Raw genomic sequence first — 53,179 nt, forward strand, 5'->3', positions numbered from 1 at the left:
AGAACTCGACCTAGAGGTGGTGGTGCCGGTCGAAGACATGGCCTTCCCTCGAGACAGCGGCCCAGAGGGTGCCACTCCGTCCCGATCGATCTGGCCGGCCATGCACCCCGCGCTCTTGGATCTGGTCAACCAACATCGCTCCACCCTCATCTTCGTAAACGCAAGGCGTACCGCGGAGCGTCTCGCCACCCGGTTGAACGAACTTGCGGCCAGCGACGGCGCGGATGGTGGAGAGGCCCCCCGCTTCACCTCCTCGGAGGCGGTCGGCGCTCCCCCCGAGAGCGTGGAGCTGGTCAAGGCCCACCACGGTTCGCTGTCTCGGGAACGCCGCCTCGTAATAGAAGATGAACTGAAGTCGGGCACCCTCAAAGGTCTGGTCGCCACCTCGTCGCTCGAGCTGGGAATAGACATGGGCGCCGTCGACCTGGTGATCCAGGTGGCATCTCCAGGGTCGGTGTCTCGTGGCCTGCAACGAATCGGCAGGGCCGGACACCAGGTGGGCGAACCGAGCCGAGGACGGGTGTTCCCCCGTCACCGGGCCGACCTACTGGAGGCGGCGGTGGTGGCCCGGCGCATGCACGACGGCCTAATCGAGACCACCCGCTACCCGAGGAACCCGCTCGACGTCCTGGCCCAACAGGTGGTGGCGGCCTGCGCTTTGGACCAGTGGAACGTCGATGACCTGTACGACCTGGTTCGGCGTGCCGCGCCCTATTCCGAGCTCACATCAGATGTGTGGGAGGCGGTTCTGGACATGTTGGCCGGGCGCTACCCCTCCGAGGAGTTCGCCGAGCTGAGGCCTCGCATCATCTGGGACCGAGCTGGTCGAACCGTCACCGGCAGGCCCGGAGCTCAGCGGTTGGCCGTGACCAGCGGGGGAACCATCCCCGACCGCGGCCTATACGGCGTTTTCCTGCCCGACGGCACCCGAGTCGGCGAGCTTGACGAGGAGATGGTGTACGAGTCACGGGTGGGGGAGACGTTCCTGCTCGGGGCTTCGACCTGGCGGATAGAAGACATCACCCCCGAACGGGTGGTCGTCACCCCTGCCCCTGGTCTGCCCGGGAGGATGCCGTTCTGGCACGGCGATGGCCCGGGGCGTCCGGTCGAGCTGGGTCGAGCGGTCGGAGCCTTCGTGCGAGAGGTGCGGTCCCAGCCCCCCGCCGAGGCTATGGCCACCTTGCGCTCTGGTCACGACCTAGACGAGCGGGCCGCCTCCAACCTGCTGGGATTCCTGGCCGATCAGGCAGCAAGCACCGGGGTGGTGCCAGACGACCGGACCATCGTCGTCGAACGATTCCGCGACGAGATCGGAGACTGGCGGGTTTGCATCCTCAGCCCTTTCGGCGCTCAGGTGCACGCCCCGTGGGCCATGGCGCTGCGCGCCCGGTTGGCCGACGAGTGGGGGGTTGAGGTCGAGCTGTTGTGGAGCGACGACGGCATCGTGGTCCGACTACCAGAGGCTGTGGACCAACTTCCGGTCGATCTCCTCCAGGTCGACCCGGCAGAGATAGACGACCTGATCGTCACGCACCTGCCAACCACCGCCATGTTCGCGGCACGGTTCCGGGAAGCGGCGGCACGATCGTTGTTGTTGCCCCGACGTCGCCCCGATCGCCGCACGCCGCTGTGGCAACAACGCCAGAAGGCGGCAGATCTTCTGGCCGTGGCCGCCAACCACCCGACGTTCCCGGTGTTGTTGGAGACCACGAGAGAGTGTTGCAACGACGTCTTCGACCTGCCTGCTCTCCGGTCACTGCTGGGGGACCTGCGCAGCCGAAAGATCCGCGTCGTCGCCGTCGACACGGCTCAGGCATCGCCCATGGCCCAGTCCCTCCTGTTCGGCTGGATAGCGGTGTACATGTACGAAGGAGACGCGCCCCTGGCCGAGCGTCGCGCCGCGGCACTTGCCCTCGATCGGGACCTGCTGCGCGAGCTGCTGGGAGGCGAGGAGCTGCGCGAGCTGCTCGATCCGGCCGCTCTCACCGACCTCGAGCTCGAACTCCAACGCCTCGTCCCATCCCGAGTGGCACGGGACCGCCACGAGGTGGCGGACCTGTTGCGGGTCCTTGGCCCGTTGTCGCTGGATGAGGTGAAGGCCAGGACGGCCGCAGACTCCGCCTCCGAGGTGCCGAATTGGCTGGCCACCTTGGGCCAGGAGAAGCGGGCAATATCGGTGATGGTGGCCGGTGAGGCCCGTTTCGCTGCTGCCGAGGACGCGGCCAGGCTCCGTGACGGCTTGGGCTGCAACGTCATTCCGGGACTACCCGCCGCGTTTCACCGACCCGGTGGATGCGCCACTCCACGATCTGGTGATCCGCTACGCCCGCACCCACGGCCCCTTCGAGCGGGGCGAGGTGGCCCGTCGCCTCGGCATACCGATGGATCGAGTGAGCCGAACCCTCGATGATCTGGTGGCAGACGGACGGCTGCTGGTAGGTGAGTTCAGACCCGGCGGTTCGGGCCGAGAGTGGTGCGACCCCGATGTCTTGCGCCAGATCCGGCGTCGCTCGCTGGCTGCTCTCCGCAGCGAGATCGAGCCGGTCGACGCCGCCGCCCTAGGGCGGTTCCTTCCCGCATGGCAGGGCTTGGGGCGGCCAGGGGAGAGCCAGGTCAGGCAAGGGCAAGACGAGCTGGTCGAGACCCTCGGAGTACTCGCCGGTGCTGCCGTGCCGGCGTCGATCCTTGAGGTAGATGTCCTGGGGCTCCGTCTGGGCGAATACAGGTCGGCCGATCTTGATGCCCTGTGCACCTCGGGTGAGGTGGTGTGGGTTGGGGCCGGGGCCCTTGGTTCGGGAGATGGCCGCGTTCGGCTGGTGTTCCGGGACCAGGTGGAGACCTTGATCCCTGTTCCCGACCCCGAGGCCCTGGCCGACCTTCTGACTCAGCCCACCCATCGGGCCATCCACGCTCACATGGAGCAACGCGGCGCCTCGTTCTGGGACGATCTGGTTCGGGCAGTCGCCGCGGTTGAGGCCGACTACGAGGAACCCGTGGTCCTGGCCGCCCTGTGGGATCTGGTTTGGGCTGGTGCCGTGACCAACGACTCGCTCGCCCCGGTCCGGGCCTACGTGTCGGGCGCAGCGGGTTCGCGGTCGGTGGCCGCCAGGCGTGCAGCCCCGCGCGCCCGTCCCCGCCCGGGGCGATTGTCCAGGTTGGGCCCGCCGTCGGCCACCGGCCGGTGGTCTCTGGTGGAACCATTGCGCCTCCCCGCTCCGGGCCGGGCCGCGGTCAATGGAACCGAGGTGGCCCACGCCCAGGCCATGCAGCTGCTGGAGCGTTATGGGGTGCTCACCAGGGAAACGGCGCTGGCCGAGGGCATAGAGGGTGGCTTCGCCGGGGTGTACCCGGTGCTGAAGGCCATGGAGGACCAGGGCAAGATCAGGCGCGGCTACTTCGTGGCCGGCCTGGGTGCGGCCCAGTTCGCGGTACCAGGCGCGGTGGACCGGTTGCGAGATGTTCGAGACTCGCCCCCATCGTCGGTTCCGCTGGTCTTGGCCGCCACCGACCCGGCCCAGCCCTACGGCGCCGCGTTGGATTGGCCCTCCACCGAAGGCAGGCCGGCTCGTAGCGCAGGCAGCCTGGTGGTGTTGGTCGCGGGCGAAGCGGTCGCCTACGTGGAGCGCGGGGGGAGGAGCCTGCTCACCTTCCCCGACTCGGGGCTCGGCTCCGACGGCGCGATCACCTGGGCTCAGGCGCTGGCCGAGGTGGTGCGGTCCGGACGGCGGCGTCGCCTGGAGATCATTCGCATCGACGGGGCACCAGCCCGTGAGTCTCCTGTGGCCGACGTGTTGCGAAGGGCCGGATTCACCGACGGCTACAAGGGTCTGGTCCTTCGCAACCGATGACCGGCATCGGTATCGTCGGTGCCATGACGCCGTCGGGGTGGTACTGGTGCTTCACCCATCAGCGGGTCGAAGCCGACGGCGAACGCGACGATCCCGACAACGCCCTCGGTCCCTACCCGACGCCACAACAGGCCCGAGACTGGCGAACGCTACGTGATGCCCGCGACGAGGCCTGGCAGGAAGCCGATGACGCCTGGTCCGATGACCCTGAGGGTCCTTGCGAATAGTCCCGTCGTCGCCCTAGAGGCCTCGTCGGCCTCCGGCGGCCTTGAGCGACCGCTTGCGGAAGGTACTGATCAACATGTCGAGCAGGGCCAACACGACGCCCTTGACCGACTCCTTGTAGCGGGCGTCGCACACCACGATGGGGTGGGAGTCGTCTAGGTCGAGAGCCTCTCGCACCTCGGCGAGGTCTGGTGAGGTTTCACCGTCGAACCGGTTGATGGCCACGATGAACGGCACGTCGCGTGACTCGAAGAAGTCGATGGCGGGGAAGCAGTCGTCGATCCTGCGCAGGTCGACCAGGACGATCGCCCCGAGCGCGCCGATGACGAGGTCGTCCCACATGAACCCGAACCGATCCTGACCTGGGGTTCCGAACATGAAGAGTACGAGCTCTTCGTCGATGGTCAGGCGACCGAAATCCATGGCCACGGTGGTCGAAGTTTTGGTCGACACCTGGGATTTGTCGTCGACCCCCGTGGCGGCGGTGGTCATGGCCGCCTCGGTGGTCAGGGGTGGGATCTCAGAGAGCGCACCGACCATGGTGGTCTTGCCGACGCCAAATCCGCCGGCGATGACGATCTTGGCCGAGCGGGGGCCTCGGCGTCGGGTGGGGGTGCTCTGGTCGGCGGGGGAGGCGACAGAGGACATCAAAGGCTCCGGATCTTGTTACTGATGCGGGTGAGCAGGTCGATCTCGTCGTCGAAATCGGGGAACTCAACCGGCTCGACCGTATCCACGAACACCTCGACGTGGCCGGATTCGACCAGGTCCTCGACCAAGACCTTGACGACACCCACCACCAGCTTGAGCTCGGCGCCCAGCTCGGCGATCGAGGTGGGGGCCTCGCACAGGTTCAGGACCGACACCTTCTCGGACGGCATGCGCCCATCGACGGCCGCCGATGGAACCTTGCGAACAAGGGTTTCGAGCCGTAGGTCCAAGCTGCGGCTGGCGGTACGGCCACCGGTCATGATGAACGGCCGCACGAAGTCGTGGCCCCCGGGGCCCGATGGGGTCACCGCGACATCACCAGGTTCTTGAGCTCATCTATCAGCTCAGGTGTCAGCATGCGCCCGGCCCGCTCCACTAGGAGCGTCATCTGATAGCCGACATTGCCGATGTCGCAGCGGGGTTCGGCTACCACGCCGAGACAGCCAGCGGTTCCCATGGCCGAGACGAACATGTAGCCGCCCTTCATGGCCACGATGATCTGGTTGAGCTCCTCGAACCCGAAGCATCGGGTGGTCCCGTCGCCCAGGCTGACGAAGCCCGAGATGATGGCGGCAAGCTGATCGGCACCGGCTTCGTCCAGCGTGTTGGAGCGGGCCATGAGTAGACCGTCCGAGGAGACCGCCACCGCATCGGACACACCGCTGGTGGAGCTCACGAAGTTGTTCAGCAGCCAGTTGAACTCCTGGGCATCGTCGTTCACGCTCATCAGGTCTCCTCGGGTGCTTCGTTGTTTCTGGCCTCGGAGCGGGTTCGTTCGCTACCAGCTTGCAGCCCCGAGAGCATCGAGCGCATTTCCTCGGCGGTGGATCCGGAATCAGATGCCGCGCTGCTGGCTGGGGTTGCTGAGTCTCCACGGGCGGAAACCACTTCGGTTCTGGGGGCGTTTTGGCCTCGGACTCGCTTCTTGTAGCCGCTGGCCGTGGTTCCACCGTAGGCCGATTCGGTGGGTTCGGGGGCCTGGAACTCGGTGGTGGCCGCGTTCTGGCGGTCCCCGCTCCCATGCCCGTTGGAGCTGGCCGGCGCCGGAGCCGGTTCGGGCTCGTCGTGGCTTGGCGCCGGGGCTGGGGCTGGGGCGGGGGCGGCCGAGGGCTCGTTGGGAGCACTCTCATCGGTGGAGAGGACTCCGGAGAGGTCGATCATCGCGGTTATGCCGCCACCGGGTGTCTCCTGGAGGTTGACCTTGACCCCAAGGCGGGCAGCCTGGATGCCGACCACGTAGTGGCCCAGGTAGCGGGACGGAGCCACCGTGAAGGACTCACCGCCGGCGAGGCGGACGTTGGCCTGGGCCAGCTCGTCGGCCTCCATGCCGATCCCGTTGTCGACGATGGCCAGCATGTAGCCGTGGTCGCGGGCTGCGCCCGACAGCGTCACGCTGCGACCGGGAGGTGAGAAGTTCAGGGCGTTCTCGAGCAGCTCGGCGACCAGGTGGGTGAGGTCAGCCGCGGTGGACCCCTTCACCGTCACCTCGTCCAGGCGGGTGATCTCAACTCGGTGGTAATCCTCCACCTCGCCCATGGCACCGCGGATGACGTCGATCAGGGCGACGGGAGCGGCCCACTGGCGGTGCGGCTCGAGGCCGGCCAGCAGCAGGAGCGACTCGGCGTTTCGCCGCATGCGGGTCGCCAGGTGGTCCAGGGTGAACAACTTCTCGAGCACCTCGGGATCGGTCTCGTTCCGTTCCATGTCGGTGATGCCGTCGAGCTGGCGGCTGAGCAGGTTCTGGTTCCGTCGACCGAGGTTGACGAAGGAGTCCGAGATGTTGCGGCGCAAGATGGCCTGTTCGGCGGCCAGATCGGCGGCACTGGACTGAACGGTGTTGAGGGCACCGGCCAGCTCGGCGATCTCGTAGCCGCCGGAGGCCTCGACCGTGTGTAGATCCGGTAGCACCACGTCCTCGCCGAGCGGGGCGTCGAGGATGGCCTGAACGGTGCCGGGCAGGCTCTCGTTGGCCATGGTCTCGGCTTCTTCGACCAGCCGGCCCAGCGGCTTGGCGATGGAGCGGCTGGCGATGAGGGTGATCGCCACTGCCAGGGTCATGACCACACCGGTGAAGATGGTCACGTTCCGGGCCCGGCTGGCGGCGTCGTCGCTGGTGGCGCGGGCGGTGGCGATAAGGGAAGTGGCGTCCTTCTCGAGCTGTTCCCCAGCCTTGTTGCGGGTGGCCTCGTGGTAGAGGACCGAGGCCACCGTCTCGTCGCCCAGAATGGCAGCCAGGTCCACCTCGTCGCCCTCGATGGCTCCGTCGAAGAGTTCACGGGCGAAGGTGGTCTCGTCGGCCTTGAAGTTGGCCTTGGCCAAGTCCCGGTAGAAGTCGGTTCCGGTGGTCTCCAGCTCGTGACGGGTGTTGCGGTTGAGCTCGACCAGGGCGGTGGCCAGGCGGTGCGAGATGCGGTCGGCGTACAGGCCCTGGGAGTTGGGCAGGATCAGCGGAAACACGATCGTCTTGATGATGATGGCTTCACGGTCCGAGTAGCGGCTGATCTGGTCGATGAATCGGGCGCCGGACCGAAGCTCGGCGTCATCGAGGCCCAACGCGATCTGCGCGTTCACGTCGAAGAACGAGTTGATCACGCGGGAGTAGTCGTCGAACGTCTTGACCGACATCTCGATCCCGCCCACGTTGTTGCGCTCGTCGAGGGGCATGGCACGCTCTTGCTCGCGGATCTCTTCGAGATCGTCCAGAGCCTTGAGAGCGGGGGCGAAGGCCTGTTGCACGGCCTCGCTGCGCCGACCGATGGCCTGGCGGAAATCGGCCACCGCTTCGTCGGTGGCGTCGTAGGAACCCTGAAGCGAGCCCTGAGCCTTCGGGTCGCCGGTCATCACCGCACTCATACCGATCAGGTCCACGGCAACGTTGTTGCGCTCGTCCTGGATGGCGCTGATGAGCCCGGCCGGTCCGATCAACGAGCTGGCCATCTCCACCTGGACCTCGATGTCGTCGGCCCGCTCAGCGGTGTCGTCGGCTTCCTGGTTGGCAGCACCGATGGCGATCACCGACAGCACGGCCAAGGCCAGCAAGGGAACGAGGAGGGCGACCACCAGTTTTGTGCGGATCCGCATGCGGTTGAACACGTGAAGCTCCCGGGTTCGAGGCCACGGCCGGCGGCCGCGGGTCACGATCGGTATTCGGCAAACGCGGATATCGACGTGAGCGCGATGCTTGCCCCAGCAGACACAAACCGCCGAAAAGGTCCGATCGACCTATTCCCAGGCCACTCGCCGTGCTCAAAGGCACGTGGATCTCGCTCTGGGTGGAGTTCAGACCCGACCGATAACCCTCTCGACGGATATCTCCAAGACGACGCGATCAGCGCGTTCCTTGGGCTGGCGGTATCGATGGGCGTAGGCCGCCACGGCCTCGGCGACCCTGACCGGGTCGGACGACACCGAGCACGAACCCTCCAAAGTCAGCCAACGACCACCGTCCACTTGGCAAATAGCACCGAAACCACTCGGGTTGATGGCGATGTTGGCCACCTTTCGGCTCGACGCGAACGAGATGACACGAGCCACCGACCGATCGGGGTCGTAGGTGAATCCGACGGGTACGACGTGGGGACTGCCGTCGACGCGGATCGTGGTCAGGGTGGCCAGGTGTCTTTCGGTCAGGAAGGCGAGGTGTTCGTGGGTGAGCTGAGCCGGATCCATTGCCATGCGCACATGTTGGCCCCGTAGGAGAACCTTCCCACAAGAAGCCGAGCCGAGCACTGGATGCGGCGTGGGGGAGGCCTTGGTAAGGATGGGCTCCGTCCGACCCGACGACGACAGATATGACCGATCCACTAGACCCCCGCCGTCCGTAGGCTGAGGGCCATGACCTGTCCAGCTTGCGGCGCTGCCACCGCACCTGAAGCCCGGTTTTGCGCGGCGTGCGGTAGGTCGCTTCAGTTGGTCGACGAGCGCAGGGTGGTCACCGTCGTCTTCGCCGACCTCGTCGGGTTCACGACGTTGTCGGAGCGCTTGGACCCCGAGCTGGTCAAGAACCTGGTGGACCGGTGCTTCGAGCGGTTGGCCGAGGACGTCATCGCCCATGGCGGCCAGGTCGACAAGGTGATCGGAGACGCTCTGGTCGCTCTCTTCGGCGCCCCGATCGCTCACGAGGACGATGCCGAGCGAGCGGTCAGGGCGGCGTTGCGGATGCAACAGACGCTGGACGCGGAGGCGGCGTTGCTCGGTCTGGACCTTCGCATGCGGATCGGCGTCAACACCGGCGAGGTGCTGGTGGGTGCGATGAGAGCGGCAGGTTCGGTCACCGCCATGGGCGACGTCGTCAACACCGCCAGCCGTCTTCAGGCCGCGGCCAAGCCCGGGGAGGTGCTGGTGGGGGCGGCCACCCATTCGGCCACGGCTCGAAACGTGGCCTACGAACCGCGGGGGCTCATGGAAGCCAAGGGTCGGGAAGACGCGGTGGAGGTCTGGGCCGCGGTATCGCCGGTCGCCCCACCTGGCTATCGGCCCCGCCGAGAGGAGGTGCCTCTGGTCGGGCGAGACATCGAGGTGGAGATGTTGCGGCGGTCGGTCGACCTGTCGGTAGGCAACCGGCGGGGTGGCCTGATCCTGCTGCTCGGTGACGTGGGTCTGGGCAAGAGTCGCTGGCCGACGAGGTGGCCCAGTGGTCGGTGGACCAGCATCGGGCCGTGGTCCGCCACGGCCGCTGCGTTCCCTGCGGAGAAGCCAACGTGTGGTGGCCAATCACCGAGGCCATCCATTCAGCGCTCGGCCTCAGCGACAGAGATGACCGCGTCAACGTGAGGAAGGCGCTCATCGCCGAGGTGGCTCGCGTGGACCCGTCCATCTCGGGCTCCGAGGCTGAACAAGTGGCCGAAGGCCTGTTGCCGCTCATGGGCTTCGACACCAGCGGGGGTGCATCCCCGGCCTCGGTTCAGGGTCGCGCCGCCCGGGCGTTGGCCGCCTACCTCACCGCATCCTCGCTCCGCCGTCCGGTGGTCCTGAAGCTCTCAGACCTCCACTTCGGCGACGACGTGGTTCTCTCACTCCTCGATGACGTGTTGGAGGAGGTACACCACAGTCCGGTGTTGGTGGTGGCCACGGCCCGTTCATCCCTGCTCGAGCGTTGGGCTCCGAGGCCAGGTCGTCACAACCACCTGAGCCTCCATCTCGATCCGCTGAGCCGTTCAGCTACCGGCGAATTGCTCGAGGCTTTGAGCGGTCGCGTCGTTCGGCCCGAGGTTGTGGCTGCCTTCCACACCCGCAGCGGCGGGAATCCGTTCTATGTGGAGGAGTTGGTGGCGCTCCTCGATGGGCAGGGACCCCCGCCGGGTAGTCACGACCACGACGTTCTCGACGGTCCTGGTGGCCTGGGTTCAGCCGGCGGCGAGGATGATGATGGGCCCGGCATGGCCATCACCCGTGCCGCGGCATTTCCCGAAACCCTCCCAGACAACCTGCTAGGACTCGTCGCCGCCCGGCTCGACGACCTCGACGTAGGTCCTCGCTCGGTATTGCAGGACGCTGCCGTGCTCGGTGGTCGAGGCATGGTCGAAGCACTGGAACGCCTCGCACAGTTCCTCAACCGTGGGATGGGTGTGGCCGAAGCACTGGCGGTCCTGGTGGCGCACGACTTGATCGAGGTCGACGGTCAACGGTGGTCGTTCCGAAGCGATCTGGTTCGGGAGGTCGCCTACCAGACGATCACCAAATCGGACCGTGCCACTCGTCACGAGGCAATCGCCACCTACCTCGAACACCACGTGGCAGTTCGGGATCCGAGGCCAGCGTGGGTGGTGGATCAGCTAGCCCACCACTATGCCGAGGCTGCTCTGCTCATGGCTGAGATGGGGGCGGTGAACGGAAGCCACGCATTGGGCGCCGACATCGATGCCAGTGCTCGCCGCTGGGTAGTCGAGGCGGCCGAGCAGGCCCGCGCTGACATGGCTCTTCCGACGGCCCGCCGCCACTATCAGAAGGCGCTGGACCTGATCGGCCCCGACCGGGTGGCCCGGCCGTCTGAGTCGGTGCTGATACTGGTGGAACTGGCATCGCTGTCGTTGTCGCTGTGGGATCAGGAGTGCGCCAACCGCCACATTGCCGAGGCCGCCGAGCTCGTTGTCCTGGCCGACGAGCCCACGCTTCGAGCCGAGGTCGAGGTCGTCTGTGGGCTGGTGCAGCAGCGCGAGGGCCGGCCCGACGACGCGATTGCCTCCCTGACCGCGGCCGCCGTCGCCTTCGGCGAGCAGGGCGACCACGAAGGTCAAGCCCGGGCCCTGCGAGAGCGGGCTCAGGTCGAGATACTCGACGGTCGCCTGGACCAGGCGGAGCGGTCTGCGTTGGAAGCACTCACCGAGTTCGAGCACGTGGGGGATCGGTCCGGTCAAGGGTGGGCTCATCAGAACCTGGCTTGGATCGCCTTCGTGTCCGGTCGCACCGGTCGAGCTGCCGAGCACGCGTCGTCGGCGGTCGATCTGTTCGCGGAGCTAGACGACAGCCAAGGGATTGCGTGGGCGTGGGGTGTTCTCGCTTGGATCCGTTTCCAGCAGGGCCAGGTCGGGGAGGCTCGAGAGCTGGCCGTGAAGGCCCGGGACCGGGCCCTCACGTTGAGCGACCCATGGGCCATAGCGGTGACCGAGTTGTTGCTGGCAGCGGCGATGCTGTGGGAGGGCGACACGGCCGGGGCTGTGGATCTGGCCACCGCGGTGATGGCCACCTTCGACCGCTTGGGCGACACCTGGGGCAGAGGGCAGGCCGGCGCCGTGCTCGGCCGCGCCCTGACCATGATCGGTCGGGTCGACGAAGGGCTCGCGCTCTTGGACCAGGTCGGAGCGTCAGGGGGGATCACTGCCGTTCCCACCGGGCAGATGGCTCGGGTAACCCGGGGCGCGGTCGCGGTTCAGATCGGTCAGCCCGAGCTCGCCGAAGACGTGGAGGGGGATCTGCGCGTCCTGGCCGATCACGGAAGCCAAGAGGCAGCCACGGCACTTGGCATCCTTGCCCTTCAGAGAGGAGATCCCGACCTGGCCGCCGGCTACCTCCGGCGAGACGAGGTGGGCGAGGTGTCGGCCAACCTCTATGCAGGACGGGCCCTGTTGGCGGCCGTCACCGGTCGCGGCGACCTCGAAGAGTCCGCTGAGGCCGTGGGCTCACGCCCCGGTGCTACCTACTTGGATCGCGGGTTCGTCTCCATCGCTCGAGCCCTGGATCTGGCGAGAGCTATCCAGGCTCGATCCGAGGTCCCACCCGAGGAGGTGGAAGGCGCCTCGACGATGGCCCTTGCGGAGGTGGACGGCGCCATAGCAGTCACTGCCTCCACCGGAGACGTGCTGTCGTCGGTCGTGTTCAGCCTGGCCGGTGCCCGGATAGCCAGCGCACTGGGCCACGAGTCGGCGCGCAGCCGCACCGAAGCGGTCGAAGAACGCCTCGTAGATCTCAACATCGACTCGGCGGGCTGGCGCACGTTGTTCGACCTGGCCGTGGCGGCCCGAGCCGACCGATGACCACGTGACGCCGCATCTGCCCGGGCGCGTGGTGGAATGGGCCGCGCAAGCCAACTGAGACGTGGCAGATTCGCCAGCATGCCCGAGGCATAGGGAGAGACCATTGAGGTTCGACAAGCGGGTGATGGTTGCCGTCGCTGCTTTGCTGGTGGCGGCGGGCTGTGGCGTGGGGATCGATCACCAAAAGGACGCTTCGGGACCTTCCACGACCGATGGCGGTTCGGACTTCTCGCCTGAAGCCGGTGCGAGCACCGATGCCAGCGCGCCCACCACCCTCCCCCCACCGACCGACCTGGTCATCAACGGTGATACAGGGGCCCCGGTCAACCGCGTCGCGGCGAATGCCATCGCCGACCTCAACGCCTTCTGGGGGGCCGCATACCCCGCCACCTTCGACGGTGCGGCATACGTTGCTCCCGCAGGCGGCTACTTCGCGGTCGACCGGAACTCGCGGCCGTCGACGCTCCCGTGTCAGCCCTACGACGTCAACCAGGTCCTCCACAACGCCTACTTCTGCCCGTCCGACGACGCCATCGCGTGGGACGAGGAGTTCCTCATGCCCGAGTTGGCAGAGACCTTCGGGGACTTCACCGTGGCGGTCGTGCTCGCCCACGAGTTCGGTCACGCCATCCAGCACCGAGCCGCTTTCGAACAGCCGACCGTGGTCATGGAGCTCCAGGCCGACTGCTACGCCGGCGCTTGGGCCAAGCACGTGGCCGACTCGGGCACGTCTCGGTTCGAGATTGGTACCCGTGAGCTGGACCAAGCCCTGGCCGGAATCCTCTCGTTCCGTGACGCGGCTGGGGCCAGCTCCGAGGACCCGAACGCCCATGGCTCGGGCTTCGACCGTGTCAGCGCCTTCCAGGTGGGCTACGAGGAGGGATCCGGTCGGTGTCGTGGCTTCACCGTCGGGGATCCCCGGCCGTTCCAGTTCCAGTTCGAGGGCGACGACCGCTACACGCTGGGTGACCGGCCCCAGGACGAGATGGTCGACCAGGCCTTCCGCTCCCTCGATGCCTACTGGGCCGATGTGTTCCCGGCCCTCAGTGGTGGCCGTGCATGGGAACCCATGGCCGCTCCTCGCCCTTTCACCCTGGACGATCCGCCCACGTGCAACGGCGCTCCGGCGACCGGTTTCCGGTTGTTCCTGTGCGTACCCGAGCGCTACATCGGTTATGAGTCCGAAGAGACGATTCCCCAGGCGTATGACAAGGGCGACTTCGCGGTGGGAGCGCTGTTCGGCACCCAGTACGGGATGGAGGTGCAAGATCAGCTCCAAAAGCCGCCGGGAGATGAGGTCACTGCCACCCTCCGAGCCGACTGCTTCACCGGCGCCTGGGCCGCAGCCATGTTGCCCGAACGTCAGACCGACCCGGCACTTCGAGAGCGATACGTGCTCACCCTCTCCCCCGGTGACCTCGACGAAGGCGTCAAGGTGCTCCTCACCTTCCGCACCGCAGCCGACCGGGAACGTCAGGGTCCCGGGTTCAATCGGGTCAAGGCCTATCGCACCGGTGTGTTGAGCGGACCTGGTGCCTGCGTGGACCTCAAGGCCTAAGAGGCCTAACGCACCGTCCGTTAGCTTCGGGTTGTGATCGGAAACAGCATGCACGGGAATGATTACGACGTCCGCCCGACCGACAATCGACCGGTGAATGCCGAAAAGGTCGAACGCCTGCTCACCCGGGTCCGGCGAGAGGTCGACGAAGGGCTGGCACCCGCGGTGCAGATCGCGGTGGCGCGCCACGGCGAGATCGTGGTGGACGCCACCATCGGAGCACCGGAGTCCAGTCGTTTCGTGGCCTACAGCGCCACCAAGGCCCTGGTGGCGGCAGCGCTGTGGCGGTTGATCGATCAGGGGCGGGTTGACGTGGACGAGGCCTGCGCCGCCTACGTTCCCGAGTTCGGCACCAACGGCAAAGAAGCCGTGACCGTGGCCCAGGTTCTCACCCATACCGGCGGCTTCCCGTTCGCTCCACTCGGCCCGCCGCGGTGGGACACCAGGCCGAGCCGGCTGGAGGCCTTCTCCAAGTGGAAGCTCACGATGGAGCCGGGGGAGGCCTACCAGTACCACACCACCTCGGGGCACTGGATCCTGGCTGAGATCATCGCGGCGGTCACCGGCCTCGACCACTGCGATGCCATCGAGGATCTGGTCACCGCACCCTTGGGTCTCAACCGTCTTCTCGGCATTCCAGCTTCGGATCAGGTCGGGATAATCGACTCGGTTGTTGTGGGCGAGCTCCCCACGCCAGCCGAGATGGAAGCATCGTTCGGGGTGGCGGTGGACCTCGAGGCCCTCATCCCGCCCGACGTGCGGGTGGGTGCCCTGCTCACCCTCACCGATCAGGTGGCTCGAACAGTTGGGGTGCCGGGCGGAGGCGGTGTCATGCGGGCTGCCGACCTGGCCATGCTCTACCAGGCCTTCATCCACAACCCAGGAGGTTTGTGGTCACCGGAGATGCTCAGGGCAGGTACGGCCGAGGCCATGGTGACCTTGGCTGACTGGTCCGGGACTCCCGCCAACAGGACCCTTGGCCTGATCCTGGCCTCAGACGATGGCTTCGCTGACCGAAGGGGATTCGGTCGTACCGCCTCGGGTCGATCGTTCGGCCACCCTGGGGCTGGGGGCCAGATCGCCTTCGCCGATCCTGTCAGCGGCCTGAGCATCGCCTACCTCACCGCCGGCCTGGACCAGCACCTGATCCGTGAGGCTCGCAGGACCATCGCCATCGCCAGCTTGGCCGCCGACCTGCTCGAGGACTAACCCTGGATCCGCCGAAAGGCGGAGCCTTCCGGCGGAGTTCGGTCGCCGGCCTGACGGCCGACGTCTTCGCTGCTACGACCGGCAAAGCCGATCTCTGCAGGTCAGGGGCTCCGCCACGAAGGGCTCTGCCCCCGAACCCCCGCCCAGTCCTGTGACTTCAACTCGTCAGACAGCCGAGCACTAACGGTGGCCGCACAGAGAACCCGTTCGCCTGGGTGACCATGGAGAATCGAGAACAACCCAAGATCGATCGGTGGATCAAGGCTGACGCGGAGGAGGCCGGCCCTGGTGGGCCGGCCTCCTCGGTTGTTCTGGGTGGCTGGTTGGTTCAGCCGGTGTAGGCGGCCTGGGCGGCCACGGGGCGGGCGCCGGTGGCGCCGCCGACCACGGGGGCCGTGGTGGTGGTGGTGCTAGGAGCCATGGTGGTGGAGGGGCGAGCCACGGTGGTGGTGGGGCGCTCGGCCTCGGTGGTGGTGGTCGGGGCCTCGGTGGTCGTGGTGGTGGGCCGGGTGGTGGTGGGGATGTGGATCGGCGGCCGGGTGGTCGGCACGTAGCAGGGATCGATGATCTTCTCGTTGTCCTTGGGGTCGCAACGACCGGCTTCGGCGGCACCGCCGAACAGGCCGGTGCCTACGACGGCGAGGCCGAGCGTGCCGGCGGCGATGGCGGCGCGAACGCCGCGGTTGGTCTTCTTCATGTGTCCCGCTCCTCGGGTATTGGTGCGCCACCCCAAGTGAGCGACGCGGTACGGGCAACATTAGCGCCACGATCAGCGGGGCAAGCCAAGAAGCTTTCCGGTAGGACGCAGAGGAGGCCGGCCCTGGTGGGCCGGCCTCCTCGGTTGTTCTGGGTGGCTGGTTGGTTCAGCCGGTGTAGGCAGCCTGGGCGGCCACGGGGCGGGCGCCGGTGGCGCCGCCGACCACGGGGGCCGTGGTGGTGGTGGTGCTAGGAGCCATGGTGGTGGAGGGGCGAGCCACGGTGGTGGTGGGGCGCTCGGCCTCGGTGGTGGTGGTCGGGGCCTCGGTGGTGGTGGTGGTGGGCCGGGTGGTGGTGGGGATGTGGATCGGGGGCCGGGTGGTCGGCACGTAGCACGGATCGACCTGTCGGGCGTTGCCCTCCGCGAGGACCGACTCCTTGGGGTCGCAGTTTCCGGCCTGGGCCGTGTTGGCCATCAGGGAGGAGGTCAGCAAGGCGGTGCCGACGGCACCTGCGGCCACGGCGGCCCTGACGGTACGAGTGAGGTTCACGTTGTGCTCCTGACAGTGACGAATGAGGTCACCCGTGACCAGGTGACCTCACGTACCGTAGTGGCCTCCGGTGGTGTGGGGCAACGGATTGTGCCCCGGTCCAGGGCCTCGACTGCCGGCATGGCAGAATCGACTCTCCCATGGTCTTGTCCGATGATCCGATGAGCAGCACCCGGTGACCCGGAGCATCCGGCTTCGGCCGTGGCAGAAGGCGGCCCTCGAGAAGTTCGTGGCCGCAGGCCACGACGACTTCCTCACCGTGGCCACCCCGGGGGCCGGCAAAACGACCTTCGCCCTCACCGCGGCCCGCCAGGTGCTTGCCGACCACCCCCGCCGTCGGTTGGTGATCGTGGCACCCACCGCTCACCTCAAGCTCCAGTGGGCTCGGGCCGCGGCCCGGTTCGCTCTTCACCTCGACCCCAACTGGTCAGCGACCGACGGCCGCCTACCCGCCGACATGCACGGCATCGTCACGACCTACCAACAGGTTGCGTCCAGCGCTGCGGTGTTGCGCTCGCTGGCCGACCGGGCCTTCGTGATCTTCGACGAGATCCACCACGCCGGCGACGAGCGGGCCTGGGGTGCAGCCGTGCTCGAAGCGTTCTCGCCAGCTCCCCGTCGCCTGGCCCTGTCGGGGACTCCCTTTCGCAGCGACACCCGGGCCATACCCTTCGTCCGCTACGTGCTCGACGAAGCCAGCCCCGACTTCGAGTACGGCTACGGCGAGGCACTGGCCGATCGACGGGTGGTCAGGCCGGTCTACTTCCCGCGCACCAACGGTCACATGGAGTGGACCGCTCCCGACGGCTCCATGCAGTCGGCATCCTTCGACGACGCCCTCGATCAGGCCCGGTCCAGCCAGCGGCTCCGCACCGCGCTGTCGTTGGAAGGAGAGTGGCTGCCAGCGGTGATGCGATCAGCCGTGGCCCAGTTGGACGCCGTGAGGGCCCGCCAGCCCGATGCCGGCGGCCTGGTGATCGCCATCGACCAGGACCACGCCCGGGGGATCGCCGCGCTCCTCCGGAACCGCTTCGGGCAGGAGGCCACGGTGGTCACCTCCGACGATCCGGCCGCATCTGACCTCATCGCTCGGTTTGCCGGGGGCTCGGATCCCTGGCTGGTGTCGGTGCGGATGGTGTCGGAGGGCGTCGACATCCCTCGGCTGCGGGTCGGTGTCTACGCCACCACGACCACCACCGAGCTGTTCTTCCGCCAGGCCGTAGGCCGGTTCGTCCGCTGGACACCGGGAGTGAGGGACCAGAAGGCGTTCGTCTTCATCCCCGATGACCCCCGCCTGCGGAGCCGTGCCTTCCAGATCGCCGACCAGCGCCGTCACAGCCTGCGGCGCCGGGAGCAGGAGCGGTTCGAGCGGGACCCGGCCGCGCTCGACACCGGGGCCGAGGAGCAGCTCTCGCTCTTCGCGGCCCTGTCGGCGGTGGCCACCGACCACCAGACCCATGCGCCCTTCTCAGCGCGGACCATGTCGACGACGACCTGGCGCGAGCCTCGACGATGATCCCTCTCTGATCTTGGACCTGGCCCCGCCGCCCCCGCTGGCCGGGGATCGGCGCAGCCTCGACGAACTCGGCATCAGCTTCGGTGGAGACGCTGCCCGCACCCGAAGAGAGGAGAAGCGGCGGCTGCGCGAGCAGAACTCCGAGATGGTGGCGACCATCGCCCGTCGCACCGGCCAGACCCACGCCCAGGTCAACTCGGAACTGAACCGGCTGTCAGGGGTGGGGCGGGTCACAGAGGCGACGGTGAGCCAACTGCGGGCACGGCTCGAAGTGGCCGAGAGGTTGGCTCGAGGCTGAGCGCTAAGGAGTCTCGTCCCAACAGGCGGACGGACCGCCTTGTGGTCAGGCCTATGCGGTGCGCCGTTCCTCGACGTACCACGCGGTGCGGAGGTCCTGTTGGGCGTTGGCGGCAGCCTGGCTGAGGATCCCGCTGATGACCAGGAAGGCGTAACCCAGGTACCACCACCAGTCGTCGTGGATGCGCTCGGTCACATAGGACCGGGTCAGGTCGGCGGTTTCCAGGGCGCCGGTGAGCAGCATGCCCCCGGCAACCATTGCCGTCGCCCCGGCGGTGGCGCTCACCACCACCAGAACGATGCGAGGGAAGTTGGTGGTGATGGCGAAGACCGCGAACACCAGGCTCACCGCCACCGCTACCAACACGATCAGCCAGTTCCAGCTCACGCCCAAGGCGGTCATGAGGGCCGATCCGGCCATGAACCCGACCGACCCCATGGTCAACACCACTGCCACTTCGTAGTACAGGTAGGCGAGCACCGAGAATCCGAGGGCCAAGATGAGGCCAAGCACCCAACCGATGGGCTTGGCCAACAGGGCATCGCCGGTGAGGGCCGAGATGAGGCCGGCGCCGGCGGCGAACCCGGTGAACGCACCCCAGATCGGGATGATCACCCGAAAGGCGCGGTAGCCGCTGTAGCAGAACACAGAACCGGCAATCAGGGCGACCAGACCGATGACGATGTCTTCCATCCCAGAACCATAAAGCCCCGGGAGGGTGGGTCCCGCGGTGCCGTCTGGACCGGCCCACTCGAATGGGTGGGTCCGGGGCGCGGACCGAGGGGGTTCAGCGAAGGATCCAGGCCACGGCCAAGGTAACGCTGTTGGTGGCGAAATGGGCGACAGCGGGGGCGATGACGCTGTCGGAGCGGACGCGCAACCAGATGAACCCTGTCCCAGCGATGGTGGTTGCCACGAGGGTTCCCACCGTCATCGCTGCGTCCCGATCAGCCATCCACGTCGGGTAGACGTGCCAGAGGCCGAACAGCGTCGCCCCCGCCACCCATGCCCAGCGCTCCGAGCCAGTTTGGCGGAGCAGCCCGTGGAGCGTCCCGCGAAAGGCCAGTTCCTCCACCACCACCGTTCCCAATGGGATGACCACCAGTGCCCGGCTCAGCATGGTCAGCGCCGACATGTCGGTTCGATCGTCGGTCAAGGCACCGGCCAATCCCAGGCCGACCACTCCTGTCGTTATGGCGGCGGCGGCCCCGAGCCCGAACTTCAGACCGGCTGGAGCCGATCGCCGGCTCAAGCCCATCTCGGTCCGGGTCAGACCGGTGATCCATGCCACTCCGCCGGCGAACGCGCCGATCCCGAGGTTGAACGTGAAATGCCAAGGCCCAGGGACCAACGCGGTCCTTCCCAGGTTGGCCACGGTCAGCCCGCCGACCAGAACGGCCAAGGCGGTGCGGGGTTTCATCGAGCTGATTGTTCGCGTCCTCAGCGGTCGGGGAAGAGGAAGTGCTCCAGCCGGACGGTGTCCTCCGCGCTCCAGCCCTCGGGCGGGGCGATGCGGGTCCAGCCGTCGACGTAGTCCAGGCGGTAGTCGTGGCCGAACCCAGGAGGAGCGGCAAAGCCGGCCATGAGGTCGAAGATGCCCTGCACCCAGGTGACCACCGGGAACCAACGACCGTCGGCGGGCACGTCGTAGCCCCGTGGATCATCCATCCACCCCGGCCTGGACCACAGCCAGTCCATACCCCAATGGGTGACGGGGTCCGACGGATGTTGGATGTACAACACCCGAGGCTGGGGCCAAGGGCCCTCGGGGTCGCCGTGGTCGGGGTCGCGGGTCACGAAACGGACGATCCGACCCTGGTCGAATACGGGCGCCCATTCCGGCGAACCGGGGTCGCGGGCCCCGGTCACCTGGCGGAGGATGGGGTTGGCATGCGCGGCCCCCACGAAGAGGGCGCCGTCGGAACGGGTCACGATGTTGGTGAGCGACGTGTCGGCGTCGGGGCCGACGAAGGCCGACTCGGCACCGAAGGAACCGAGGCTCAACCCGAACACCAACAGGGTGGGTCGATCGCCCTCGGGGAGCTGGGACCAGCGCTGGTAGACCTCGCCGTAGAGTTCGGTGCCGGCCTCGGCGGCCAAGTCGAGGTCGGTGATGAAGGAGATCCAGCTCGGCAGGTACGAATACTGCATGGACACGATGGCGGTGTCACCCCGATAGATCTGCTCGATGGCCTCGGCGGCGTCGGGATCGATCCAACCGGTACCGGTGGCGGTCGCCACCACCAGCACCTCTCGGTCGAATCCGCCGGCGCGTTCCAGATCATCGACGGCCAGCCGGGCCCGACCTCGCGGATCACCGTTTGAACGGAGTCCGGCGTAGGCCCTGATCGGAGCTGAGATCTCGGTGTCGTCTCCCCAGAACGCCTGCAACTCGTCCACCGTGGTGGCACCGCCGGCGAACGATCGCCCTTGCAACCCCAGGTCGTCCCATTCGACAAGCGAACCGATACCACCGGACACGGTCTCGGTCTCGGGTCTGATCACCCCATCGGCTGTGCCGGTGTCCACTGCCCCGAAGCTGGTGGATGCCCAGTTGGTGAAGCGGGCAAAGGCCACATCTCGTATCACCAACACCGTCAGGAGCAAGACCAGCACCACGGTCAACGGCTGGGCCGCGACTCGGGGAAGATGACGCTGGTTCCATCGATCCAGGCCCCGCACGGCGGCGCCGACGATCCTTCCCGCCACGAAGAGGATTCCGGCCAGGATCACGGTGAGGCCAAGCATCGGAGGGATGACGGTGCCCGAGATCGAATCCATGGCCACCAACTCCCGTTGGCTGTTCTGCCACCCCAGCCAGCGGATCGAACCGAGAGCCAGCGCCAGAACGGCGAGGACGCCTACACCGAAGCGGGCTGGGCGCCAGAGCCGCCCCGGAATGTGGACCCGCCGACGCCGGAGGACCGCCCTCGTCAGACGCCCAGCCAGAGTGCCGAGGGCGTAGCCCAACGTGACGCATATGGCGCTGACCGCCGCCTGGATCACCCAGGCTCGAGGCATGAGCGTGGGTGACAGCGACTGCCACCAGAACAACAGACCCACCGCCATGCCTCCGAACGCGGGTCGGCGGGTGATGGAGACCATCACCCGCCGGACCCGGGACTTCTTGGAGGTGTTCACTCGGTGATGGTGGATTCCTCGTCGGAGACGTCGGTCTGCACGGAACCGCTGGCCAGGGCCTCGTTGAGGCGGGCCGAGGCCTCATCGGACAGGTTGCAGGTGATGACCTGGGCCAGACCGCTGTAGCGCTTCATCTCGTCGAGGGCCTTGTCGGCGTTGGCGTGGCTGAACAGTACGGCCAAGTACACCTTGCCGGGCTCGATCGAGTCGCGTAGCTCCTTGACGAACTTGTCGCTGATGCCGGTGTCGATCATGCGGGCCATGAGGGCGGCGCTGCCGGCCCCGATGGCCATGCCCAACACCGGGACGGCCAAGAGCACACCGAACAGCAGGCCCCACCAGGCCCCGCCCACCGCAGCCTGACCCGAGGACGGGTCGGTGGTCTGCACGACGCGGACCTTACCGTTGTCGGCCTTGGTCACGAACACCGCGTCCTGGAGCAACAAGGTGCCCTCGGTGGACAGGCGGGTCAGGGTGGTGAGCATCTCCTGGGCGGCGAGCTGGTTGTCAAAGCCGAGCACGACGAGGGAACGAGGATCAGACATCTGTAACTCCGGTTGGTTGTTTGTGTTGGATCTAGTTGGCGCTGCGAACCTCGCCCAGGACCTTCTTGAAGATCACCAGGGGAAGGAGGAGGTTGGCGGCCAGGGCTGCGGCCCACACCACCACGGTGGCCATGACCCACGTGGAGAGGCCATGGATCTGAAGTCCGTCTGCGATGATCGATGTGAGAACAAGGCTGGCCAGGGTGGCTACCAGGGCGCTGCTGCCGAGGATCGCCGGCGCGCTCTTGAGGGCCATTTGGCGGATGAGCGGCTCCACGAAGACGGCCACGACGGTGAAGATGACGGTGGCGGTGACGTAGCCGGTCACGCTGAGGCTCATGTCGTCGAGAACCTGAGCCGCCACGATCAGGCCGACGGCGTTGGCCAGCAAGCTGATCATTGTACGGGCGGCGAGGCGAACCATGGCTGGTGAACCTAATCCAGACGGAGGGGATGCCGAGTTCAGAAGGACCAGATCAGCGGGACGAGGCCGACCGATACCGCCAAGTACAGGCAGAGCAAGGGAAGGCCGAGTTTCCAGTAGTCGCCGAAGCGGTACCCACCCGGCCCCATCACCATGAGGTTGGCGGGGGTGGCCACCGGGGTGAGCAGGGCCGCAGCCGCGGCCACCGTGATCGACATCAGCACCGGCCGGGGTGAAACGCCCAGTTCGACAGCGGCGGACACGCCGATCGGGATCACGATCAGGGCGGTGGCCATGTTGGAGATGAGCTGCCCCATCACCGCGGTCAGGACGAACAGTCCGAACAACAAGGCGTAAGGCCCTCTGTCGCCGATCAGGTCGACCAGGCCGGTGGCGATCCGGTCGGCGGCCCCGGTCTTGGTCATGGCCGTGGACAAAGGCATCATCGCTCCGACCAGTACGATCGTGGTCCAACTGATGCCGCGGTAGGCCTGGTCGACATCGATGACCCGAAACAGGATCATCGCCCCGGCGGCGGTCAACCCGGCCACGACGGCGGGGACCGCTCCGGTGGCCAGGGCCGCGACCATGGCCGCCACGATGGCCACCGCCGCCTTCGAGCCGGGTCCGAGGGGGACGGCCTGGCGTCGGACCCGCTGCGGCTCGTCGACCACCAGCACCGCCGGGTCGGAGGGGACGTGGCGATCCAGGTCGATCCACTGCCCCTGGACTAGGAGGGTGTCTCCGACGGCCAGCTTCACCGGTTCGGGTCCGATGTCTTCGCCCTTGCGTTGAACGGCGAGGATCACCAGGTCTCCGCTGTCGGTGACCATGCCGGGAAACACCTTCTCACCCACGGCCGGTGAACGCGGCGGGATCACCACCTCGCTCACACCAATCTCCCGGTCCAGCACCGCGCCGTTGGGGTCGACCTGGAACGGTTCGGCCTCAAGGGCGAGCCCGACCCGAGCGGCGAAGCGGGTGACGTGGTCGTCGTCGCCACGAACGATGAGGACGTCTCCCTCGTTGATGGTGGAGGGGTGGATAGCGAGCCCCGTCCCGTTCGCCTGGACGCCGACCACCTCGATGTCCAGGTCCTCGGTCTCAGGTAGGTCGCGCTCCTGGCCGCCGATGCAAGCGGCGCCGCCCTCAACTCGGAGGCGGTAGACCCGGTGATCACTGAGATACTGGCGGGTCATGGTGCGGGCATGGTCACTGAGGTCGGCCGGCAACGATTCCGGTGTGCGTTCGGGCAGCAGGCGCTGACCGAAGAGCACGACGATGGCGATGGTTCCGGCCACGAGAGGCACACCGACCAGAGTGAACTCGAAGAAGCCGAACGGGCCGGTCCCCGCTCCTCTGGCTGCGTCGGAGACCAAGACGTTCACCGGGGTACCGGTCAAGGCGAGCATCGAGCCAGCATGCGCGCCGAATGCCAACGGCATCAGAAGTTGCGAGGTCGGTCGACCGGTTCGAAGGGCCAGAACCACCACCATGGGGGTCAATGCCGCCACCGAGCCGTTGACACTGATCAGTGCAGTCAGGAACGCAACCAGCAGCAGGACCAAGACGATCAGCCGGGTCCGGCTCTCGCCGACCCTGGCGATCAACTGCTGGCCTGCCCATGCGGTTACCCCGGTGGCATCGAGGCCCTCGCTCACCACGAACAGGGCGGCGATGAGCACCACCGCTGGATCGCCGAAGCTGGTGAGCGCCTCCTCCACCTCTAGTACCCCGGTGAAGTAGAGGGACAGCGCGGCCCCAACGGCTACCAGTTCTACCGGTATGCGGTTCCACACGAACAGCACCACCACGGCGCCGAGGATCAGGAAGGTGATTGTCATCGGGTCGATGGCAGCGGAGCCTACCGATGGGAGACCGATACATTGCCTTCGCGATGCCGCCGCCCGAGACCGCCCACGAGAGCCGGACCTTGTGGGGTTCGGTGGCGGCCACGGCCGGTCTCGGTGTGCTCGGAGTGCTGTGGGGGATCGCGGCCGGGTCGCAGATGATCTTGCTCGACGGCGCCTACGGCTTGGTGGGCGTGGTGGTATCGGTGCTTCTGATCAGGGCATCGGCGGTGTCGGCGGCACCTCCAACGTCGCGGTTCAACTACGGCAGGGGAGCAGCCACACCGCTGGCGATTGTGGTACAGGGGCTGGTCCTGCTCGGCACGCTGGGATACGCGGCGCTGGAGGCGGTGTGGGTGATCCGTGGCGGTGGCAGCGAGGTGGGCGCAGGCTCGGCCTTGACCTACGGCGTGGTGGCCACGGCCGGGGCTGTAGGGGTGTGGCGTTGGATCTCCGTTCGTGCCGCCGACTCTGACCTACTGGTCGCCGAAGCCACCGCGTGGCGCGTTGCCGCGCTGCGAGGCTTGGGCATGGTGGCTGGCTTCGGAATGCTGCTGGCCATTGATGGTCGGTACGTCCGTGCTGAGCCCTATGTGGATCCGGCCATGGTGCTGGTCACATGTGTCGTCTTCCTGCCGGAACCGCTGCGGATGATCCGCCGGGCGTTGGTCGAGTTGCAGGAAGGAGCTCCCGAGGCCCACGTACAGGAGCTGATCGACGCCGCTGTGGCCGAGGTCCAGGCCCGGTTCGATCTAGCTGCGCCCGTGGTCAGAAGTACCAAGGTGGGGCGGCGGTTGTACGTCGAGGTGGAGGGTGTGGTGCCTTCTCAGGTGACCGTCGCTCAGGAGCACGAGGTCCGAACGGCGGTGAGGCAAGGATTGGCGCCGTTGCCCTACGACGTCTGGCTCAACGTCGAGTTGTTGCCCCGGCTCGACGAGAGCGCCTCATCGTGATCGGGGGTGTTCAGCAGCCTGCCGCTGGGTCGATCGTCGAAGAAGCCTCCCTGGTTGAGTGCAGATGTCGCCGCCACGGTGGCGGCAGCCACGGGGATCGCCACGAACACTCCTAGGAGTCCGGCCACCGCACCGCCAGCTACCGAAGCCAATGCCACCACCAGTGGATGGAGCGACGTTGCCTTGCCCATGATCACCGGCTGCAAGAGGTTGGTCTCGAGCTGTTGGACCACCAGGACCACGGCGATCATGGCCAGGCCCCGGCCCATGCCGCCCGAGGCCACGGCCAGGACCGAGGCGAAGGCCCCCGCAGCGAAGGCTCCGACGTAGGGGATGAAGCCCATGATGAAGGTGAGGACGAAGATGGCGCCGGCGAACGGCACCCCCAGCAACCACGCCCCCATAGCGATGAAGAACGCATCCACGCCCGACACGATGGCCGCTCCTCGCACGTAGCCGGCCAGGGCGTCGAAGCTTCGACGCCCGGTGGTATCGAGCAGGGGGGAACCCCGTCCGAGGCGGTCTACCACCCACCGCCACATCATCCCGCCGTCCTTGAGGAGGAAGAACGTGATGAAGAGGCTCAAGAGCATGGTCGTCACCAGGTCAACCGTGACTGAAACGATGACGGTGGCCCCGGTCAACAGGTGGCGCCCGAACGATCCGGCGGCGCGACTCGCCAGCTGCTCGCCGCCGGGGTCGTAGTCCTCGGGTACGAGGTCGTAGTCGACGGCCGCTTCGCTCACCCGAGTCACCCCTCGATCGAGGGCCCGTCCGATGGTGTCGGTCTCGCTCAACACGGCCGACAGCGTGATCCACACGACGGCCGCCAGGATCGCGATCAACGTGAGCAGGCAGACGGCAGCCGTGAGGCCAGGGCGGCCGACCACGCGACGCAGGCGCCGGTCGAGTGGAAGGAACGCGCTGGCGAACAAGAGGGCGAGGAACATCGGCAGGAGGATGACATCGAGGGTCACCAATCCCGAGATGATCACCATGGCCGCCCCCGCCACCACCAAGAAGCGCCAGGACACTCCGGCGAGTCGGTCGAGCCAGGCGGGCACAGCCGGTTCGTTCAAGGGCACAAGATCGAGCTTAGGAGGCGAGCCCGAAGACGAGCCGACCCATGAGCACGGAATGGTTGAACCGAGGCAACGCCTCGGTCAATCGGTGGTTGTGGGGTTTGTACTGATCCTCGTTGGGTCTGGTCAAATCGGGTGATGGGCCATCCCAGAGGTTTGAGCGAACGCACCCGCGGTGCGGTGACGGGAGCTCGCGGATGGGCCCAGGCCCAACGGGAGAACCACGTCCTCGTCGATCTTCTCGTCGACCTGTTCAAGCGGTTCAAAGCCGCCGACGGCACGGTCCTGGCCGGATACCTGGCCTACCGCCTCTTCCTCATGTTGATCCCCTTGGCGGCGATCGTCGTCGCCGTGGCCGGCTTCGCCCGAGCCGAGTCCGTCGATGCCGCCAACCACATGAACCTGGGCGGGGCCATGGTCGACGGGTTGAGCCAGGCCAGCGCAGATGTGGAGAAGAGCCGACTCCCGCTGCTCCTGTCCGGGCTAGCGGGTTTCCTGGTCGCGTCTTGGGGCTTGCTGGGTGGGCTTCAGGTGACGGGGGCACGGGTCTGGCAGATCCCTACCGTTCGTTTTCCGTCCAAGGGTCGAGCCTTCGTGAGGCTGTGCGGGAGCCTGCTGCTGTTCGCGCTGGTCTTCTACGTCTCGGCGCTGGTGCGGCGGTTGGGTGTGATCGCGGGGTTGGCCGGATCGATGGCGACGTTGGCGAGCTTCGGGGTGGCCTTCTTCGGGCTGAGCTGGATCCTTCCTCGCCGCTGTCGGGAGTGGTATTGGCTTCTCCCGGGCACGACCATCGGAGCTTTGAGCGGCGTGGGCCTCCAAGCCCTGGCAACCTTCTACCTGCCATCCAAGCTGGCCGACTCCTCGGCCACCTACGGCGCCTTCGGGATCACGCTCACGGTCCTGAGCTACCTGTTCATTCTCGGCACGCTGTTCGTGGTCGCTACTGCGGCCAATGCGGTGCTGTTCGAGCGGTACCGCCACGATCCCCCCGGGCTGCTCCGGCGGGCGGCCGAGCTGGTTCCCCGGCTGGACCTGAGCGTCGGTTCTGGGTACGTGCCCGAGGGCGACGCCGCCGAGGTGATCGGTCGGGGAGGCCCGCCGCCGAGGTGACCGGACCCGGCTCTGGGGGCCCAGGTAGCGTCAACAACCATGATCAACCGACCCGGACTTCTCATCGGCATCTTGGGCTTGGCCGCAATTCTCGGGATGACCGCCTGTGGCAGCGACTCCGGCGACGACGTCTCATCCGGTGACGGGTCGGCCACGACTGCGGCCGCGAACAGATCCGCAACGACAACGACGGCGGGCGCCGCGTCAGGTTCGAGTTCCCTCGCCGCTGACCTGCGGGACAGAACATTCCTGTCCACGTCGGTCGAGGGCCACGATCTGGCAACGGATTCGGTGATCAGGATCACCTTCGAAGGCGAGGTCATGGCCGTCAACGGCGGCTGCAACACGATCACAGGGGCTTACAAGGTTGAGGCGGACACGCTGGCCTGGGTCGACACGCCGGCCGCCACGATGATGGCGTGTGAGGAACCCCTCATGGCTCAAGACACATGGCTGACCGAGGTGTTGACCGCCGGGCTCGAGGCTTCCCTGGACGGCGCGAACCTGGTCCTCTCGGGGGATGAAGTCACCATCACGCTGGAAGAGGAAGCTGATGCCCCCCTCACCGGCACGAAGTGGACCCTCGAGTCGATCGTCGCCAACGACGCCGTCTCCAGCCTGCCCACCGGTGTCACGCCTCCGACGCTCGACATTGCTGATGATGGCACCGTCACTTTCTCAACCGGCTGCAACAGCGGTGGCGGGTCCGTTGTCATCGGCGACTTCGACGGAGAAGGAGTCCTTGATTTCGGAGTGATGCGAGTAACCCTGATGGCATGTGAAGGGGACGGCGCTCCGGTCGAGGCTTCGGTCCTCGCCGTGCTCGACGGTGAGGTCGAGGTGTCGATAGACGGCCAGGTCCTCACGTTGACCAACGGAGGCCAGGGGCTCCAGTACCGAGCCTCCTAGCTGTCTGTCGCCGGCTCACCGCAGAAGCATCGTGGCCGCCCCGGCCATCAGGCACAGGGCGGTGGTGGCCATGGTGATCAACCCGACGTAGCGGGCGGCCGTGGGGTGAACCACCTCGTCGCCGTGGTGGACCAGATCGAGTCGGTCCTCATAGTGGCTGCCAGCCCAAACCAGCAGGCCCGATCCCATAACCACGATCACCACGGCGGATCCGGCCAGGACCCAGAACTGGTTCACGGCCGCGAAACGGGCCAACACCAGGCCCGCCCCCATCACCGAGAACGCGGTTCGCTCGCAGGCCAGGGCGTTGCGTTCCTGCTGAAGCCCACCCGATCGACGGCGGTAGCGGTGGTGAAGGTGAGGAAGGTGGGCGCGGGGGAGGCTCACGGGGTATTGGCCACCAAGATCACGGCGCCGATGATGGCGAAGAGAGCGGTTCCGACCGCGATCGCCATCGGTAGCCGCGACGCGTAGAGCGGGGTGCCGAGGCGCATCGACTTCTCGTTGTGGGCCCATCGTCGGTAGGAGCTGGCGGCCATAACGAAGCTCATGGCCAACAGTCCCAACCCCAAGGGTTCCGAACCAGCCACGTCGGGCAACAGCGCCATGGCTCCCAACCCTCCGGCAGCCAAGGCCAGGGCGGTGCGGATCCAGGCTAGGAACGTGCGTTCGTTGGCCAGCGTGAAGCGATAGTCGGGCTCGGTTCCGCTGTGGCGCGGGTCCTCGGGGACCCAGGTGCGGATCCAGGCTCCCCGTCGTTGTTCTCCGTCGACGTTCACACGCTTCCCCTGTGACGAATCGATAGCCGCGAGGTGTCGGTGGTGGGTGGGTGCCCCCGACAGGAATCGAACCTGTGGCCTTCCGCTTAGGAGGCGGACGCTCTATCCGACTGAGCTACGAGGGCGGGTGCGGCGGGCCATCCTAGGTGGAGCCGGCATCGAGCGGCACCCGCCAGATGAGACGAGATCCCTCCGGGTCCGGTTGGAACGATGCCGAACCGCCCCTCGCCTCGGCGCGTCGTGTGATGTTTGGTAGGCCGTGACCTCCGTCGGTGGAGACCGTGCTGTGGTCGCCCTCTTCGCGAAGCCCAGGATCTCGAACCACCATCACGAGCCACCCGTCGGCCACCGACACCTCTACCTCGGTACTCCCAGGGCGGGCGTGGCGAGCGACGTTGGTCAACGCCTCGCGGGCCACCGCCAACACATCGGCGGCCAGAGCCGGGCCCGGACGATCCTCGTCGTAGGAGGCGACGAGGCTGTCGACGGGACCGTGGAACCGGCACCGAGGTTCGGCCCCGAGGGTTTCGGCCAACTCCGAAGCCAGCTGGAGCAGGTCGCGGCGCAAGCTGGCGCCAGCAATGCGCCGGTCGGCGTGCAACCCGAAGATCACTCCCCGGATCTCGCGCACCGTGGCATCCAGGTCGTCGACGGCAACCTGGATGCGGTCGTGGAGGGTGGGATCCGATGCCAGGCGGGCCGATGCCTGGAGCGAGAGACCGGTGGCGAACAATCTCTGGATGACCGTGTCGTGCAGGTCGCGTGCGATGCGTTCACGGTCCTCGAGCAGATCCATGTCCCTCACCCGCTGGTGGAGGCGGGCGTTGTCTATGGCCACTCCGGCCGCGGTGGCGAGGCCGATGGCGAGCTCCTCGTCGATGGGGGTGAACTCAGCGGCGGACTGCTTGTCGGTCAGGTACAGGTTTCCGAAGACCTGGCCTTGGACGGTGATGGGTACCCCCAGGAACGAGGTCATCGGTGGATGGCCGGGTGGGAACCCGAAGCTGTCGGGGTGGCGCCCGAGATCGGGTAGCCGGATCGGTTCGGGTTCGGTGATCAACAGCCCGAGGATCCCATGTCCGCTCGGTGGGTCTCCGATCCGTCTGACCTCATCTGGCGAGAGGCCGACGGTGATGAACTGGATCAGCGAAGTCCGGGTCGGGTCGAGCACCCCGAGGGCGCCATAGCGGGCATCCACCAGGTCGGTGGCGGTGCCGACGATTCGGCGCAGCACGGTGGGCAGATCAAGATGGCTTCCCACATCGACCATGGCCTGCACCAGCTGCTGGAGGCGGTCGGTCCCCAGTCGGTCAGGCACGCTGGGGTTGTCCGCAGGGTCACCCATCCTTGGACGCTAGGCCATGCAGATCAGGGTGGTGAAGACCGCGGTCTCACGGCGAGAGCCGTCGACCCGAGATCATCTCGATCTCCAGCCCCACGACGTGGGGAAAGGGCATCGGACGCCATGACGGGAGTGGCGCCCTTCGGGTCACCTCGTCGGCTTCGTCGTCGGAGAGCTCGTTCAGGTGGCCTGTGGCCAACACGCTCCAGCCTGTGTGGGACACCGCGTCGTGATCATCGACCTCTAGGCAGGCGATATCGGAAGCTATGGCGGCAGCGAGGATGGATGCGGAATCGGTGGTGAACACCACCCGCGAGTCATCGACGACGAAGTTGACCGGCAGGATCACCGGTAGCGAACGTGACGTGAACCCCAGCCGGCCCAGGTGTACCCCGCCGAGCAGGCGCAGGCATTCCCCCTGATCGATGACCAGGAGCGTGCTCACGGCTGCTCCCGGCCGCCACAATGGAGCCCATGACGATCAGAGTGTTCCTGGCCGACGACCACGAGGTGGTCAGGCGTGGCGTACGCGACCTCATCGACCACGAAGACGACATGTCGGTGGTTGGCGAGGCATCCAACGCGTCCGAGGCCATGACCAGGATCCCGCTGTGCACGCCCCACGTGGCGGTGCTCGACGTTCGTCTCGGGGAAGACTCGGGCATCGAGGTGGCTCGTGAGGTGCGATCGGCACATCCCGACGTTCGTTGCCTCATGTTGACATCGTTCTCCGACGACGAGGCCTTGGTGGACAGCATCGTGGCCGGTGCCGCCGGCTACGTGCTCAAGCAGGTGCGTGGCAACGAACTGCTCGATGGGATTCGCCGGGTGGCGGCGGGGGAGTCCCTGTTGGATCCGTCGGTGACCACCAGGGTGCTCGATCGCCTCCGTCATGCCGATGAGGACGACCTGACCGGTGGTCTCACCGGCCAGGAATCCAAGATCCTCGAGCTTCTGGCCGAGGGGCTCACCAACCGCCAAATCGCCGAGCGGATGCACCTGGCCGAGAAGACGGTGAAGAACTACGTGTCGAACCTGCTGGCAAAGCTCGGGATGAGCCGCCGGACCGAGGCCGCGGTGTACGCCGCTCGAATGGCCGATCGCCGGGAGCGGTGATTCGACCTCGGTCCGGGGGTTCACTCGCTACTCCACGATCAGAACGGTGACCATTCCGAACAGGCCTTCGTCGCTCTCGGCATGGCTCACGATGTGGCAGTGGAAGGCCCACTTGCCGGGGTCCTCGGCCTTGACCAGCGCCGTGTAGCGCTCACCTGGCGACACCCACAGGGTGTCCATCCGGTATGGGGCATCGAGGGGGAAACCATCCTTGGCCACCACGATCTGGGGCTGGCGGTGCAGGTGCATCGGGTGACCCTGGAGGCCTTCGTTGAAGAAGTGGATCAGGAACCACTCGTCCTTCTTGGCCGCGATGGGCTGGGTGGCGGGGAAGGACTTGCCGTTGAGGCTGAGGCCGATGACGCCAGCGTCGTTCAGGACCATCGGGATCTCCTGAAGGGTGGTCACGTCGAGATCGGCGGGGATCTCCACGTTGCCCACGGTGCGTCCCAAGGGCAGAGGCACGTCGCCAACCTGGAAGATGGCGAACAGGCCGTTGACGATGGCGGTCTGGCCGTGCATGTGGGCGTGGTACATGCCCATACCCGGATGGTTCTGGACCGTGAACTCGTAGCTGTATTCCTCGAGCGGCCGGATGAAGTCCTGCGTGATGGGAGCGACGCCGTCCTGTTCGAAGGGGACGTCGATGCCATGCCAGTGGATGTCTGTGGAGATGGGGAGCTTGTTGGTGAGGTTGATCTTCACCTTGTCGCCGGGCTCGACCCGGATCCACGGTCCGGGGACCTGGTTGTTGTAGGTCCAAGCCTTCACCGTCTTGCCGGGGACACCTCCCAGTCGGTGATCTCGGCGGTGAGGTTGAACACCTTGGTACCGTCGGCCTCGACCTCGGGCTCGATGGGCTGGTTGCCGGTGGCGATCTCGCCGTTGGCGTACTTGGCGGCGTAGTCCAAGAAGGTCTGGACGCCGGCGTTCATGTCGTCCTCGAACTGCTTGTTGATCCGCTGCGCCTGGGCGTCGGAGGGGTCGAGGGTGGCGATGTCGTCGTGGCCGGTCGCGTGTGACCCTTCGCTCTGTGCTGCCGACTCCGCTGAGGCAGCGCTGCCGTCGGTGATGATCAGCGTGGCCGTCATTCCCGCTTCCTTGTGGCCCGAGATCGCGCAGTAGAGCTCGTAGGTACCGGGATCGAGCTCAGACAGGTCGAGGGTGTCGCTCTCGCCACCGTTGAGGTCTCGGGTCTTGAGGGCGGTGTCGGTGACACCGACGTTGTGTGCCACCGAACCGTTGTTGGTGACGTTGATGGATCCGCCCTTGGGTACCGTGACGGTGGAGGGCGAGATGGCGAACTCGCTGAGGGCGACAGCCACGGGCGCCGTAGAAGCCGACCCCGAACCTCCCCCTTCTGGTCTGGTGGCCGCGACCACCCCGACCATGATCAGGGCGAAGATCGAGGTTACGACGGCGAAGCGCGAAAGCATCGTCTGGCTAGCGGGAGACACCCGGTTACTCCTTGAGTGGGTGGTCGGTTACGACACGGCGCGTGAACGGGGGTGGCCACGGCACCGGAACAGCCTGCTGTGGGTTTGGCACAGACAGTAGGGCCGAAGGACCCTGACGGTACTGACCAACGTCACCGCGTGACGACTCCGCCATCGGGTTGAATGTGGACGGCAAACCAAGACGGATCGAGCGGGCATGCCTCGCCTCGTCGGGCTCCTAGGCTGCCCCTGAACTGATGACCACGCATACCGTCACCCTCCTCTTCGCCGTGCTGGCCACCGTGGCTCAGATCGGAATGCTGGTGGTGCTGTTCGCCTCTGTTGGCGGGAGGCGGGGATGGCTGCGCGGCTGGATCGGTGGCTACAGCCTGTGGGCCGCGTTCGCGGTCGCTGTCGTCGCCACCGCAGGCAGCTTGTACCTGTCGGAGGTGGCTGACTTCCCGCCGTGTCGACTGTGCTGGTTCCAGCGCATCGCCATGTACCCGCTGGTACCACTACTGGGTCTGGCGGCGTTTCGCCGGGATCAAGGGATCCGGCTCTACGCCGCGGTATTGGCCGGGCTCGGCGTGCCGGTTTCGATCTGGCACCTCTTCGTCGAGCGTTTCCCGACCCTGGAGGGCACGAGCTGTGACCCCCTGAACCCTTGTTCCATCATCTGGGTGGAACGATTCGGCTACCTGACCATCCCCGGCATGGCCCTGTCTGGGTTCGTGCTCATCCTCGCCCTGTTGTCGCTGTCCCCAATTTCGGAGTCAAAGTGAACCTCACCTCCCGTCCAGCTCTCTCACGGCGTCGTGGCGCCGCCCGACGCGTCGGGGCCATGGCCGTGGTGATGGCGATGGCCTTGTCCTTGACCGCGTGTGGGGCCAAGGACAAGGAAGCCCAGGTGGTCCCCGAGACCGAGCCGGGGAAGTGCCCCGTGGCTGCCGGTGAAGGTCTCCCCCAACTGGGTCAGGACGGCAGCGATTCGGCCCGGGGTTGCACCATTCCCACCGTCGAGGGGGTCGACCTGGCCGGCAAGGAGATGACCATCAGCCCTGATGGCAAGGCCAAGCTGATCGTCTTCTTGGCTCATTGGTGTCCGCACTGCCAAGCCGAGGTCCCCCGAATTGTGGAGCACCTGCCGGACTCTCCCATGCCCGACGATGTGGAGCTCATCGGGGTGGCCACCGCCCACAATCCGAGCGCCCCGAACTATCCGGCTGTCGACTGGCTGGAGCGTGAGAAGTGGACCGCTCCCACCCTCGACGACGTGGACGACGAGGCGGCCCAGAAGTTCGGGCTGAACTCCTTCCCGTTCTTCGTGGCGGTGGATGCCGACGGGAAGGTGGTGGCGCGCGGTAGCGGCGAGCTCACCATGGACCAGTTCGACGACCTGGTGAAGGCCGCCAGCACCGGTTCGGTCTGAGGCTGTTTGCCGAAACGGGCTGAGATCGGCCTCATCGGCACCGACCTTGATCGCGGCAAGGGGTGGGGCTGGCCCTCAGGGCTGGTAGCGCCGCGCCGCCCAACGGCTGGGAAGCGGAGTCATGGTCAACCGCTCGGCCGCTTCCAACAACCAGTCGACGGCAAGTTCCGCGTCGGTGGACGGCGCCGATAGGACAAGGCCCCGTCGGGGGTGGTCCGATACCACCAACCACCCGGGGGGGAGCCCCAGTCCATCACGGGCGAGTCGGTCGACGGCCTTGGGTCCGCCCGGATGTTGCAGGCCGACCTTGATGGTCGGACCTTCCTTCTGGTCTCGGCTGACGGTGGCCAGCGGCAGCTCGGGTCCTCGCGAGGAGAAGATGGAGACGAAGAGGTTGCGGGGTGGGGGTTCCTCGCCTGGCTCGGGGACCGGTGTCAGGTTGAGCCAGCCGCCGGGCGTCTCCATGGCCGACGTGACCTGCTGGTGGGCGGGACCAGGCTCATCAGGGTCGAACGTCAGTTCCTGCACCGGGGTGAGCGCCATGGTCCCGACGCTAGGTCGCGGCTGGCAGCCTTGCGTGCCGGACCCGATGTAGGAGGACGACGGCCACCCAGCCCTCGTCCTCATCGACCGCCTCCACGGTCATGTCCCGGTCCTCCAGCGTGGCCACGGCCTCGGCCCAGCGGTCGGCCAGGAGCCCCGACACCACCAGGGCCCCTCCTGGCGATGTCGCCGCGACCAGGGCAGGGCCCAGGTCGCGAATGACGGGGGCGAGCAGGTTGGCCACCACCAGGTCGAAACCATCGCCGTCTCGACCACACCTGGCGATCTCCTCGATGGGGCGGGAGTCGAAGGAGACGAGGGGGGTGACTCCGTTCCGCTCGGCATTGGCCAGGGTGACCGAGCCCGCTGCCTGGTCGATGTCCATGCCGACCGATCGCGCGCCCAAGAGCGCCGCACCAACGGCGAGGATGCCGCTACCGCATCCCACATCGAGCACCGTGACATCGCCTCTGTCTCCTGGCTCCGGTTTGAACCCGTCGAGCAGTTGCGCCATGCGCGACAGCACCAGTCGGGTCGTGGGGTGGCTGCCCGAACCGAAGGTGGGACCAGGCTCGATCAGCAGCGGTCGAAACCCGACCGGTGCTTCGACGTCCAGCCAGGCTGGGATCACCGCGAACGGCGCCGCCAACTCGACCTCGGCGTGGGTCCTCCAACCATCGAGGCCATCATCGATCACCACCGTCACCTCGGCTAGACCGAGGCCCCGATCGGTCACGGCGTTGGCGGCCCGTCTGGCGGTGTCCAGGTCCGAGAAGCCGGTGGTCACCATCACCGCCTCGTCGGGGCCCGCCCTCTCCTCCACGGCCGGAGGTCCGAAGGACCACAACAGGTCGGCGATCATCTCGGGGTCCCCCAGGCTGGTGATGGTCACCGAGTACCAACCTTCGCCAGTCACGCCCCGACTGTACGAGGCGGGGCGTCGACCGGTTGGGGGTACGGTTCGAGGTGATGGCGGAGTCCGCGTCCAACGTCTTGTTCGTAACCGTCGACCAGTGGCGGGGTGACTGCCTGTCGGCTGCCGGGCACCCGGTGGTGAAGACGCCGAACCTTGATCGGCTGGCAGCCCGTGGCGTTCGTTTCGCCAACCATTGGTCGGTCACCGCCCCGTGTGGTCCGAGCCGGGCATCGCTTCACACCGGCCTGTACCTGATGCACCACCGCTCGGTGGGTAACGGCACCCCCCTGAGCGATCGCTTCACCAACATCGCGCGTGAGGCTCGTGCGCTCGGCTACGACCCCACCTTGTTCGGCTACACCGACACCACCGTCGACCCCGCGGTGGTGTCGGATCCCGATGATCCCAGACTTCGGAACTACGAGGGCGTGTTGCCCGGGTTCGCGCCCCAACTGGTTTTGACCGAGGCCGACAAGACGCCGTGGGCTCGGTGGTTGGCGTCCAGAGGCGTAGACGTGCCCGCCGACCCCAAGGATCTGTACCGGCCCGACCCCGCCTTTCCCGGTGCCGGCGATCATGCTCCCAACTGGGCACCCACACGGTTCTCGGCTGATCACTCCGAGACCGCCTTCGTGACCTCTGAACTCTTGGCCTGGCTGGACCAACGTGACGATCGGGGTGACCAACCGTGGTTCGCGCACGTGAGCTACATCCGTCCCCATCCCCCGTACCGGGCTCCGGAGGGTTACCACGATCTCTACGACCCCGACGTTGGACCGGGTTTTCGACGGTTGCCGGACCGTGACCGAGAACTGGATCAGCATCAACTGCACCGGATCGGTGCCCACGTGGCGGGCTGCCCGATCGACGAGCGCGAGATGCGCCAGCTCCGGGCCGCGTACTGGGGCAACATGACCGAGGTCGACCACCAGTTCGGCAGGGTGCTCGACTACCTGGATCGGGCCGGCTTGGCCGCTTCGACCCTGGTGGTGTTGACCGCGGATCACGGCGACCAGATGGGGGACCACTGGCTGATCCAGAAGCTCGGCTGGTGGGACGAGAGCTACCACGTTCCCTTGATCGTGGCCGATCCGAGACGGTCAGCCGATGCCAGCCGAGGCTCGGTGGTGTCCGCCTTCACCGAGTCGGTGGATGTGATGCCCACCTTGTGCGCCTGGATCGGGGCAGAGGTGCCGGTATCGGTGGATGGCCGTCCGCTACAACCGTTCCTCCACGGCGACGGAAGCCCGCATGACACCCCGCCCGACTGGCGAACCGAAGCCCACTGGCAGTGGGACTGGCGCGACCCGGTCGAGCACATCCCCGAGGATCTGTTCGGACTGACCATGGAGCAGTGCGCGCTCGACGTAGTCCGAGGCGCAGACCACAAGTACGTCCAACTCGGCGACGGTTCGTGGCGCTACTACGACCTGGACCGCGACCCTGATCAGGTCGTCGACCCGGTGGATGCGGTAGCCGAGCCGGGCGCATCCGAGCGGGTGTCCGATGCCCGGGCCCGGCTGCTGACGTGGCGGATGCGTCACGACGATCGGTCCCTCACCGGTCACCGGGTCACCAGCGAAGGACTGATGGTCCGGAGGGACCCACGGCTCTAGCCCGGATCCGCCGAAAGGCGAGCCTTTCGGCGGAGCTCGGTGGCCGGCCTGACGGCCGACGTTTTCGCTGCTGCGACCGGCAAAGCCGATCTCCGCAGGTCTCAGGGGCTCCGCCACGAAGGGCTCTGCCCCCGAACTCCCGCCCCGTCGTCGTGATCCAGTGCATCGTGGGTGCGTACCATCTGGTGGCCGCAACAGAGCCGAACGCACTTGGATGACCAGGTACGCCGAACACGACCCAAGTCCGGTCGGTGGATTGAGGCGACCAGGTGGTCAGGGTGTTGATGACTCGTGCGCGGCCCAGCTGTACACGCCGCGGGCCATCAGTGAACGCTCGGCTTGGACGCGGGCCCCGTAGATCTCGGATCGGGCGCCGCGTGCTTCGCTGGAGTCGGGCTCGGCCTGGACGGCCCATTCCACGAGCTGGCAGGCCAGGCGCAGGTCTCCGCTGTCGGCCACCGCGCGTGCTCTCGACACCAGGGCCTGCGCTCCACCGGCGAGGGCTGCCACCTCGGCGGCGAGTACGGAGTCGGCCGGCGGCTTGAGACGTGCCGGATTCCCGTCGTACCAGCCGCCGTAGAGGCGCCACACGTTGCGAACCACGAACTCGGGTTCGTCGTAGATGGGTTGAAGGTACGGCTTGGAGGCCAGGTCGGCTGGTACCTCCAAGGCGTGGACGATGGTGTCGAGGGTGGCGCCTTCGTTCATGAGGTCCAGGGTGTGGTTCACCAGGTGGTCGAGCAGGTCAGCGGTATCGGTGAGCACGGACCGGACCTGGTCGGCACCACGGATTGGAAGGCCGTGGCCCGGCAAGAGCACCTCGGCGTCGAGCGCGGCCATGTCCCGAAGGGCAACGGCCCAGTCTCGGGCGTAGCGTTGGACCTTCTGAGGGTTCCCGGCGTTGGGGGAGCACCAGATGATCAGGTCGCCGGGGCAGAGGACCCGGCTCTCTGGCGCCCATACCCAGGTGGCGTCGTCGGTCTCACCCCGGGCGTGGCGCAGTTCGAAGGTGGCGTCGCCAACGTTCCATGCCAGTTCGTCACGGTAGGTGACGTCAGCTCGTCGATAGTCGAGCGGCCATTGGAGATCGGGTACCCGGAACTGGCGACGGTTGATGCAGGCGTTGTAGCCAGCGGTGCGTTCGTAGCGGTCGAAGCGGTCGTGGACCAGCTCGTGGGCCACCACCTGGGCCGGTTCCCAGCCGTTGGCGGCCGATTCGTCCTCGAAGACAGCGGTGCCGAACACGTGGTCGATGTGGCCGTGGGTGTACACCGCGGAGGCCAGTCGGTCAGGGCTCCAGCCCCGGACGGCGGTGTGGATGGCGGGGGCGGCCACCAGTGACCCGGTGTCCACCAGACACAGGCCGTCGGTGGTGGCGAAGGCGGCGACGTTGGCGAACGATTCCACGAAGGCCACGCCGTCACCGGCCTCTACCAGTTGGTTCGACGGGGCGAAAGGATGGTGCTGGTCGATCGAGGATTTGCCGCTGAGGATCGAGTCGGACAGCTCGAACAGGTCGGTCATGGCCGGCACCGTACATCCCACTCTTGAAGCAGGCTCGGCCAACAGACCCGAATGTTTGCTCGGAGATTGGTAGGTTGCCCCTCCATGGTCACCTCTGGTTCGCATGCCGCTGCCGTCCGTCGCTCCCCAGCCCGCCGGCGAGGTGGTGCTCTGGCCGCCGCCGCCATGGCGGTGATCCTCACCGCGGGAACGACGGCCTGTAGCAGCGACAGCGGAGACGACGCCACCGCCACCACGGTGTCGACCACCGCCCCCAACGGCTCGGCGCCGACATCGGCCGGTGGCAGCTCCGACGGCGGTGAACTGCTGGTCCTCTCCTACAACGTGGCCGGGCTTCCGGCGGAGATCTCCAAGGAGCACCCAGACGTCAATCTTCCGTTGATCAGCCCGCTGCTCGAGGAGTTCGACCTGGTGCTCACACAGGAGGACTTCGACTGGTGGGGCGAACTGGCCAGCGGTTTCGACTTCGTCAACTACCACGACCGGCTCAGAGCCGACGTCACCCACGAGTACCAGTCCACCAAGCACCCCGGCCCTGATGCTGCTGGCGTCGACACCTCGCTCCGGCCCGCCCCGGAGGTAGGCGACGGTCTGGGCACGCTGTCGCGATTCCCGATCGAGGAGATTGCGAGGGTCTCATGGACGAACTGCTTCGGTGGAATGGACACCAGCGACGGCGGAGCGGCCGACTGCCTGTCCATGAAGGGATTCAGCCACACCCACCTCACCCTGGCCGACGGGGCGGTCGTGCACATCTACAACCTGCACGGTGAGGCCGGAGGTTCTGAGCGGGACCAGGAACTGCAGGCCGCCGACTACGAACAGTTGGCGGACTACATCACCGAGCACAGCAAGGGGGCGGCGGTGATCCTGGCCGGCGATACCAACCTGCACACCGACAACGAGCACCCCGACGGCTCCGACGGTGCCGACATCGTGATCTGGGACAAGTTCTTGGAAGCCACCGGGCTGGCCGACTCATGTGCGGCCACCGACTGCGATGATCCGGGCCGCATCGACAAGTTCGCCTTCCGCTCGGGGGACGGCGTCGACCTGGAGATCTTGGGTCGTCGGTTCCGCACCGACTTCGTGGACTCGGCCGGCGAAGACCTCAGCGACCATCAAGCTCTAGAGGTCCGCTTCGGTTGGAAGCCAACCTGACGGATCCGCCGAAAGGCTCTGCCTTTCGGCGGACCCTTCCGGCGGATCCGGGCTTAGTCCGCGTTGAGACGGGCGTGTATTGCCTTGTTGGCCTTGTAGATCTTCCCGAACTCGGCGTAGAGCGGCGCGTAGGCGGAGCGGGTGTCGGGGTCGGGGTGGAACTCTCGGTCTATCGACACCGACCGGTTGAGTTCCTCTAGTGACTGGCGGCCGAGGGCCAACCAGGCCACGAAAGCCGCCCCTCGGGTGTTGGCGTGCTGGGGTTCCGACACCCGCCTGATGACCCGGTCGCACACGTCGGCATGCATCTGGCACCACAGATCGGACTTGGCTCCGCCGCCGATGAAGTTGAGACCGTCGAGTGGCTTCTTTATGAACTTCTCGACCACGTCGAGCAGCCATCGGCTGTTGAAGGCCACGCCCTCGAACACCGATCGAACCAGGTCGGCTCGGTTGTTGGTGAGCGACACGTTGTTCCACCCACCGCGGATGGTGTGATCGTCGACCGGGGTGCGCTCGCCGTTCAGCCACGGGGTGAAGATGACCCGGTTGGAGCCGGCGGGTGCGCTCTGGGCCAGACGGTTGGCTTCGTCGAGGTCGCTGACCATGCCGGCCTGTTCCTGCAACCACAGCAGCGCCGCGCCGCCGACCTCGTGCTCGTTGGCCAGGAAGTAGCGGCCCGGTACGGCCGAGGGAAGCGCGGCCTGGTTGTGGAGCAGGTCGGTGCGCTTGGTGGGCAGGTGGCACGACAACCAGCTGGAGGTTCCCATGTAGAGGTGGCCCTCGAAGTCGCCCAGCGCCCCCGACCCGACCACTGCGGAGTGGACGTCGCCGGTGGCGGTGACCACCTGGGTACCGGGGGCCAGGCCCCAGTCCGCGGCTACGGCGGCCAGGACCTCACCGACGATGGTGGCCGAGGGAACCAGTGGGGGAAGCTGCGATTCGCGAAGACCGCACAGGGCGAGCAGTTCGGCGTCGTAGGTGACCCGGCCTAGGTCCCGGTTGTCGGTCAGCCAGTGGGCCACGATCGAGTCGTAGGAGGCGCAGATCCGTCCGGTGAGTCGGGCGTTCAGGTAGTCGCAGGGCTCGAGGAAGTAGCGGGTGGATGAGTAGACCTCGGGTCGCTCGTGGCGGAGCCACAAGATGTGCCCTATCGGGTCCTTGCCGGAGTGACTGGGGATTCCGCCGGTCTTTTGGATCCAGGACTTGAGTCTCAGCGGGTGATAGCCGGCCACGTTGATCTTGGCGCTGACCAAATCGTGCACGTAGGGGGCACCCCGGGAATCCATCCAGATGACCGCGGGGTAGAGGTGCTGGCCGGTCTCGTCTACGGCCACCGTCCCCGACCATTGCGAGGTGATCGACACCGCCACGATCTGGTCGGCGGGGACCCCGCCGTTGTCGACCACGGCCCGAACTGCCACGGTGATGGCCTGCCACCACGCGTCGGGGTCCTGCTCGGCGGCTCCGTCGCCTTGGATGTCGAGCGGTGTGGGCTCGAACTCGCTGGCGGTGATGCGGCCATTGCGGTCCACCAGCGCTGCCTTGGGTCCCCCGGTGCCGAGGTCGATGGCCAGGACGTGTTCGTTGCTCATGGCGGTGCTGGTCCCCCTGTGGATCAGATCAGTCAGATGTGTAATACCAGCCGTCGGGCAGGTCGACCACGCCGATGCAGTCACCGGCCACCCTCCACAGCGCGACCGGGACGGGGGTGGGGTCGTGGCGATACCAGTCGGGGAAGTTGGCGGCGATGGCGTCGGTGGCCTCCCGAGCCCGGTAGTGCGGGATCCGGTGGTCGATGTGGTGGGCGACGTGGGTGCTGCCGATGCGGTGGTGGAGGAAGTCGATAATCGGGCCGTACGGGCGGTCGACGGTCTGGAAGGCGCCCTTGAGCCAGCTCCAGTCGTCGCTGTCGAAGTGAGGGATGTCGAGGTCGGTGTGCTGGAGCCACGTGTAACCGACCAGCCAGGCGTTGGCCACCAGGAGGGGGCCGACGTAGAAGGCCACGACCGGAGCGATCGAACCGGCGGCGACCGCCCACCAGATGAGCAGGCCGTGCATGGCGATCACCCCAGCGGCAGAGAACCACACCCGCCGGTGCCAGCGGGCCGGGAAGAGATCCGATGAGAAGCGGCCGTGGGGGAAGAAGTGGTTGGTCAGCCCGCGCTCGGGGCCGCCGGTCGCACCGAAGAAGAGGTAGGCGGGCCAGCCCAGGACCAACATCTTGAACAGGGCGATGACGGCGTAGCGGGTCCGTCCGATCCTGGACCGGAGGCCAGGGCGGCCGGTCAGGGGTCGGGGTACATGGGTTTCGCCCTCGGTGAGGTGGTTGGTCTTGGCGTGGTGGACGGCATGGCTGCGCTGCCACGAGAAGTAGGGGACCATCAGCGATGTGTGCAACAGGTAGCCGATCGTGTCCTGGAGCACCTTGTTCTTGGAGAAGGCGCCGTGACCGCATTCGTGGGCCAGCACCCATAGGCCGATAGCGGCCGTACCGGTGACCAGGGCGTAGAGAACCCAGACCGGCGCCCATGCCCAACTCAGGGGCAGAAGGGCCCAAGCAGCAACGACTGGAACGGCGGTGATGGCCAAGGACACTGCCAGGTGCACGAGCGATCGAGTGGTCGAGATCTCGAAGCACCGGTCGGGAATGGCCGCTCGCACGTCGGCTCGGGTGGGCACAGGCATTTCGACAACGGACACGAGGCGCGATTCTGGTCGGTCGAAGGCCGGATCGAAGAGTCGGGTCCCACCCGGTCCGTGAGGAGACCGGCACGCACGGTGACTCGTTGGGCTTCAATCCCATACAAGTTGACAAATTAACGCAAGATGTTAACTTGCTCGTCGTGACCGACCCTGATGTTCGTGACCGGGTACTGCAAGCCGCGGTGGAGGCGGCGGCCATCCATGGGATCTCCCGGCTCACGGTCGGCGATGTAGCCAAGCGGGCCGGGGTGTCTCGTCCCACGCTCTACAAGCACTTCCGGTCCAAGGAGGAACTGGTTGCCGCCGCGGTGGAGCGTGAAGCAGACCGCATGGTCAGCGCTGTCGCCCCCGCCGAGCTACCCGATGACCCTCGGGCCGCGTTGGAAGCCGGCATCTTGGCGGTACTCCAGGTCACCAGAGATCACCCCCTCCTCGATCGGCTGATCCGCACCGAACCCGAGTCTCTTCTGCCGCTGATCCTCGAAGACGGCGGCCCGGTCTCATCTCGGGTGCGCGCCACCATCGACGCCATCGTTCGTGAACGGTTTCAGGTGGTCGAGCTCGACGAGGTCGTGTTGCGACGATTCGTCGACCTTGTCACCCGCCTGGTGATCAGCTACGCGGTCAACGCGCCCGATGACCCCCCCGACGTGGTGGCCCGGATCGCCGCCGCCGTCCTGGTGGACGGGGCGTGGTCCTTCATAGATCCCTCCGCCAGTCCGCTCCGCCGCTCTCACCCGTGAACCCCGCCCGCCCTGGAGGCCAATCCCCGATGACCGCGATCAGCCCCGACCCCGCCGTCGAGTTCGCCGCCGAGCTCGGAAGGTCCGGTGTCACCGAGCACGATGACTCCAGCACTAGGCGCTACCGAGACCCCAAGAAGTACCTGTGGACCATCGGCCTGGTGGTCCCCCTACTACCCCTCGGAGCCCATCGCTGGGCCCAAGGAACCGGCCTCGATGCCATGTACTGGATGGGTCCACTTTGGATCCTGGTCCTCATGCCCATCCTGGACACGTTGCTCGGCACCGACCAGTCCAACCCGCCCGATTGGGCCGTCCCCCAACTGGAAGCCTCCCGTTGGTACCGGGTCCTCACGTGGCTGTATGTACCCCTCCAGTACGCCGGGCTGGTGTTCGCCTGTCACGTGGTGGTCAACAACGACCTGTCGTGGTTCGCCTGGCTCGGGTACGCCCTGACCGTGGGCACGGTCGCGGGCGTGGCGATCAACACCGCCCATGAGTTGGGCCACAAACGAGCAGGGCTGGAACGACGCCTGTCCAAGGTGGCCTTGGCCCAGACCGGGTACGGCCACTTCTACGTCGAGCACAACCGGGGCCACCATGCCCGGGTCTCCACCCCCGAAGATCCCGCCAGTGCCCGCATGGGTGAGTCGCTGTGGGAGTTCCTGCCTCGCACCGTCATCGGAAGCCTCCGATCGGCATGGGAGCTCGAAACCGGCCGCCTCGCCCGTAAGGGGCTCCGGTGGTGGTCTCCTCGCAACGACATCCTCAACGCCTGGGCCCTGTCGGTGGTCCTGTTTGCGGCTCTGGTGGTGGCCTTCGGCCCGGCCGTGGTGCCCTTCCTGGTCGTCCAGGCCGTGTTCGGGTTCTGCCTGCTCGAGGTCGTCAACTACATCGAGCATTACGGCCTGCTCCGTCAGCGAGTAGCCAACGGCCGCTACGAGAAGTGCCAGCCGGTGCACAGCTGGAACAGCAACAACATCGCTTCCAACCTGGCGCTCTACCACCTGGAACGTCACTCCGATCACCACGCCAACCCCACCCGACGGTTCCAGGCTCTTCGCCACTTCCCCGACTCTCCCCAACTGCCATCGGGTTACGCGCTGATGATCACCATCGCCGCCGTACCTCCGTTGTGGCGCCGGGTCATGGATCACCGGGTCCTCGACCACTACGAGGGTGATATCACCCGAGCCAACATCCACCCGCGCCAGCGGGAGCGGATCCTGGCTCGCTACGCCGCCTAAGGCTGGGTCCGCCGAAAGGCAGAGCCTTCCGGCGGAGTTCGATCGCCGGCCTGACGGCCGACGTCTTCGCTGCTACGAACGGAAAGCCGATCTCCGCAGGTCGGGGGCTCCGCCACGAAGGGCTCTGCCCCCGAACCCCCGCCCAGTCCTGCTGCTCCAACTCGTCAGACGGCCGAACACCATTGGTGGCCACTCAGCGAGGCGGATATGCCTGGGTGACCAGGGAGGATTGAGCACGACTCACCGTCGATCGGTGGATCGAAGCGAAGGAGGCGAGATGCTCTTATCGATTGTCAAGGCTGGGTCCGCCGAAAGGCAGAGCCTTCCGGCGGAGTTCGGCTGAGTGCCTACGATGGGCGTCGGCCTCGGGAAGCCCGGGGTGTCGGTCGAGGAGGATCACGTGGACGTTCGCATCGGTGTCACCCACAGCCCCAAGGAGATCGGGCTGGAGATGCCCGACGGCACCGACTCCGAGGAGTTGAGGGCCAGCGTCGACAAGGCCATCGCTGACGGCTCCACGCTCTGGCTCACCGACCGTAAGGGGCGTCAGGTCGGCGTGCCGGCCGAGAAGCTGGCCTACGTGGAGATCGGCCGACCCGACGACCGTCGAATCGGTTTCGGCGGCTGACCCGAACCATCTGTCACCCGAGTGAGGGTGGCCCCCATGATTCCTCTGCTCGATCGAAAGCTCCTGTTCGTCACCGGAAAGGGTGGCGTGGGCAAGAGCACCATCGCGGCCTCGATCGGGCTGCTGGCCGCTGAGCAAGGCAAGAAGACTCTGGTCTGCGAGGTCGACGCCAAGGGCAACCTGGCCGACTTCTACGAGGCCGGAGAGACGGCGTTCACCGCTCGCGAGCTCCAACCCAACCTGTGGGCCATGTCCATGGACACCGAGGCGTCGCTCAAGGAGTACCTGAGCCTCCAGCTCCGCATACCAATGTTGGGCCGTATCGGACCGGTGGCCCGCACCTTCGACTTCATCGCCACCGCCGCCCCCGGGGTCAAGGAAATCTTGACCATCGGCAAGCTGGCTTGGGAGGTACGCGAACGCCACTACGACTTGGTGGTGGTCGACTCGGTGGCGTCGGGGCACATCATCGGTCAGCTCACCGCACCCCAGGGGATCAACGAACTGGTGTCGGTGGGAATGGTCCGAAACCAGACCCAGTGGATGCTCGACATCCTCACCGACCCGGCTCAGACCGGAGTGGTGATCGTGTCGGCGCCAGAGGAGATGCCGGTCACCGAGACGCTCGAGCTCACCGCTCGCCTCCGGGAGGAGACCAACGTCGACCTTGCTGCCGTGGTCGTAAACCGTGTGCTGCCCGAGCTTTTCACCGACCGGGAGGAAGCTCTCTTCGAACAGCTCCGAACCCCCGAGCGGGTTAGCGCCCTCTCGGCCGCGGCCGGAGGAGACGTGGCTCCCATCCTCGATGCCGCCGAGTTGGCTGTCACCCTGCGGCGGACGCGGGCCGGGCACCTGTCCCGACTTCGGGCCGGGCTGGACCCATCGCTTCCCCTGCTGTTCGTTCCCTACCTGTTCAGCCGCACCCATGGGGCCCGGGCTACCAGGCAGGTGGCTGAGCTGTTGGCCGAGGAGCTGTGATGGCGGCCGACGTTTCAGAACAACCAGCCGAAGAGGAGCGGGTTCGCACGCTCGAGCAGCTCCTGGCCACCAGGGAGATCGTGATCTCCTGCGGTTCGGGTGGTGTGGGCAAGACCACTACCGCGGCCGCCGCCGCGGCGATGGCCGCCACCCATCTGGGTGGCAAGGTGCTGGTGCTCACCGTCGACCCGGCCCGCCGGTTGGCTACCGCTCTGGGGTTGGAGCAGTTCGGCAACGTCGAGACCAGGGTGCCCGACTCCGCCTTTGCCGAGGCCGGAGTCACGCCCCGCGGTGAGCTGTGGGCCGCCATGTTGGACACCAAGCAGAGCTGGGATGACCTGGTGGCCCGCCACGCGCCCGATGACCGCACCCGCCAGGCCATCCTGGCCAACTCCATCTACCAGAACATCTCGGCCCGCTTCGTCCAGAGCCACGACTACATAGCCATGGAGCGGCTCTATGAGATCCACTCCTCGGGCAACTACGACCTGATCGTGGTGGACACGCCGCCCACCCGCAACGCCATCGACTTCCTCGATGCCCCCGAACGCATGGCCGACTTCTTCTCGTCCAAGTTGTTGCGCTGGCTGACCGCGCCGGCCAAGTCCCGAGTGGTCAACATGGCGTCCAAGCCGTTCTACACGGTGGCCGATCGCATCCTGGGCTCGCAGTTCCTGGAGGACATCGCCGAGTTCTTCGGACTTTTCCAGACCATGGCCCCTGGGTTCGTGGCTCGAGCCGAAGCGGTTTCTCGGGTTCTGGCCGACCGTCGTACCAGCTTCGTGGTGGTGTCCACGTTGGAGGCGGCACCCCTCCACGAGGCCGAGTTCTTCATCGAGACCCTTCAGGAACGCCGCTACCACCTGGGCGCGCTGGTCCTCAACAAGGTGTTGCCCTCGTACCTGCGGCGCACTGCCACCACCGGGGTAGCCCGTCGCTTGGTGGCCGACGCCGAGGAGATCGCCGGCGGTCTACCCGACCTGGCTGATGTCGGAGACCGATCCGATGTGGCCCGGGTGCTGTCGACGGTGGGGGAGAGCTTCCTCAACTACCAGGTGGTGGCCAAGCGAGAGGCCGAGCAGCGGGCCAGCCTGGCCCAGAGTCCCGATGTGGTGGCCGCAGTGCCCTACTTCGAGTCGGACATCGCCGACCTGACCGGCCTCCTAGCGCTAGGCGACCAGATCTGGCGCTGACGTCGTCACCGCCGGGTCAGCTTCTCGCGCACCCAAGTGAGGAGCGACGCTAGCGGCATCAGCAGCAATGCCACAGGACCGTAGGCACCGTTGGCGCCTGCGTTGGACACCTCGATCGCCTCGGCGAAAGCCAGGTCTTTGCCGACCGGATCAGGTTCGGATCCATGGGCCGTCACGTGCTTCCCCCTGGGATGGACGAACTGTGGTGGCGGCGATCCTACGATGCCCTCTGTGGCATCGCTGGCCGAGCTCGTGCGCAACCAGACCCCGCTGGCGCCGGCCCAGACCATGCACCTCCAGCGGCTGGTGGCGTCATGGAACATGCTGGCCGACTTCTGCTTCGCCGATCTCGTCTTGTACGTACCGGTGCTCAACCACCCTTCGGTGGCCCCGGGCCATCACGCCGATCCCCTGAGCGACCCTGATTCGGACCTGCAGCGGATGGTGGTGGTCGGCCACGTTCGGCCGTCCACGGCCCAAACCGTTTACCGGCGGGACCTGATCGGTGACATCGTGACGTCTGACGATCGACCGGTCGTCGCCCGAGCCATGGCCGTGGACGAGATCATCGAGGGCGAGGTCGAGGTGGCAGACGTCCATGAGCAGGTGCGGATCCTGTGCATTCCCGTCAGGCATGAGGGCCGGACCATTGCGGTCCTGTCCCGGGAATCCATCCCGTCGGTGGGTCGTTCCCCCGGGGAGCTGGAACGGACCTACAGCAACATTTTCAACCGCTTTGCCCGCATGATCGCCGCCGGCCAATACCCGTTCCGCGTCGACGACTCGGATTCCAAGGAATCCCCCCGCGTCGGTGACGGGGTGGTGGTGTTGGATCGCACGGCTGCGGTCGAATATGCCTCGCCCAACGCGGTGTCGGCACTGCACCGGATGGGCGTCCATGCCAACAGCGAAGGTCGGCGTCTCGGCGAGGTGGGCCTGGACGACGAGCCCATCCGGGATGCCTTCACGGTGAGCAAGCCCATCACCCAGGAGGTCGAGCGAGGTGAGGTGATCATTCTCCTCAAGTGCATCCCCATGCTCGACTCGGCGGGGGTTTCGGGCGCGGTTGTGCTGTTCCGTGACGTCACCGAGGTCCGCCTCCGGGACCGCCTGCTGCTGTCCAAGGACGCCACCATTCGCGAGATCCACCACCGGGTCAAGAACAACCTCCAAACGATCTCGTCGCTGCTCCATTTGCAGGGTCGTCGAACCGACAGCGAAGAAGCCCGTTGGGCGATCACCGAGTCGGTACGTCGCATCCAGTCGATCGCCCTGGTGCACGAGACGCTGTCGCGTGAGGCCGGAGAGGAGGTGGCCTTCACCGAGATCATGCGGCCACTGGTGCAGATGGTGAGCGAAGCCGTGTCCTCACCCGAACGCACCATCACCTTTGAGGTGGTTGGAGACGCGGGCACGCTGCCAGCTCAGGTGGCGACACCGATGGCGGTGGTCCTCACCGAACTGCTCCAGAACACCGCTGATCACGCTTTTCCGGCCACAGCTCGACAAGCCGTGCCGGCGAGGGTCTGCGTCGAGCTCGAACGGTCGGAGTCCGAGTTGGTGGTCCGAGTGGTCGACAACGGAGTGGGGGTTCCCGAGGGCTTTGAGATCGCCAAGGCCAAAGGCTTGGGGTTGTCGATCGTCCGAGCCCTTGTGGAGTCGGATCTGCGGGGGCGCATCGACCTGGATGTTCCCGAGTCTGGGTACGGAACGTCCATCACCGTGGGCGTACCGTTGGAAACCTTCGCCAACTGAGGTTGGGAGGTCGGCCGGACGCGACGATGCCGACCCCGGAGGGTCGGCATCGAGGCGACAGCTAGCTTGGAGGTTATCGCCCCCCACCGGGGCGGAGAGGGATGGTCAGGCGGTGCGGCGGGCCCGGTTGTTCAGCTTCTTGCGGAGCTGACGGCGCTCCTCCTCGGAGGTGCCGCCCCAGATGCCGGAGTCCTGGTTGGTGGCGATGGCGAACTCGAGGCAGGCTGCCTTGGAGTCGCACTGGTTGCATACGGCCTTGGCGTTGGCGATCTGCTCGATGGCGGGGCCGGTGGTGCCGACCGGGAAGAAGAGATCGGGGTCGGTGTCACGACAAGCCGCAGTGCGGCGCCATTCGTCGGACTCGATCGTGAGCGTCAAAAGGTGAGCGGAGCTCAGGGCCACGGTGCCTCCAAGGTTGGGTGTCACGATCCAGGCGGGTAGCTCGTGACTCGGTTCACATGCCGTTCCGACCGCTAAAGCGCAGGTGGGGGGTTCGGACGGCGACGACCACGGTACCGGCCGTTGCGTACTCCTGCAAGCACTTTTTTCACAAATCGTTCACCTCTTTGTCACCCTCCGGCTGTCACGGAGAGAAACCGCAGGTCACAGGCGGAGACCGGTGTGGGTCGTAGGTGACAAACTCGGTGTCATGGTGAAGGTGATCGCCCATCGAGGGGCCTCGGCTGCCGCCCGTGAGAACACGATCGAGGCTTTCCGCCTCGCCGCCGAGTTGGGTGCCGACTGGGTCGAGCTGGATGCCCGCAGGACCAGCGATGGCCACATCGTCGTCAACCACGACGCCGAGCTCCCCGATGGCCGGGTGATCTGCGAGCTGACCCGCAGCGACCTCCCGTCCTACATCTGTGAGCTGCACGAGGCGCTCGACGCCGCCGCGGGGCTGTCAGTGAACATCGAGATCAAGAACTTCCCGGGCGACGCCGACTTCGACGAGACCGAGACGGTGGCCCGCCAGGTGGTCGAGCTGGTCGGTCAGCGAGGCCAGCAGGCCGGGGTGCTCATCTCCTGCTTTCACCGGCCCACCATCGACCTCATCCGCGAACTGGATCCCGCCATCGCCACCGCCATGCTCGGCTACCAGCCCACCGATGCCGGGCTGAACGACGGCGACTGGGCCGGATGGATGGACGCGATTGCATCGGGTGGGCACCGCGCCGCGCACCTGTGGTACCCGGTGGTCGACGCCACCGTCCTCAACGCCGCCCATGCCGTGGGTCTGGAGGTCAACGTTTGGACGGTCAACGATCCCGCGGACATGGCGGCGTTGATCGATGCCGGAGTCGATGGACTGTGCACCGACGTGCCCGATGTGGCCAGAGCAGTCCTGGACGAGCTCGGGCTGTGAGGAGACGGGCGGTCAGGCCTGGTCGAACAGGTTCGAGCCCGGGACCTCGGTCCCGCAGAACTGGCAGGTGGCGCGGTCTCGAGGTACCGCGGCCTGGCATTGCGGGCAGGGCCGGGCCGGACGCGTCACCCGGTTGTCGATCTGGCCGTCGCTGGCGTCGAGGGTGCGCACCATGTGGACCAGGTGCTCGTCGGTGAACCCGAGGTGCTTGGACAGCAGTTCCCACATCGCCTCGGTCAGGAGGAGGAGCCGGTCGAACCGCTCCTCCATGTCATCGAGTCGGTCTCGCTGGCGGCCCTGGAGATTGTCGGCGGCCATCCGATCCTGCTGAATGCCACCCCGGACCTCTTGGACTCTCATCTCGTTGTACAGGTTCCAGTGCGCCACGCCCGGAATCTATTGCCGATCGGGTCCCTCGTCGACGGGTAGAACCAAGTCGAGCACCTCGGGCTCGTGTCGCAGCTCCACCCTGGTGATCTCGCCCAGGTAGTCACCGTCGATCTGGTGTGGAAACGGTCGTCCCCCGAGTCCCTCGACCACCACCGCGTCCACGTCGCTGCGGTAGTGGACAGACCGATCACGTTGCAGCGCGCCATGGCCTTGGAGTGCCTTGAACATCACCCTCATGGCCCTGTCGGCGCGTAGGGATCGAACGGTGACCATGGCCAGCCCGTTGTCGAGCGTCGCATCGGGAGCGATGTCGAAGGGCCGGTTGCCGATGAAGGTGTAGGGGTTGGTGTTGCAGCAGACCGCGAAGTAGCCGTCGTCCACCCCGTCCCCGTCGGGATAGCGAACCGAGAAGTGGGGGTGCTTGCGGTCGTAGTGGCGGGCCAGCGTGTCGAAGCCGGCGTACATGAACAGGGCGTGTCCGGCCCAGCGCTTCAGGCCCGCCCGCTTCTCCACCTGTTCCACCAAAGCAGCATCGAAACCCAGACCGACGTGGAAGCAGAAGTAGCGACCGTTGGCCACGCCCAGCCCCACCCGACGGATGGAACCGGCCTCCAACGCTTCCAGGGTCATGGCCGTGGCCTCCACCGGATCGTTGGGCAGGCCGATGGTGCGGGCGAAGACGTTGGTGGATCCCCCCGGTAGCACGGCCAAAGCTGTGGCGCTACCGGCCAGGCCGTTGGCGGCCTCGTTGACGGTGCCGTCGCCTCCGAGTACGACCACCACCTCGACCCCGTCGGCGGCCGCCCCTTGAGCCAGGCGGGTGGCGTGGTTGCGGCGGGCGGTCTCGACCAGTTCGACGTCGTGATCGCCGGCCAGTGCCTTGCGGATAACCACTCGGGTGCGAGCAGTAACCGACGATGAGAACGGGTTCACCAGCAACAGCACCTTCACCGGTGCGAACCGTAGGCGGGAAGCGGTGGGCAGACCGATTTGTCCGACCTCGTCCGGCCGTACAAACTCACCAGCCATGAACATCGTCGTCTGTGTGAAGCAGATCCCTGACCCCGCCGACCCCGGCGCGCTCAACGCGGATCACACCCTGAAGCGTGATGGCAAGCTGATCCTCGACGAGTCCGACTCGTACGGCGTCGAGATGGCTCTCCAGCTCGTGGACAAGGCCGGCAGCGGCGAGGTCACCCTCGTCTCCATGGCCCCGAACGGTGAGGTCTCGGGCCTTCGTACCGCGCTGGCCATGGGTGCCGCCAAGGCCGTGCTGGTCTCCGACGACGCCCTCAAGGGCGCCGGAGCGCTCGACACCGCCAAGGTGCTCGCCGCCGCCATCAAGCGCGTCGATGGCGCCGACCTGGTGCTGGCCGCCACCGAATCCTCCGATGGCTACACCGGCACCGTGCCCGAGCAGATCGCCGCCGTGCTCGACCTTCCGTCGATCACCTTCGCCAAGTCGGTCGAGATCGCCGATGGCACCGTCAAGGTGCAGCGCCAGACCGAGGCTGGCTACGACGAGGTCGAGGCACCGCTGCCCGCCCTCGTCTCGGTCACCGCCGGTGTGGTCGAGCCCCGCTACCCCTCCTTCAAGGGGATCATGGCCGCCAAGTCCAAGCCCGTAGACACGGTCACCGTCTCCGACCTCGGCATCGACTCGGCCCTCGTGGGCTGGTCTGGTGCCGGCCAGGAGATCGTCGACGTCGCTGCCGCTCCCGCCCGTGAGGCCGGTGAGGTGTTCGAAGACGACGGAACCGCCGCCCAAAAGATCGTCGACTTCCTCGACGGCCTCAAGGTCCTCTGAGACCCCCACCCGAGAAAGGAACGAAGAACATGGCTCTTTCCAAGGTTTGGGTCCACGCCGAGACCACCGACAACGGCGTTGCTCCTATCACCCTCGAGATGCTCGCCAAGGCCCGTGAGATCGCCGACACCGTAGAGGTGTTCACCGGCGGCGACGGTGCCGCCATCGCCGCCACCGTCGGCGCCCACGGCGCCTCCAAGGTGCTGGCCACCGGCGACCTCAGCGGCAAGCTCCAGGGCGTGTACGTGGCAGCGGCCCTGGCCGCCGCCATCGAGGGCGGCGACGCTCCCGATCTCATCATGCTCGGCACCACCCAGGACGGCCGTGACATCGGCGCCCGCCTGTCGGTGAAGATCGACAAGCCCGTGCTCACCAACAACACCGACATCGAGGTCGGCGACGGCATCGT

The 53,179-nt window shown here is 66.8% G+C and carries 53 protein-coding genes, 1 tRNA gene and 1 pseudogene (1 of these 55 running past the window's edge); 25 read left to right on the forward strand and 30 right to left on the reverse strand.

Annotation, left to right across the window (positions count from 1 at the left end; all coding sequences use genetic code 11):
- Both IPG97_13820 and IPG97_13825 read left to right on the forward strand, forming a co-directional pair.
- Positions 1-3,848: pseudogene (locus tag IPG97_13820) on the forward strand (DEAD/DEAH box helicase); it begins 701 nt to the left of the window's first position.
- Positions 3,849-3,871: 23 nt separating this feature from the next.
- Positions 3,872-4,075 (forward strand): hypothetical protein, encoded by a 204-nt coding sequence (locus tag IPG97_13825; GenBank protein MBK6857587.1) that lies wholly within the window; start codon positions 3,872-3,874, stop codon positions 4,073-4,075.
- A gap of 13 nt (positions 4,076-4,088) precedes the next feature.
- Here the strand turns inward: IPG97_13825 and IPG97_13830 are convergent, their stop codons facing one another.
- From IPG97_13830 to IPG97_13850, 5 genes are all read right to left on the reverse strand, one after another.
- The gene (locus tag IPG97_13830; GenBank protein MBK6857588.1) at positions 4,089-4,721 is read right to left on the reverse strand and encodes an ATP/GTP-binding protein; all 633 of its coding nucleotides are present in this window, start codon (positions 4,719-4,721) and stop codon (positions 4,089-4,091) included.
- Complete coding sequence (locus tag IPG97_13835) at positions 4,721-5,092, reverse strand: DUF742 domain-containing protein (GenBank protein MBK6857589.1); 372 nt, start codon at positions 5,090-5,092, stop codon at positions 4,721-4,723. The genes IPG97_13830 and IPG97_13835 overlap by 1 nt, the downstream gene beginning before the upstream one ends.
- Entirely contained in the window at positions 5,089-5,511 is a 423-nt protein-coding gene (locus tag IPG97_13840; GenBank protein MBK6857590.1) for a roadblock/LC7 domain-containing protein, read from the reverse strand. Before IPG97_13840 ends, IPG97_13835 begins: the two co-directional genes overlap by 4 nt.
- Positions 5,511-7,922 (reverse strand): nitrate- and nitrite sensing domain-containing protein, encoded by a 2,412-nt coding sequence (locus tag IPG97_13845; GenBank protein ID MBK6857591.1) that lies wholly within the window; start codon positions 7,920-7,922, stop codon positions 5,511-5,513. The genes IPG97_13840 and IPG97_13845 overlap by 1 nt, the downstream gene beginning before the upstream one ends.
- A 141-nt stretch (positions 7,923-8,063) precedes the next feature.
- Positions 8,064-8,459 (reverse strand): pyridoxamine 5'-phosphate oxidase family protein, encoded by a 396-nt coding sequence (locus IPG97_13850; GenBank protein ID MBK6857592.1) that lies wholly within the window; start codon positions 8,457-8,459, stop codon positions 8,064-8,066.
- Between the two features lie 159 nt (positions 8,460-8,618).
- Here IPG97_13850 and IPG97_13855 point away from each other — a divergent pair, with 159 nt between their 5' ends.
- The 4 genes from IPG97_13855 (at position 8,619) to IPG97_13870 (ending at position 15,023) form a co-directional block, all read left to right on the forward strand.
- Positions 8,619-9,557 carry a hypothetical protein gene (locus tag IPG97_13855; GenBank protein MBK6857593.1) on the forward strand — a complete coding sequence of 313 codons (939 nt, stop codon included), beginning with the start codon at positions 8,619-8,621 and terminating at the stop codon, positions 9,555-9,557.
- A complete protein-coding gene (locus tag IPG97_13860; GenBank protein MBK6857594.1) occupies positions 9,485-12,256 on the forward strand; it encodes a hypothetical protein in 2,772 nt (923 codons plus the stop codon). The genes IPG97_13855 and IPG97_13860 overlap by 73 nt, the downstream gene beginning before the upstream one ends.
- Before the next feature lie 103 nt (positions 12,257-12,359).
- Complete coding sequence (locus tag IPG97_13865; GenBank protein MBK6857595.1) at positions 12,360-13,814, forward strand: neutral zinc metallopeptidase; 1,455 nt, start codon at positions 12,360-12,362, stop codon at positions 13,812-13,814.
- A 33-nt stretch (positions 13,815-13,847) separates the two neighbouring features.
- Complete coding sequence (locus tag IPG97_13870; GenBank protein MBK6857596.1) at positions 13,848-15,023, forward strand: beta-lactamase family protein; 1,176 nt, start codon at positions 13,848-13,850, stop codon at positions 15,021-15,023.
- Between the two features lie 328 nt (positions 15,024-15,351).
- On the opposite strand, the gene IPG97_13875 is transcribed toward IPG97_13870, so the two are convergent.
- Positions 15,352-15,720, reverse strand: coding sequence for a hypothetical protein (locus IPG97_13875; GenBank protein ID MBK6857597.1), 369 nt, complete (start codon positions 15,718-15,720; stop codon positions 15,352-15,354).
- Between the two features lie 166 nt (positions 15,721-15,886).
- Positions 15,887-16,270, reverse strand: a complete 384-nt coding sequence (locus tag IPG97_13880; GenBank protein MBK6857598.1) for a hypothetical protein — start codon at positions 16,268-16,270, stop codon at positions 15,887-15,889.
- Positions 16,271-16,445: 175 nt separating this feature from the next.
- Between IPG97_13880 and IPG97_13885 the strand changes: the two genes are divergently transcribed.
- Positions 16,446-17,786, forward strand: coding sequence for a DEAD/DEAH box helicase (locus IPG97_13885; GenBank protein ID MBK6857599.1), 1,341 nt, complete (start codon positions 16,446-16,448; stop codon positions 17,784-17,786).
- Positions 17,787-17,799: 13 nt separating this feature from the next.
- Positions 17,800-18,084 carry a hypothetical protein gene (locus IPG97_13890; protein MBK6857600.1) on the forward strand — a complete coding sequence of 95 codons (285 nt, stop codon included), beginning with the start codon at positions 17,800-17,802 and terminating at the stop codon, positions 18,082-18,084.
- A gap of 51 nt (positions 18,085-18,135) precedes the next feature.
- On the opposite strand, the gene IPG97_13895 is transcribed toward IPG97_13890, so the two are convergent.
- The 6 genes from IPG97_13895 to IPG97_13920 form a co-directional block, all read right to left on the reverse strand.
- A complete protein-coding gene (locus IPG97_13895) occupies positions 18,136-18,777 on the reverse strand; it encodes a DUF4203 domain-containing protein (GenBank protein MBK6857601.1) in 642 nt (213 codons plus the stop codon).
- 94 nt (positions 18,778-18,871) lie between these two features.
- On the reverse strand, positions 18,872-19,504 hold the full coding sequence (locus IPG97_13900) for a CPBP family intramembrane metalloprotease (protein MBK6857602.1): 633 nt from the start codon (positions 19,502-19,504) through the stop codon (positions 18,872-18,874).
- A 20-nt stretch (positions 19,505-19,524) separates the two neighbouring features.
- On the reverse strand, positions 19,525-21,225 hold the full coding sequence (locus IPG97_13905; protein ID MBK6857603.1) for an alpha/beta-hydrolase family protein: 1,701 nt from the start codon (positions 21,223-21,225) through the stop codon (positions 19,525-19,527).
- Positions 21,222-21,770, reverse strand: coding sequence for a DUF1269 domain-containing protein (locus tag IPG97_13910; GenBank protein ID MBK6857604.1), 549 nt, complete (start codon positions 21,768-21,770; stop codon positions 21,222-21,224). Before IPG97_13910 ends, IPG97_13905 begins: the two co-directional genes overlap by 4 nt.
- A 31-nt stretch (positions 21,771-21,801) precedes the next feature.
- Complete coding sequence (locus IPG97_13915; protein ID MBK6857605.1) at positions 21,802-22,194, reverse strand: phage holin family protein; 393 nt, start codon at positions 22,192-22,194, stop codon at positions 21,802-21,804.
- Positions 22,195-22,232: 38 nt separating this feature from the next.
- Positions 22,233-24,038, reverse strand: a complete 1,806-nt coding sequence (locus tag IPG97_13920; protein ID MBK6857606.1) for an SLC13 family permease — start codon at positions 24,036-24,038, stop codon at positions 22,233-22,235.
- A gap of 26 nt (positions 24,039-24,064) precedes the next feature.
- On the opposite strand from IPG97_13920, the gene IPG97_13925 reads away from it, so the two are divergent.
- Positions 24,065-24,997: a cation transporter gene (locus IPG97_13925; protein MBK6857607.1), complete on the forward strand. Its 933-nt coding sequence runs from the start codon at positions 24,065-24,067 to the stop codon at positions 24,995-24,997.
- Here the strand turns inward: IPG97_13925 and IPG97_13930 are convergent.
- Positions 24,937-26,076, reverse strand: a complete 1,140-nt coding sequence (locus tag IPG97_13930) for an AI-2E family transporter (protein MBK6857608.1) — start codon at positions 26,074-26,076, stop codon at positions 24,937-24,939. The genes IPG97_13925 and IPG97_13930 overlap by 61 nt on opposite strands.
- A 159-nt stretch (positions 26,077-26,235) precedes the next feature.
- Between IPG97_13930 and IPG97_13935 the strand changes: the two genes are divergently transcribed.
- Together IPG97_13935 and IPG97_13940 are read left to right on the forward strand one after the other, a co-directional pair.
- Entirely contained in the window at positions 26,236-27,189 is a 954-nt protein-coding gene (locus tag IPG97_13935) for a YihY/virulence factor BrkB family protein (protein MBK6857609.1), read from the forward strand.
- Positions 27,190-27,228: 39 nt separating this feature from the next.
- A complete protein-coding gene (locus IPG97_13940) occupies positions 27,229-28,098 on the forward strand; it encodes an META domain-containing protein (protein MBK6857610.1) in 870 nt (289 codons plus the stop codon).
- A gap of 15 nt (positions 28,099-28,113) precedes the next feature.
- On the opposite strand, the gene IPG97_13945 is transcribed toward IPG97_13940, so the two are convergent.
- The 5 genes from IPG97_13945 to IPG97_13965 all read right to left on the reverse strand — a co-directional run bounded on the left by IPG97_13945 (position 28,114) and on the right by IPG97_13965 (position 30,664).
- Complete coding sequence (locus tag IPG97_13945; protein MBK6857611.1) at positions 28,114-28,485, reverse strand: DUF202 domain-containing protein; 372 nt, start codon at positions 28,483-28,485, stop codon at positions 28,114-28,116.
- Complete coding sequence (locus IPG97_13950) at positions 28,482-28,841, reverse strand: DUF202 domain-containing protein (protein ID MBK6857612.1); 360 nt, start codon at positions 28,839-28,841, stop codon at positions 28,482-28,484. The genes IPG97_13945 and IPG97_13950 overlap by 4 nt, the downstream gene beginning before the upstream one ends.
- Positions 28,842-28,928: 87 nt before the next feature.
- Positions 28,929-29,002, reverse strand: a tRNA-Arg gene (locus tag IPG97_13955).
- Positions 29,003-29,019: 17 nt separating this feature from the next.
- Positions 29,020-30,222, reverse strand: coding sequence for a GAF domain-containing protein (locus IPG97_13960; GenBank protein ID MBK6857613.1), 1,203 nt, complete (start codon positions 30,220-30,222; stop codon positions 29,020-29,022).
- A 46-nt stretch (positions 30,223-30,268) separates the two neighbouring features.
- Positions 30,269-30,664: a pyridoxamine 5'-phosphate oxidase family protein gene (locus IPG97_13965; protein MBK6857614.1), complete on the reverse strand. Its 396-nt coding sequence runs from the start codon at positions 30,662-30,664 to the stop codon at positions 30,269-30,271.
- 29 nt (positions 30,665-30,693) lie between these two features.
- Between IPG97_13965 and IPG97_13970 the strand changes: the two genes are divergently transcribed.
- Entirely contained in the window at positions 30,694-31,335 is a 642-nt protein-coding gene (locus IPG97_13970) for a response regulator transcription factor (protein MBK6857615.1), read from the forward strand.
- Between the two features lie 27 nt (positions 31,336-31,362).
- Here IPG97_13970 and IPG97_13975 read toward each other — a convergent pair whose 3' ends face one another.
- Together IPG97_13975 and IPG97_13980 are read right to left on the reverse strand one after the other, a co-directional pair.
- Positions 31,363-32,106 (reverse strand): multicopper oxidase domain-containing protein, encoded by a 744-nt coding sequence (locus IPG97_13975; protein ID MBK6857616.1) that lies wholly within the window; start codon positions 32,104-32,106, stop codon positions 31,363-31,365.
- Complete coding sequence (locus IPG97_13980) at positions 32,103-32,792, reverse strand: cupredoxin domain-containing protein (GenBank protein ID MBK6857617.1); 690 nt, start codon at positions 32,790-32,792, stop codon at positions 32,103-32,105. The genes IPG97_13975 and IPG97_13980 overlap by 4 nt, the downstream gene beginning before the upstream one ends.
- A gap of 296 nt (positions 32,793-33,088) precedes the next feature.
- Between IPG97_13980 and IPG97_13985 the strand changes: the two genes are divergently transcribed.
- On the forward strand, positions 33,089-33,553 hold the full coding sequence (locus IPG97_13985; GenBank protein MBK6857618.1) for a disulfide bond formation protein B: 465 nt from the start codon (positions 33,089-33,091) through the stop codon (positions 33,551-33,553).
- Positions 33,550-34,200, forward strand: coding sequence for a TlpA family protein disulfide reductase (locus IPG97_13990; GenBank protein MBK6857619.1), 651 nt, complete (start codon positions 33,550-33,552; stop codon positions 34,198-34,200). The genes IPG97_13985 and IPG97_13990 overlap by 4 nt, the downstream gene beginning before the upstream one ends.
- A gap of 75 nt (positions 34,201-34,275) precedes the next feature.
- Here the strand turns inward: IPG97_13990 and IPG97_13995 are convergent, their stop codons facing one another.
- Both IPG97_13995 and IPG97_14000 read right to left on the reverse strand, forming a co-directional pair.
- On the reverse strand, positions 34,276-34,743 hold the full coding sequence (locus tag IPG97_13995; GenBank protein MBK6857620.1) for a hypothetical protein: 468 nt from the start codon (positions 34,741-34,743) through the stop codon (positions 34,276-34,278).
- Between the two features lie 10 nt (positions 34,744-34,753).
- Positions 34,754-35,635, reverse strand: a complete 882-nt coding sequence (locus tag IPG97_14000) for a 50S ribosomal protein L11 methyltransferase (GenBank protein MBK6857621.1) — start codon at positions 35,633-35,635, stop codon at positions 34,754-34,756.
- A 77-nt stretch (positions 35,636-35,712) separates the two neighbouring features.
- Between IPG97_14000 and IPG97_14005 the strand changes: the two genes are divergently transcribed.
- Positions 35,713-37,275, forward strand: coding sequence for a sulfatase-like hydrolase/transferase (locus IPG97_14005; protein ID MBK6857622.1), 1,563 nt, complete (start codon positions 35,713-35,715; stop codon positions 37,273-37,275).
- A 273-nt stretch (positions 37,276-37,548) separates the two neighbouring features.
- On the opposite strand, the gene IPG97_14010 is transcribed toward IPG97_14005, so the two are convergent.
- On the reverse strand, positions 37,549-38,799 hold the full coding sequence (locus tag IPG97_14010; protein MBK6857623.1) for an MBL fold metallo-hydrolase: 1,251 nt from the start codon (positions 38,797-38,799) through the stop codon (positions 37,549-37,551).
- A gap of 84 nt (positions 38,800-38,883) precedes the next feature.
- On the opposite strand from IPG97_14010, the gene IPG97_14015 reads away from it, so the two are divergent.
- Positions 38,884-39,960 carry an endonuclease/exonuclease/phosphatase family protein gene (locus IPG97_14015; GenBank protein MBK6857624.1) on the forward strand — a complete coding sequence of 359 codons (1,077 nt, stop codon included), beginning with the start codon at positions 38,884-38,886 and terminating at the stop codon, positions 39,958-39,960.
- Positions 39,961-40,013: 53 nt separating this feature from the next.
- On the opposite strand, the gene IPG97_14020 is transcribed toward IPG97_14015, so the two are convergent.
- Both IPG97_14020 and IPG97_14025 read right to left on the reverse strand, forming a co-directional pair.
- On the reverse strand, positions 40,014-41,555 hold the full coding sequence (locus IPG97_14020; protein MBK6857625.1) for an FGGY-family carbohydrate kinase: 1,542 nt from the start codon (positions 41,553-41,555) through the stop codon (positions 40,014-40,016).
- A 28-nt stretch (positions 41,556-41,583) separates the two neighbouring features.
- Complete coding sequence (locus IPG97_14025) at positions 41,584-42,648, reverse strand: fatty acid desaturase (GenBank protein ID MBK6857626.1); 1,065 nt, start codon at positions 42,646-42,648, stop codon at positions 41,584-41,586.
- Between the two features lie 158 nt (positions 42,649-42,806).
- Here IPG97_14025 and IPG97_14030 point away from each other — a divergent pair, with 158 nt between their 5' ends.
- The 5 genes from IPG97_14030 to IPG97_14050 all read left to right on the forward strand — a co-directional run bounded on the left by IPG97_14030 (position 42,807) and on the right by IPG97_14050 (position 47,455).
- Entirely contained in the window at positions 42,807-43,409 is a 603-nt protein-coding gene (locus tag IPG97_14030) for a TetR/AcrR family transcriptional regulator (protein MBK6857627.1), read from the forward strand.
- Between the two features lie 29 nt (positions 43,410-43,438).
- Complete coding sequence (locus tag IPG97_14035) at positions 43,439-44,656, forward strand: alkane 1-monooxygenase (GenBank protein MBK6857628.1); 1,218 nt, start codon at positions 43,439-43,441, stop codon at positions 44,654-44,656.
- Positions 44,657-45,056: 400 nt separating this feature from the next.
- A complete protein-coding gene (locus tag IPG97_14040; protein MBK6857629.1) occupies positions 45,057-45,284 on the forward strand; it encodes a DUF3107 domain-containing protein in 228 nt (75 codons plus the stop codon).
- A 36-nt stretch (positions 45,285-45,320) separates the two neighbouring features.
- Positions 45,321-46,262 carry an ArsA family ATPase gene (locus IPG97_14045; GenBank protein MBK6857630.1) on the forward strand — a complete coding sequence of 314 codons (942 nt, stop codon included), beginning with the start codon at positions 45,321-45,323 and terminating at the stop codon, positions 46,260-46,262.
- On the forward strand, positions 46,262-47,455 hold the full coding sequence (locus tag IPG97_14050) for an ArsA family ATPase (protein ID MBK6857631.1): 1,194 nt from the start codon (positions 46,262-46,264) through the stop codon (positions 47,453-47,455). Before IPG97_14045 ends, IPG97_14050 begins: the two co-directional genes overlap by 1 nt.
- Positions 47,456-47,460: 5 nt before the next feature.
- Here the strand turns inward: IPG97_14050 and IPG97_14055 are convergent, their stop codons facing one another.
- The gene (locus IPG97_14055; protein MBK6857632.1) at positions 47,461-47,631 is read right to left on the reverse strand and encodes a hypothetical protein; all 171 of its coding nucleotides are present in this window, start codon (positions 47,629-47,631) and stop codon (positions 47,461-47,463) included.
- A gap of 55 nt (positions 47,632-47,686) precedes the next feature.
- On the opposite strand from IPG97_14055, the gene IPG97_14060 reads away from it, so the two are divergent.
- On the forward strand, positions 47,687-49,210 hold the full coding sequence (locus IPG97_14060; protein ID MBK6857633.1) for a sensor histidine kinase: 1,524 nt from the start codon (positions 47,687-47,689) through the stop codon (positions 49,208-49,210).
- Positions 49,211-49,315: 105 nt separating this feature from the next.
- Here the strand turns inward: IPG97_14060 and IPG97_14065 are convergent, their stop codons facing one another.
- The gene (locus IPG97_14065; protein ID MBK6857634.1) at positions 49,316-49,576 is read right to left on the reverse strand and encodes a WhiB family transcriptional regulator; all 261 of its coding nucleotides are present in this window, start codon (positions 49,574-49,576) and stop codon (positions 49,316-49,318) included.
- A 283-nt stretch (positions 49,577-49,859) separates the two neighbouring features.
- On the opposite strand from IPG97_14065, the gene IPG97_14070 reads away from it, so the two are divergent.
- Positions 49,860-50,573, forward strand: coding sequence for a glycerophosphodiester phosphodiesterase (locus tag IPG97_14070; GenBank protein MBK6857635.1), 714 nt, complete (start codon positions 49,860-49,862; stop codon positions 50,571-50,573).
- A 12-nt stretch (positions 50,574-50,585) separates the two neighbouring features.
- On the opposite strand, the gene IPG97_14075 is transcribed toward IPG97_14070, so the two are convergent.
- Positions 50,586-50,960 (reverse strand): zinc ribbon domain-containing protein, encoded by a 375-nt coding sequence (locus IPG97_14075; protein ID MBK6857636.1) that lies wholly within the window; start codon positions 50,958-50,960, stop codon positions 50,586-50,588.
- A gap of 9 nt (positions 50,961-50,969) precedes the next feature.
- Entirely contained in the window at positions 50,970-51,914 is a 945-nt protein-coding gene (locus tag IPG97_14080; protein MBK6857637.1) for a diacylglycerol kinase family lipid kinase, read from the reverse strand.
- 76 nt (positions 51,915-51,990) lie between these two features.
- On the opposite strand from IPG97_14080, the gene IPG97_14085 reads away from it, so the two are divergent.
- Positions 51,991-52,770, forward strand: coding sequence for an electron transfer flavoprotein subunit beta/FixA family protein (locus IPG97_14085; GenBank protein MBK6857638.1), 780 nt, complete (start codon positions 51,991-51,993; stop codon positions 52,768-52,770).
- 29 nt (positions 52,771-52,799) lie between these two features.
- Positions 52,800-53,179, forward strand: a 380-nt coding sequence (locus IPG97_14090) for an electron transfer flavoprotein subunit alpha/FixB family protein (GenBank protein ID MBK6857639.1), incomplete at its 3' end; no start/stop codon positions are given.

The sequence above is a fragment of the Microthrixaceae bacterium genome (genome assembly GCA_016702505.1).
GTDB lineage: Bacteria > Actinomycetota > Acidimicrobiia > Acidimicrobiales > Iamiaceae > Aquihabitans.

Excerpts from the sequence above, each read along its gene's own strand:
- IPG97_14020 (MBK6857625.1), bottom strand. The coding sequence starts at position 41,555 with ATGAGCAACGAACACGTCCTGGCCATCGACCTCGGCACCGGGGGACCC.
- IPG97_14015 (MBK6857624.1), top strand. The coding sequence starts at position 38,884 with ATGGTCACCTCTGGTTCGCATGCCGCTGCCGTCCGTCGCTCCCCAGCC.
- IPG97_13900 (MBK6857602.1), bottom strand. The coding sequence starts at position 19,504 with ATGAAACCCCGCACCGCCTTGGCCGTTCTGGTCGGCGGGCTGACCGTG.
- IPG97_13840 (MBK6857590.1), bottom strand. The coding sequence starts at position 5,511 with ATGAGCGTGAACGACGATGCCCAGGAGTTCAACTGGCTGCTGAACAAC.
- IPG97_14035 (MBK6857628.1), top strand. The coding sequence starts at position 43,439 with ATGACCGCGATCAGCCCCGACCCCGCCGTCGAGTTCGCCGCCGAGCTC.
- IPG97_13915 (MBK6857605.1), bottom strand. The coding sequence starts at position 22,194 with ATGGTTCGCCTCGCCGCCCGTACAATGATCAGCTTGCTGGCCAACGCC.
- IPG97_14025 (MBK6857626.1), bottom strand. The coding sequence starts at position 42,648 with ATGCCTGTGCCCACCCGAGCCGACGTGCGAGCGGCCATTCCCGACCGG.
- IPG97_14085 (MBK6857638.1), top strand. The coding sequence starts at position 51,991 with ATGAACATCGTCGTCTGTGTGAAGCAGATCCCTGACCCCGCCGACCCC.
- IPG97_13855 (MBK6857593.1), top strand. The coding sequence starts at position 8,619 with ATGACCTGTCCAGCTTGCGGCGCTGCCACCGCACCTGAAGCCCGGTTT.
- IPG97_13985 (MBK6857618.1), top strand. The coding sequence starts at position 33,089 with ATGCTGGTGGTGCTGTTCGCCTCTGTTGGCGGGAGGCGGGGATGGCTG.
- IPG97_13995 (MBK6857620.1), bottom strand. The coding sequence starts at position 34,743 with ATGGCGCTCACCCCGGTGCAGGAACTGACGTTCGACCCTGATGAGCCT.
- IPG97_13850 (MBK6857592.1), bottom strand. The coding sequence starts at position 8,459 with ATGGCAATGGATCCGGCTCAGCTCACCCACGAACACCTCGCCTTCCTG.
- IPG97_13940 (MBK6857610.1), top strand. The coding sequence starts at position 27,229 with ATGATCAACCGACCCGGACTTCTCATCGGCATCTTGGGCTTGGCCGCA.
- IPG97_14050 (MBK6857631.1), top strand. The coding sequence starts at position 46,262 with ATGGCGGCCGACGTTTCAGAACAACCAGCCGAAGAGGAGCGGGTTCGC.
- IPG97_13925 (MBK6857607.1), top strand. The coding sequence starts at position 24,065 with ATGGGAGACCGATACATTGCCTTCGCGATGCCGCCGCCCGAGACCGCC.
- IPG97_14010 (MBK6857623.1), bottom strand. The coding sequence starts at position 38,799 with ATGACCGACCTGTTCGAGCTGTCCGACTCGATCCTCAGCGGCAAATCC.
- IPG97_13920 (MBK6857606.1), bottom strand. The coding sequence starts at position 24,038 with ATGACAATCACCTTCCTGATCCTCGGCGCCGTGGTGGTGCTGTTCGTG.
- IPG97_13910 (MBK6857604.1), bottom strand. The coding sequence starts at position 21,770 with ATGTCTGATCCTCGTTCCCTCGTCGTGCTCGGCTTTGACAACCAGCTC.
- IPG97_14070 (MBK6857635.1), top strand. The coding sequence starts at position 49,860 with ATGGTGAAGGTGATCGCCCATCGAGGGGCCTCGGCTGCCGCCCGTGAG.
- IPG97_13830 (MBK6857588.1), bottom strand. The coding sequence starts at position 4,721 with ATGTCCTCTGTCGCCTCCCCCGCCGACCAGAGCACCCCCACCCGACGC.
- IPG97_13960 (MBK6857613.1), bottom strand. The coding sequence starts at position 30,222 with ATGGGTGACCCTGCGGACAACCCCAGCGTGCCTGACCGACTGGGGACC.
- IPG97_13875 (MBK6857597.1), bottom strand. The coding sequence starts at position 15,720 with ATGAAGAAGACCAACCGCGGCGTTCGCGCCGCCATCGCCGCCGGCACG.
- IPG97_13970 (MBK6857615.1), top strand. The coding sequence starts at position 30,694 with ATGACGATCAGAGTGTTCCTGGCCGACGACCACGAGGTGGTCAGGCGT.
- IPG97_14045 (MBK6857630.1), top strand. The coding sequence starts at position 45,321 with ATGATTCCTCTGCTCGATCGAAAGCTCCTGTTCGTCACCGGAAAGGGT.
- IPG97_14005 (MBK6857622.1), top strand. The coding sequence starts at position 35,713 with ATGGCGGAGTCCGCGTCCAACGTCTTGTTCGTAACCGTCGACCAGTGG.
- IPG97_13895 (MBK6857601.1), bottom strand. The coding sequence starts at position 18,777 with ATGGAAGACATCGTCATCGGTCTGGTCGCCCTGATTGCCGGTTCTGTG.
- IPG97_13825 (MBK6857587.1), top strand. The coding sequence starts at position 3,872 with ATGACGCCGTCGGGGTGGTACTGGTGCTTCACCCATCAGCGGGTCGAA.